Origin of the sequence: Telluribacter sp. (assembly GCF_035998675.1) — a bacterium.
Lineage (GTDB): Bacteria > Bacteroidota > Bacteroidia > Cytophagales > Spirosomataceae > Telluribacter.
The window spans coordinates 1-57,671 of the sequence record NZ_DASYHI010000022.1; the positions used below are offsets into that span (position 1 = coordinate 1).

General features: G+C 48.2%; 55 protein-coding genes (1 of these 55 running past the window's edge). 24 read left to right on the plus strand and 31 right to left on the minus strand.

Annotation, left to right across the window (positions count from 1 at the left end; genetic code table 11):
- Positions 1–120 (plus strand): transposase (locus tag VGN67_RS24590; RefSeq protein ID WP_414717289.1); only part of this gene is annotated, 120 nt, incomplete at its 5' end.
- A 125-nt stretch (positions 121–245) separates the two neighbouring features.
- Here the strand turns inward: VGN67_RS24590 and VGN67_RS19435 are convergent.
- The 5 genes from VGN67_RS19435 to rpoN all read right to left on the minus strand — a co-directional run bounded on the left by VGN67_RS19435 (position 246) and on the right by rpoN (position 6,481).
- A complete protein-coding gene (locus VGN67_RS19435; protein ID WP_327488557.1) occupies positions 246–419 on the minus strand; it encodes a hypothetical protein in 174 nt (57 codons plus the stop codon).
- A gap of 167 nt (positions 420–586) precedes the next feature.
- Positions 587–2,014 (minus strand): hybrid sensor histidine kinase/response regulator, encoded by a 1,428-nt coding sequence (locus tag VGN67_RS19440; RefSeq protein WP_327488558.1) that lies wholly within the window; start codon positions 2,012–2,014, stop codon positions 587–589.
- Positions 2,015–2,033: 19 nt separating this feature from the next.
- Positions 2,034–3,548, minus strand: coding sequence for a sensor histidine kinase (locus VGN67_RS19445; protein ID WP_327488559.1), 1,515 nt, complete (start codon positions 3,546–3,548; stop codon positions 2,034–2,036).
- A gap of 21 nt (positions 3,549–3,569) precedes the next feature.
- Positions 3,570–5,003: a sigma-54 dependent transcriptional regulator gene (locus VGN67_RS19450; protein WP_327488560.1), complete on the minus strand. Its 1,434-nt coding sequence runs from the start codon at positions 5,001–5,003 to the stop codon at positions 3,570–3,572.
- 23 nt (positions 5,004–5,026) lie between these two features.
- Positions 5,027–6,481 (minus strand): RNA polymerase factor sigma-54, encoded by a 1,455-nt coding sequence (gene rpoN, locus VGN67_RS19455; RefSeq protein ID WP_327488561.1) that lies wholly within the window; start codon positions 6,479–6,481, stop codon positions 5,027–5,029.
- A gap of 264 nt (positions 6,482–6,745) precedes the next feature.
- On the opposite strand from rpoN, the gene VGN67_RS19460 reads away from it, so the two are divergent.
- Together VGN67_RS19460 and VGN67_RS19465 are read left to right on the plus strand one after the other, a co-directional pair.
- The gene (locus VGN67_RS19460) at positions 6,746–8,188 is read left to right on the plus strand and encodes a sensor histidine kinase (RefSeq protein WP_327488562.1); all 1,443 of its coding nucleotides are present in this window, start codon (positions 6,746–6,748) and stop codon (positions 8,186–8,188) included.
- A gap of 13 nt (positions 8,189–8,201) precedes the next feature.
- The gene (locus tag VGN67_RS19465; protein WP_327488563.1) at positions 8,202–8,618 is read left to right on the plus strand and encodes a response regulator; all 417 of its coding nucleotides are present in this window, start codon (positions 8,202–8,204) and stop codon (positions 8,616–8,618) included.
- 1 nt (position 8,619) lies between these two features.
- Here VGN67_RS19465 and VGN67_RS19470 read toward each other — a convergent pair whose 3' ends face one another.
- The 3 genes from VGN67_RS19470 to VGN67_RS19480 form a co-directional block, all read right to left on the minus strand.
- On the minus strand, positions 8,620–9,087 hold the full coding sequence (locus tag VGN67_RS19470; protein WP_327488564.1) for a hypothetical protein: 468 nt from the start codon (positions 9,085–9,087) through the stop codon (positions 8,620–8,622).
- The gene (locus VGN67_RS19475) at positions 9,062–9,439 is read right to left on the minus strand and encodes a phage holin family protein (RefSeq protein WP_327488565.1); all 378 of its coding nucleotides are present in this window, start codon (positions 9,437–9,439) and stop codon (positions 9,062–9,064) included. Before VGN67_RS19475 ends, VGN67_RS19470 begins: the two co-directional genes overlap by 26 nt.
- A gap of 150 nt (positions 9,440–9,589) precedes the next feature.
- Positions 9,590–9,892, minus strand: coding sequence for a YtxH domain-containing protein (locus tag VGN67_RS19480; RefSeq protein WP_327488566.1), 303 nt, complete (start codon positions 9,890–9,892; stop codon positions 9,590–9,592).
- 312 nt (positions 9,893–10,204) lie between these two features.
- Between VGN67_RS19480 and VGN67_RS19485 the strand changes: the two genes are divergently transcribed.
- The gene (locus tag VGN67_RS19485; RefSeq protein ID WP_327488856.1) at positions 10,205–10,579 is read left to right on the plus strand and encodes a response regulator; all 375 of its coding nucleotides are present in this window, start codon (positions 10,205–10,207) and stop codon (positions 10,577–10,579) included.
- 114 nt (positions 10,580–10,693) lie between these two features.
- Here VGN67_RS19485 and VGN67_RS19490 read toward each other — a convergent pair whose 3' ends face one another.
- Positions 10,694–11,839, minus strand: a complete 1,146-nt coding sequence (locus VGN67_RS19490) for an AI-2E family transporter (RefSeq protein WP_327488567.1) — start codon at positions 11,837–11,839, stop codon at positions 10,694–10,696.
- 522 nt (positions 11,840–12,361) lie between these two features.
- Here VGN67_RS19490 and VGN67_RS19495 point away from each other — a divergent pair.
- On the plus strand, positions 12,362–12,796 hold the full coding sequence (locus VGN67_RS19495) for a hypothetical protein (protein ID WP_327488568.1): 435 nt from the start codon (positions 12,362–12,364) through the stop codon (positions 12,794–12,796).
- Between the two features lie 97 nt (positions 12,797–12,893).
- On the opposite strand, the gene VGN67_RS19500 is transcribed toward VGN67_RS19495, so the two are convergent.
- From VGN67_RS19500 to VGN67_RS19515, 4 genes are all read right to left on the minus strand, one after another.
- Positions 12,894–13,355: a PA2169 family four-helix-bundle protein gene (locus VGN67_RS19500; protein WP_327488569.1), complete on the minus strand. Its 462-nt coding sequence runs from the start codon at positions 13,353–13,355 to the stop codon at positions 12,894–12,896.
- A 140-nt stretch (positions 13,356–13,495) separates the two neighbouring features.
- Positions 13,496–13,960, minus strand: a complete 465-nt coding sequence (locus tag VGN67_RS19505; protein ID WP_327488571.1) for a PA2169 family four-helix-bundle protein — start codon at positions 13,958–13,960, stop codon at positions 13,496–13,498.
- Positions 13,961–14,161: 201 nt separating this feature from the next.
- Positions 14,162–15,118 carry a citrulline utilization hydrolase CtlX gene (gene ctlX / locus VGN67_RS19510; RefSeq protein ID WP_327488572.1) on the minus strand — a complete coding sequence of 319 codons (957 nt, stop codon included), beginning with the start codon at positions 15,116–15,118 and terminating at the stop codon, positions 14,162–14,164.
- Positions 15,119–15,218: 100 nt separating this feature from the next.
- Positions 15,219–16,676 carry an arginine deiminase family protein gene (locus tag VGN67_RS19515; protein ID WP_327488573.1) on the minus strand — a complete coding sequence of 486 codons (1,458 nt, stop codon included), beginning with the start codon at positions 16,674–16,676 and terminating at the stop codon, positions 15,219–15,221.
- 407 nt (positions 16,677–17,083) lie between these two features.
- On the opposite strand from VGN67_RS19515, the gene sufC reads away from it, so the two are divergent.
- The 7 genes from sufC (at position 17,084) to VGN67_RS19550 (ending at position 23,000) form a co-directional block, all read left to right on the plus strand.
- Complete coding sequence (gene sufC / locus VGN67_RS19520) at positions 17,084–17,842, plus strand: Fe-S cluster assembly ATPase SufC (RefSeq protein ID WP_327488574.1); 759 nt, start codon at positions 17,084–17,086, stop codon at positions 17,840–17,842.
- 40 nt (positions 17,843–17,882) lie between these two features.
- The gene (gene sufD, locus VGN67_RS19525) at positions 17,883–19,202 is read left to right on the plus strand and encodes a Fe-S cluster assembly protein SufD (protein ID WP_327488575.1); all 1,320 of its coding nucleotides are present in this window, start codon (positions 17,883–17,885) and stop codon (positions 19,200–19,202) included.
- Between the two features lie 95 nt (positions 19,203–19,297).
- Positions 19,298–20,524, plus strand: coding sequence for a cysteine desulfurase (locus tag VGN67_RS19530; RefSeq protein WP_327488576.1), 1,227 nt, complete (start codon positions 19,298–19,300; stop codon positions 20,522–20,524).
- Entirely contained in the window at positions 20,524–20,955 is a 432-nt protein-coding gene (locus VGN67_RS19535; protein WP_327488577.1) for a SufE family protein, read from the plus strand. Before VGN67_RS19530 ends, VGN67_RS19535 begins: the two co-directional genes overlap by 1 nt.
- 40 nt (positions 20,956–20,995) lie before the next feature.
- Complete coding sequence (locus VGN67_RS19540) at positions 20,996–21,307, plus strand: DUF59 domain-containing protein (RefSeq protein ID WP_327488578.1); 312 nt, start codon at positions 20,996–20,998, stop codon at positions 21,305–21,307.
- Positions 21,308–21,354: 47 nt separating this feature from the next.
- Complete coding sequence (locus VGN67_RS19545) at positions 21,355–21,783, plus strand: BrxA/BrxB family bacilliredoxin (RefSeq protein ID WP_327488579.1); 429 nt, start codon at positions 21,355–21,357, stop codon at positions 21,781–21,783.
- Positions 21,784–21,896: 113 nt separating this feature from the next.
- The gene (locus VGN67_RS19550) at positions 21,897–23,000 is read left to right on the plus strand and encodes a vWA domain-containing protein (protein WP_327488580.1); all 1,104 of its coding nucleotides are present in this window, start codon (positions 21,897–21,899) and stop codon (positions 22,998–23,000) included.
- A 3-nt stretch (positions 23,001–23,003) separates the two neighbouring features.
- Here VGN67_RS19550 and VGN67_RS19555 read toward each other — a convergent pair whose 3' ends face one another.
- From VGN67_RS19555 to VGN67_RS19570, 4 genes are all read right to left on the minus strand, one after another.
- On the minus strand, positions 23,004–24,329 hold the full coding sequence (locus VGN67_RS19555; protein WP_327488581.1) for a DUF2254 domain-containing protein: 1,326 nt from the start codon (positions 24,327–24,329) through the stop codon (positions 23,004–23,006).
- A gap of 112 nt (positions 24,330–24,441) precedes the next feature.
- Complete coding sequence (lysM, locus tag VGN67_RS19560) at positions 24,442–24,909, minus strand: peptidoglycan-binding protein LysM (RefSeq protein ID WP_327488582.1); 468 nt, start codon at positions 24,907–24,909, stop codon at positions 24,442–24,444.
- A gap of 13 nt (positions 24,910–24,922) precedes the next feature.
- Positions 24,923–25,081 (minus strand): hypothetical protein, encoded by a 159-nt coding sequence (locus tag VGN67_RS19565; protein WP_327488584.1) that lies wholly within the window; start codon positions 25,079–25,081, stop codon positions 24,923–24,925.
- A 64-nt stretch (positions 25,082–25,145) separates the two neighbouring features.
- The gene (locus tag VGN67_RS19570; protein ID WP_327488585.1) at positions 25,146–25,718 is read right to left on the minus strand and encodes a hypothetical protein; all 573 of its coding nucleotides are present in this window, start codon (positions 25,716–25,718) and stop codon (positions 25,146–25,148) included.
- Positions 25,719–25,867: 149 nt separating this feature from the next.
- Between VGN67_RS19570 and VGN67_RS19575 the strand changes: the two genes are divergently transcribed.
- The 3 genes from VGN67_RS19575 (at position 25,868) to VGN67_RS19585 (ending at position 29,186) form a co-directional block, all read left to right on the plus strand.
- Positions 25,868–26,557: an NUDIX hydrolase gene (locus VGN67_RS19575; protein ID WP_327488586.1), complete on the plus strand. Its 690-nt coding sequence runs from the start codon at positions 25,868–25,870 to the stop codon at positions 26,555–26,557.
- Between the two features lie 333 nt (positions 26,558–26,890).
- Positions 26,891–27,451: a sigma-70 family RNA polymerase sigma factor gene (locus VGN67_RS19580; RefSeq protein ID WP_327488587.1), complete on the plus strand. Its 561-nt coding sequence runs from the start codon at positions 26,891–26,893 to the stop codon at positions 27,449–27,451.
- A 100-nt stretch (positions 27,452–27,551) separates the two neighbouring features.
- The gene (locus VGN67_RS19585) at positions 27,552–29,186 is read left to right on the plus strand and encodes a glycerol-3-phosphate dehydrogenase/oxidase (RefSeq protein ID WP_327488588.1); all 1,635 of its coding nucleotides are present in this window, start codon (positions 27,552–27,554) and stop codon (positions 29,184–29,186) included.
- A 1-nt stretch (position 29,187) separates the two neighbouring features.
- Here the strand turns inward: VGN67_RS19585 and scpA are convergent, their stop codons facing one another.
- On the minus strand, positions 29,188–31,341 hold the full coding sequence (scpA, locus tag VGN67_RS19590) for a methylmalonyl-CoA mutase (protein ID WP_327488589.1): 2,154 nt from the start codon (positions 31,339–31,341) through the stop codon (positions 29,188–29,190).
- Between the two features lie 29 nt (positions 31,342–31,370).
- Positions 31,371–32,762 (minus strand): methylmalonyl-CoA mutase family protein, encoded by a 1,392-nt coding sequence (locus VGN67_RS19595; protein ID WP_327488590.1) that lies wholly within the window; start codon positions 32,760–32,762, stop codon positions 31,371–31,373.
- A gap of 235 nt (positions 32,763–32,997) precedes the next feature.
- On the opposite strand from VGN67_RS19595, the gene dnaA reads away from it, so the two are divergent.
- Positions 32,998–34,452 (plus strand): chromosomal replication initiator protein DnaA, encoded by a 1,455-nt coding sequence (gene dnaA, locus VGN67_RS19600; RefSeq protein WP_327488591.1) that lies wholly within the window; start codon positions 32,998–33,000, stop codon positions 34,450–34,452.
- 46 nt (positions 34,453–34,498) lie between these two features.
- Positions 34,499–35,482 (plus strand): GNAT family N-acetyltransferase, encoded by a 984-nt coding sequence (locus tag VGN67_RS19605; protein ID WP_327488592.1) that lies wholly within the window; start codon positions 34,499–34,501, stop codon positions 35,480–35,482.
- Here the strand turns inward: VGN67_RS19605 and VGN67_RS19610 are convergent.
- From VGN67_RS19610 to VGN67_RS19620, 3 genes are all read right to left on the minus strand, one after another.
- Positions 35,466–36,257: a DUF3108 domain-containing protein gene (locus VGN67_RS19610; protein ID WP_327488593.1), complete on the minus strand. Its 792-nt coding sequence runs from the start codon at positions 36,255–36,257 to the stop codon at positions 35,466–35,468. The genes VGN67_RS19605 and VGN67_RS19610 overlap by 17 nt on opposite strands.
- Before the next feature lie 17 nt (positions 36,258–36,274).
- A complete protein-coding gene (locus tag VGN67_RS19615; RefSeq protein ID WP_327488594.1) occupies positions 36,275–37,309 on the minus strand; it encodes an aminopeptidase in 1,035 nt (344 codons plus the stop codon).
- Between the two features lie 125 nt (positions 37,310–37,434).
- Complete coding sequence (locus VGN67_RS19620) at positions 37,435–38,181, minus strand: acyl-CoA desaturase (RefSeq protein WP_327488595.1); 747 nt, start codon at positions 38,179–38,181, stop codon at positions 37,435–37,437.
- Positions 38,182–38,719: 538 nt separating this feature from the next.
- On the opposite strand from VGN67_RS19620, the gene recA reads away from it, so the two are divergent.
- Together recA and VGN67_RS19630 are read left to right on the plus strand one after the other, a co-directional pair.
- The gene (gene recA / locus VGN67_RS19625; protein ID WP_327488596.1) at positions 38,720–39,784 is read left to right on the plus strand and encodes a recombinase RecA; all 1,065 of its coding nucleotides are present in this window, start codon (positions 38,720–38,722) and stop codon (positions 39,782–39,784) included.
- 94 nt (positions 39,785–39,878) lie between these two features.
- Positions 39,879–40,997, plus strand: a complete 1,119-nt coding sequence (locus VGN67_RS19630) for a DUF3667 domain-containing protein (protein ID WP_327488597.1) — start codon at positions 39,879–39,881, stop codon at positions 40,995–40,997.
- Between the two features lie 70 nt (positions 40,998–41,067).
- Here VGN67_RS19630 and VGN67_RS19635 read toward each other — a convergent pair whose 3' ends face one another.
- From VGN67_RS19635 to VGN67_RS19665, 7 genes are all read right to left on the minus strand, one after another.
- A complete protein-coding gene (locus tag VGN67_RS19635) occupies positions 41,068–42,633 on the minus strand; it encodes a magnesium chelatase (RefSeq protein WP_327488598.1) in 1,566 nt (521 codons plus the stop codon).
- Between the two features lie 70 nt (positions 42,634–42,703).
- The gene (locus tag VGN67_RS19640; protein WP_327488599.1) at positions 42,704–43,510 is read right to left on the minus strand and encodes an SDR family oxidoreductase; all 807 of its coding nucleotides are present in this window, start codon (positions 43,508–43,510) and stop codon (positions 42,704–42,706) included.
- Positions 43,511–43,660: 150 nt separating this feature from the next.
- Positions 43,661–45,226, minus strand: coding sequence for a ribonuclease Y (gene rny / locus VGN67_RS19645; RefSeq protein ID WP_327488600.1), 1,566 nt, complete (start codon positions 45,224–45,226; stop codon positions 43,661–43,663).
- 101 nt (positions 45,227–45,327) lie between these two features.
- Positions 45,328–45,639 (minus strand): cell division protein ZapA, encoded by a 312-nt coding sequence (locus VGN67_RS19650; protein WP_327488601.1) that lies wholly within the window; start codon positions 45,637–45,639, stop codon positions 45,328–45,330.
- Positions 45,636–45,980 carry a hypothetical protein gene (locus VGN67_RS19655; protein ID WP_327488602.1) on the minus strand — a complete coding sequence of 115 codons (345 nt, stop codon included), beginning with the start codon at positions 45,978–45,980 and terminating at the stop codon, positions 45,636–45,638. The genes VGN67_RS19650 and VGN67_RS19655 overlap by 4 nt, the downstream gene beginning before the upstream one ends.
- 16 nt (positions 45,981–45,996) lie before the next feature.
- Positions 45,997–48,411 carry a phenylalanine--tRNA ligase subunit beta gene (gene pheT, locus VGN67_RS19660; protein ID WP_327488603.1) on the minus strand — a complete coding sequence of 805 codons (2,415 nt, stop codon included), beginning with the start codon at positions 48,409–48,411 and terminating at the stop codon, positions 45,997–45,999.
- Between the two features lie 67 nt (positions 48,412–48,478).
- Complete coding sequence (locus VGN67_RS19665) at positions 48,479–49,135, minus strand: DUF1684 domain-containing protein (RefSeq protein ID WP_327488604.1); 657 nt, start codon at positions 49,133–49,135, stop codon at positions 48,479–48,481.
- A 124-nt stretch (positions 49,136–49,259) separates the two neighbouring features.
- Between VGN67_RS19665 and VGN67_RS19670 the strand changes: the two genes are divergently transcribed.
- The 4 genes from VGN67_RS19670 to VGN67_RS19685 all read left to right on the plus strand — a co-directional run bounded on the left by VGN67_RS19670 (position 49,260) and on the right by VGN67_RS19685 (position 52,997).
- Positions 49,260–49,850, plus strand: a complete 591-nt coding sequence (locus tag VGN67_RS19670; RefSeq protein ID WP_327488605.1) for a riboflavin synthase — start codon at positions 49,260–49,262, stop codon at positions 49,848–49,850.
- 75 nt (positions 49,851–49,925) lie between these two features.
- Positions 49,926–50,726 (plus strand): PASTA domain-containing protein, encoded by an 801-nt coding sequence (locus VGN67_RS19675; RefSeq protein WP_327488606.1) that lies wholly within the window; start codon positions 49,926–49,928, stop codon positions 50,724–50,726.
- Entirely contained in the window at positions 50,704–52,569 is a 1,866-nt protein-coding gene (locus tag VGN67_RS19680) for a T9SS type A sorting domain-containing protein (protein ID WP_327488607.1), read from the plus strand. Before VGN67_RS19675 ends, VGN67_RS19680 begins: the two co-directional genes overlap by 23 nt.
- Before the next feature lie 116 nt (positions 52,570–52,685).
- Positions 52,686–52,997 carry a rhodanese-like domain-containing protein gene (locus tag VGN67_RS19685; RefSeq protein WP_327488608.1) on the plus strand — a complete coding sequence of 104 codons (312 nt, stop codon included), beginning with the start codon at positions 52,686–52,688 and terminating at the stop codon, positions 52,995–52,997.
- Between the two features lie 88 nt (positions 52,998–53,085).
- Here the strand turns inward: VGN67_RS19685 and miaA are convergent, their stop codons facing one another.
- The gene (gene miaA, locus VGN67_RS19690; RefSeq protein ID WP_327488857.1) at positions 53,086–54,003 is read right to left on the minus strand and encodes a tRNA (adenosine(37)-N6)-dimethylallyltransferase MiaA; all 918 of its coding nucleotides are present in this window, start codon (positions 54,001–54,003) and stop codon (positions 53,086–53,088) included.
- A 45-nt stretch (positions 54,004–54,048) separates the two neighbouring features.
- Here miaA and VGN67_RS19695 point away from each other — a divergent pair, with 45 nt between their 5' ends.
- Complete coding sequence (locus tag VGN67_RS19695) at positions 54,049–54,723, plus strand: DUF4230 domain-containing protein (RefSeq protein WP_327488609.1); 675 nt, start codon at positions 54,049–54,051, stop codon at positions 54,721–54,723.
- Between the two features lie 118 nt (positions 54,724–54,841).
- Here the strand turns inward: VGN67_RS19695 and VGN67_RS19700 are convergent, their stop codons facing one another.
- Positions 54,842–57,671: the 3' portion of an ExeM/NucH family extracellular endonuclease gene (locus tag VGN67_RS19700; protein ID WP_327488610.1), read on the minus strand. Its footprint extends 692 nt past the window's final position; 2,830 of the gene's 3,522 nt are visible here — the last part of the coding sequence; its start codon lies off the right edge, out of view — the gene reads right to left on this strand; its stop codon occupies positions 54,842–54,844.

The window sequence follows — 57,671 nt, forward strand, 5'->3', positions numbered from 1 at the left end:
TTTGGATGGCTCAATTTCAGACGCCGACTGGCTAAGGATTATGAGAAAACCGTAGAATCTTCTGAGGCCATGATACAAATCGCTTTTGCAACCATATTCCTAAATAGAATGCCAAATTAGTTTCCAAAACATAATCTAAGAACTAAGAAAGAAAACTTCTGAAAGGTGAATTGGTACCTATGGAATAATAAAAGCTGATACTGGATGAAATTAAAACTTTTAAATCGGGAAGAGAATGAAATACTTTAAAAATGGATCTGACGAGCCTTTTTCTCAAACTGCCGGATGGTCATTCGCAGGTCAGAAGAAGTAGAGCCGGAGTTGTTGATACGGCCAGACTTTTTTGACATTTTTTCAACGCGGTAAGCAGCCAGTACCCCTATAATCATTGAAAGAATAAATACGATCAGCATTTCCATAAGTCCCCTATTTATCGTCTGGATTGAATAGGAGACTAAAAGTATACCCGAATTATTTCAATGATTTATTGCCCGTTAAAGTAAAAAAGTTGAGGAAACTATTTCACATAATTGCGTCTCCTGTGGTCAACAGTTTGGGTATTTGCCAAAAATTGGGGAGTACCTGCTCAGGCTGAGAAGCTTAACGTAAACACGGTACCTACTCCCTCCTCCGACTGAACGTCAATGCGGCCCTGGTGCGACTCTACTATGCTCAGCGTAGTAGCCAGACCAATTCCCATACCGGCCTTTTTGCCGGTAAAGTAAGGCTCAAAAATTTTACGCATATTTTCCTCACTTATTCCCGAGCCATTGTCGGCTATTAGTACCTGTATATCCTGCTCGTAGCGCCGCGTGGTAACCCTGAGTATCCCCTTATTTTCCTCCATTGCTTCAATAGCGTTATTAATAATATTAAGTAGGGCTATCTGCAAGGAAGTGGCGTCCAAAGGCAGGGTCAGGTCTTCGCTTTCGTACTGTTTCGAAACTTCAATTTTCTTAAGCTGAAGCCGGTCGTGGGCTACACTAAGGGCCTCGTCAAGTATCTGATGGATGCTTGTCGGCAAAAGGGTCATTTCGTTGGGTCGTGACGACTGCAGCAACTGCGTAATTAGGTCATTGATACGGGTACAGTTCCGCTTTATAATCTGGGTATAAAACTTCTGGTCTTCATCTTCCAGCTCTGATTCCAGTTGCTCGGCCGACAAATTTACATTTGTAAGCGGATTACGTACTTCGTGGGCCAGCATCCTGATCAACCGGCTGGTAACCGCCAGTTTTTCTGAAAACAGTCGCTCCCGTTCTGACTGTTTCCGCGAGGTAATGTCGTGCAGGCGTCCCTGTATATACCTTGACTCAAAATCTACCTCCACCGAAGCCGACATCAGGCAGTACTTCTTCTCCCCCTCCTTGGTTGTTATCTTTACTTCACGGTCGTGCAGGTCAGTACCTGTTTTTATTTCCTGCCAGATACCCTTCATCTCCTGCCCATCCAGCATTTCTACTAATGAAAGGGTCAGTAATTCTGCTGAATCATAGCCCGTGAGCTGTACGGCGGCCAGATTAAAATCAAGTACCTGCCCCTTCAGGTCACTGATAAAAAGCATATCCTTGGACTCTTCAAATATACGGCGGTACCTCCTTTCGCTTTGGCGAAGTGCTTTAAGTACATTGGTTCGCTCCAGGGCATAACGAATACTGCGCTCAAGAATCTGGGGTTCGAGTTCACTTTTTACCAGGTAGTCGGCAGCACCCAGGCGAAGGGCCTCCACGGCTACTTTTTCATCGCCCTTACCGGTCAGCAGAATTATGGGTTCTTCGCACTGATTTTCCAGGGCTTCACTAAGTAGTTCGATCCCATTTCGCTCGCCCAGCAGAAAATCAAAAATATAAAGATCGTGCTTGCAGGTTTTAATATTATGCATGGCTTCCCTATAGGTAGGGCACCAGGTAAGGCTAAAATTCCACTTATCAAGGTCATTGAAACAAGCGCTCGTGAGTAGGAAGTCGTCTTCATCATCATCAACAAGCAGGACATTGATAGATTTATCTAACATTGGAAAGAAAGAGGTAAAGTCATGATTGACTAATGGGAAGTACTATAATAAATGTGGCACCCCCGTCGGGTACACCTTTGGCCTCAATCGTGCCACAGTGATTTTCCACTACTTTTTTACAAACGGAAAGTCCAATACCGGCTCCTTCAAATTCAGATCGGCCCCTTAAACGCTGAAAAAGGGTAAATATTCGGCCGGACTGCTCGTTTTCAAACCCAATACCGTTATCGCTTACCGTTAACCGAACGTATCCTCGGTCAGGTACCAGTCCTTGCCTGATAACCTCGCTGTTTTTCAAAAACTCCGATTCAATTTTGATGATTGGCCGCACCTCCCTTTTTGAGAATTTCAGGGCGTTAGACAGCAGGTTCATGAAAAGCTGCGACATCTGGGACGGTATACCTTCTATTTCGGGTAGGTCGCCAATCATGACCAGGGCGTTTTTCTGTTGAATGGTAATTTCCAGGTCGCTTAAAGTACTCTTAAGTACAGTGTTTAGGTCCGTTGGCAGGAAACCTTCTTTGGTGCGCGCTACCCGCGAAAACTCAAGCAGGTTGCTAATCATTTCCTGCATACGCCGGGTAGCGTTCAGGATGCGGTCAAGGTATAGCCGTTGCTCTTCGTTAAGGGCGCCGCGGCTTCTGCTCTCCAGCCGCTCGCCAAATGATACTATTTTCCGCAGCGGCTCCTGCAGGTCATGGGAAGCTACGTAGGCAAACTGCTCCAGGTCTTCATTGGACTTATTCAGGTCCTCAACCCTTCGTTCCAATTCATTCTGAATAACTTTTAAGGAAGTAATATCAAAAATACTACCTAGATAAATCAATTTGTTCTCCAGCTCGTCGCTGACCAACTGCCCCCGGCTCACCACATTTTTTTCTTCACCGGTAACGGTAATAATCCGATACTCCACCACAAATGTTTCTCCCTGTTGAATCGCGGATTTAATAGCAGTATCCACTATTTCCAGGTCATCGGGATGTACATGCTTCAGAAAAAACTCATAGTTAATAACCGAAGTAAAATCTTTGGAACTATAACCAAACAGCGAGTAGGTACCGTCAGTCCACTCAATCGCCCCCTGCTCTCCCCGTGACAAATCCCAGGTCCAGCTACCAAACCGCATGGTCAGCTCGGCTTCTTTCAGCAACCTATGGTTTAAACCAAACCGGTTTTCAAGGCCTTTTCTGGTGGTAATATCCGATAGCGTGCACAAAAAGTGGTACTCATCAATGGGCACATTACTTACCCGGCACCAGGTGTCGGACTTACTAAAAAACACTTCGGTATCTGAATTTTCAATCTTCGTCGGTAAAGTACTGACCTCCAGACCGGTAATATTCTCCCATGTTTTTCCCGTAAGCGTAGTTTTTCCCGTAAGCCGCTGAGCCGATGCATTATCTACCGTACATACAATTTGCTCCCCTACCCCGCCTGCTCCTTTTTCTTTTTTGAACAGAAGCAAGCCGCTGGTTGAAGCATTCAAAAGGTCATTTATACCAAAAGAATGAAATATCTTTTTCAAATTGGTCATTCTTAATCTAAACGAAAGGACTTATTGCATATCAAACTGCTTCATCTTGTTATAAAGCGTTTTCCGATCAATATTCAGCAAGCGGGCAGCCTTACTTTTGTTGAAGTTTACCTGACGAAGCACCTGCATGATCATATCGTATTCGGCTTCATTGGCCACCGTTTTCAAGCTCGGTTTCTGCTCAGCTTCGGGAATAGTTTCCATGGCCGCCATGGTACCAAACTCGGTATCCAGTTCTTTTAGCTTATGGAAATTTACTATTTCAAAGGGTAGCGTTTTTTCTTCTATATACTCACCGTCGGAAAGCAGTGTGGCGCGTTTGATAATATTTTTTAATTCACGCAGGTTACCCGGCCACTCGTAGTTCATGAAGTCGCTTACAACTTCATCACTAAAGCCTTTCACCTGTTTGTTGAGTTCGTCGTTGGTACTTTCGAGAAACGCCTCCGCAAAAAGCATTATATCCTCCTTGCGGTCACGCAGGGAGGGTACCACTATGGTAAATTCGTTGAAGCGGTAGTAGAGGTCTTCCCTGAATTTCCCTTTTTTGGTGGCATCCAGCAGTACTTCGTTACTGGCTACTATTATTCTTACGTCCAGTTCTATTTCCTTATTACCGCCAATCCGGCGCATACGTCGCTCCTGAACCACCCGCAACAGGGCCATCTGGATTTCGTACGACAGGTTGGCTACTTCATCCAGAAACAAGGTACCTCCATTGGCCATTTCAAAGTGGCCGACCTTAGTCTGAAGAGCACCCGTAAAGGAGCCTTTTTCGTGACCAAACAGTTCACTACCGGCCAGTTCCTTGGAAATAGCCCCACAATCCATGGCTACAAAAGGCTTGTTTTTGCGATTTGACCGGTTGTGAATTTCGTGGGCAATGGCTTCTTTACCGGAACCGCTCTCCCCGTAAATGATAACGCTATAGTTGGTAGGGGACACCAGGTCTATCTGACGATAGAGTTCTTCGGCAATTTTGCTTTGGCCCATGATATAGCCGGACTTCAGCTTAAAAGGCATTTTGCCGGGTGTTGCAGCAGCCCCCTTTACATCGGTGTCCACCTGAGGTACTACCTCATCCGCCTCTGACTCGGCATCTTTAAGTGCCTTGTTTACAGTCACCAGAATCTCATCCGGGAACAGGGGCTTGGTAATATAGTCATACGCCCCCTGCTTCATTACGTTTACGGCTACCTTGATATCAGAGTAGCCGGTAATGATAAGTACGGGGATGTGGGGAAGTTTTGATTTGATATTAATTAATAACTCAGAGCCGGTAATATCACCCAAACGGAAATCAGTCATTACCAGATCTGGCTTAAACTCATCAACCAACTGCAAGCCTCGTTTACCGGTTTGGGCGGTTTCTACCGCGAAGTCATTTTTGGTTAAAAAACGCTTAAGCAGCATGCAGATATCCGCTTCGTCATCAACCACTAGTATTTTTTTCATAGACATTTGGTAATGGGTTTGCCTTATATCATTACCCGTAAGCGGGCCGTTGGTATATTTAACTGTTCGCGGTACTTGGCCACGGTACGCCGGGCCACATTGTATCCACGTTCAGCTAGCATATCGGTTATTTGCTGGTCATTTAGGGGATGCCGCTTGTCTTCTACCTCTACAATTTCGCGTATTGCTTCCTGGATGGCCCGGTTAGAAACTTCGGTGCCGTCTTCCTTGGCTACTCCTTCTGTGAACAAGTCTTTTAACAAAACAATGCCAAACGGAGTCTGAACGTACTTATTGGTAGTGACGCGGGAGATGGTAGATATATCCATCCCTATCAGTTCCGCCACATCCTTCAGGATCATGGGACGTAGCTTCTTGATATTTCCGGTCTGGAAGTAGTCGTACTGAAGTTTAACAATGGCCTTTAGGGTATTGAGCATGGTATTTTCACGCTGCTTGATGGCGTCAATGAACCAACGGGCGGAGTTGATTTTATTACGCAGGAACTGGTTGGTGGCGCGGTCATTCTTTTTCTGGGCCATTTCCGTAAAAAGCCTGCTCATTCGCAAAGCGGGGCTGTTACCCCAGGCCAGTTGGACCTCTATCTCACTGTCGTCGAGGTAACGCAGCAGAAAATCCGGTTTGATACTATCATTAATGAGTGAGTCGTTTCGAAGTCCAGAGGCCGGTTTTGGGTTCAGCGAAGTAATGAGCTGAATCGCGTTTTTTAGTTCCTCTTCGTCAATTTCAAGTACCCGCATTATTTTTTCGTAATTGCGGGAGCCTAATTCGTCAAAGGTTTCGGCCACTACTTTACGGGCCAACTCCCAGCTATTGCCCTTGTGGTTCAGGCGGTCCAGCTGTATCAGCAGGCACTCCCGCAGATCACGCGAGGCGATACCCGGCGGATCTAACTGCTGGATCATTTTCAGCATTAAATCTACTTCTTCGGGGTCAACAAATATGCTGTTGGCAAATGAAATATCGTCGGCTATAACATCATTATCACGACGTAAAAAACCATCTTCGTCCAAAGAATCCAGAATAAAGTCGGCAACCAGCTGCTGCCGCTCGTTGAGCCTTAGGAAGTGTACCTGCTCTTTGAGCTCGTCCCGGAAGGAAATGGTCTCCACCATAGGTCGGGAATAAAGCTCATCATCAGCCGATTGATTATTAGCATAGGTTTTATAGTCGGGAATATCGTCGTCCCTGAATTCGTCCCAGTCGTAGTAGTCCTGCATGGCAGGAACATCATCGTCACCTACCCCTACCGTTTCGCCTGGGTCCAGTAAATCTTCGACTTTTTCTTCCTCGGTTGAATTCTCGTCCTTGCCTTCTTCCAGCACAGGATTCTCCTCCATTTCTTCCTTAATACGCTGCTCCAATTCCAAAGTGGTCAAATGCAACAGATTAAGCATTTGAATTTGTAGCGGAGAATATTTCAACGTTTGCCGTTGAACCTGGGTTTGTCGCTGCATACTTATTTAATAATTTTGTGATACCATATCTCAAAATCGATTCCACGTGAGCCCTTTCAAACAAGTTGGTTCTGTTTTTGACATAAGTACCATGTCACTAACCTCTTAACTGTCAATTTAGCTACCTATAGAACAGTTATTTTTTTTATGTCTATAATTTACCTGACTGGCACTGTAAATGTACCCCTTTTTAATGAGTAAATTTTTCTACAACTTGTGTATTCTTATCCATTTTGTGTACTTTTTACTCAGCCCTACTCTCTAATGAATCTTTCTTCTCTGCGATTACTTAACAGATCCCTGGATGAACGGCAGCTAACCTGGGCCATCCGGTTTCTGTTTGGTATTTCCATAATGCTGATTATAGCGCTTTCGTACAGCTACCATACTATTAACAAAGAACTTATCTTTTACTCGGAGCGGGTTGACCATACTCAACGTGTACTGATAACGTTGGAAAAAGTTTCGTCCAAGCTTTACGAAACTATTTACCACGGCCGCACCTATCTTTTACTTAAAGATACGGCAAATAAACGAGCAATCCTTAAAAGCATTGATGACCTGAACCCCTTACTTGACCAACTGGATACACTAATGGAAAGTCCTCCGCAGGACAAACGTGTACAGGTACTAAGAACTACCCTCGATAACCTGTACGACCGCACCAATATATACTGGACCGACAGTACCGTTCAACTCGGGGAGCAGGAACAACAGGCAATGCTACGGGAAGCAAGCGGGCATATTGAACAGGCCAACCGGCTGATCAGAGAAATAACCGAGGTAGAAAATAAGCTGATGCACACTCGGATGCAAAGCCGGGATAACTACAAGCAGCAGGTGTTCAGGTACAATTGGGTTATTATGCTGGTTGCTCTGGTATTTTTGTCGTCTTCTTTTATTTTGCTTGACCGCGAACTTAAACGAAATAATCTTTACCGGATTGAACTGGAGAATAAGGTTGAGAATCTTAACCGCTCCAACAATGAACTTGAACAGTTCGCCTACGTAGCTTCCCATGACCTGCAGGAGCCGCTGCGGAAAATTCAGTCATTTTCGGATAGACTGCTTTTAAAATACAGTATTAAATTGGAGAATGAAGCTCAGCTTATGCTTTACAAGGTCAACGATTCTGCCCAGCGTATGCAGCTGCTGATCAACGACTTATTATCATTTTCCCGGTTGGTAAAACCGGGAGCTAACGTGCAGCGGGTAGATTTGAATGATGTTCTGGAAGAAGCAAAGTACAACCTTTCTGAAACTATAACTACCCAAAAGGTTATTATCAAGTCCTCAGGCTTACCGGTTCTGAAAGCTTATCGCGTACAAATGGTACAGCTGTTTCAGAACTTACTTTCTAATTCTATAAAATATAGTAGGCCGGATATAGTACCTTATATTACTATTTCTTGTAAATTAGTGGAAGGAAGTGAAATCCCGGCTATTAAACCTGCTCATCAGGATGTACAGTTTTATCTGATAGAATTTTCAGATAACGGTATTGGGTTTAATTCTGAATATGCAGAAAAAATATTTGTAATTTTTCAAAGGTTACACGCCCGAGACGAGTTTGAGGGCACTGGGATAGGTCTTTCTATTTGCCGCCGGGTTATATCCAACCACAATGGATATATTTTTGCCAAAGGGCAGGAAGGAAAAGGTGCCAATTTTTATGTATATTTGCCTTTACAACCATTTATCAGCTAGTAATTAAAGCAATATGATGAATCAGAGCATCTTAATGGCAGATGATGACGCAGACGACCGGTTTCTGGTTCAGGCGGCATTTGAGGATAATAATATTCCCCACCACATACTGTTTTTTGAAGATGGCGATCAATTGCTTAATCACCTGAGTTCTACCTCAGGCAACGGTTCTCCTTCTTTCATATTGCTGGATCTGAACATGCCTAAGCGCGACGGTCGTGAAGTACTTAAGGTACTTAAGACGGATAAACAGCTGCGTTCAATTCCAATCATTATTTTTAGTACTTCCAAAGCCCCCGACGACGTCAATACTTCCTATTTTCTGGGCGCTAATAGCTACGTAGTTAAGCCATCCAGCTATGAGCACCTAAAAGACGTTATTCAAAAAATAAGCGACTTTTGGCTCAATACAGCAATGATTCCCTCATAACTTAGGAGGGAATCATTGTTTGTGGTGTAACAGCGTCTGCGTCCGTAGCAGGTACTACCGCCGTAGTTGTATATTCATAGCCGCCTTCGTATTCTTCTGGTTTTTCTTCGGTAACATCCTTCAGCCAGCGTAGTCCCATTATCAACCATTTTTCACCGTGCCGGTGCGTAAAGTTCACAATAGCGTTGTTAAGCATATGAGGAACTACGAAGTTTAAAGGAGTTGGCAGCTTTTTCAGCACTGTTTTTCCAAGTACTGCGGTAATACCTGCCTGAATTCCCTTGGCAGCAAGACCCTGGTAACGATTCTTAAATAAATCGCCCATGAAAAAAGTCGCTCTGCGGACCGGCTCTGTTTCACCAAGCCAGGTATCGGTATCATCCTTTAACTTTGACTTAGCTACCTCCAGGTCGTTGTGCGCCAGGGCTCGTTGTGCCCGAAGGTCATCTACTGTTTTTATCATTGTCATCTTTTTCGCGGTATAGAGATTCAAGAATAGAATTCATTATTGGAATAAAAATCCACTTTTTGCGATTGCTGAATAACACTCCACCCACTATGGCATAGATAATTGCTACAATGACGAATCCGAGGGGCAGGCTATTGAGCAGGTCACCTAACCATACGGCCAGGGCAATGCTCACAAAAAGCAGGGATATTAAGCCAATCACAGCCAGGCTTAATCCTGTAATAACAGCAGAAGCAGCATTGGCAGACTTTTCAGAGATCTGCAGCGCGATTACATTCCATCGAGCCTCTGCATATTCGATTAAATGTCCGAAGGTCTCTTCGGCTTTTGATTTGGCGTCTTGCAGTAGCATAAAGTTTCTTGACTTAATGGTTGTTATTAATAGTGTGTATATAGGTGTGGATATACGTAGGAAATGGTAATTATAAGCTTAAATTTGAGGTAATGCTGTCCAGGTTGGTTGCACTACCCCGTTTACCTTCAGCTTTTGAAAGCTACCTGGTTACATATTTGAATTGGTTCTGCTTCTTTGAACTGATTCTTTCGCTGAATCAAGTGCATCTTCAGTCCTATCATAAGCTTTCTCTTTCATGTCATGACTCTCGTTGCTAAGTCGGGAAGTGGCATCGCGCACTTTGTTCTTGCTTTGCTCCAGAGTATCCAGCATGTCGGTTGCCCAGTCATTGGCCGATCTCTTGATTTTTTTGCGTGTTTGTGTACCTTCTTCAGGTGCAAAGAGCATTCCGATAACAGCTCCGGCCGCAGCGGCTGTTACAATTCCCCAAAATACTTTGCTGTTAGTCATGATTTTTGTTTTTAAGTTTAGAGTGTTAGTTATAATAATGCTTCTGTACCTATGAAAAAGCTTGTTCCATAGAGGTATTCGCCCTTTTTGGTTACATATTCAGGTACATCCGAGAATCCCTTTCTACATTATGTGGAATGATATTCCAATCAGCTCGTCCTTGCCGTTTCAATACATTTGACTAATCATGGCAAGATTATTTTAAAGGTTCATTAATACTCAATTAAAATTGAGTACCTTGTAAGTTTATATCAAAAAATGGCCACTATCACACAACCCACTAGATTGAACTTGCTTATTAATGTGCCAATTATGAGAATAGTAATTATAGAAGACGAAGTAGATCTAGGCATATTGATTCAGAATTTTTTACTTCGGCAGGTAAAAATGAAATCTCCATCTACTACCATAAAAGTCGCAACAACAATTGGCGAAGGATTGGCTATTGTGAATGAGCTTAAACCACAGTGGTTACTTCTGGACAATAACCTTCCGGATGGAAAGGGGATAAATGAGATTGAGAACATCAAACAGAATTCGTTGGGAATACAGATTATTATGATGAGTGCCATGTCCAACCTTCGGGAAGAGGCATTGAAAAAAGGAGCCGACTACTTTCTTGATAAGCCTATCAGTTTTGGGGAAATCACAAGAATCATTAATAATCAGACACCGCTAAGTGACTAGAAGTACCTTTTGGCTGAAATGTAGGCGCAAGTAGGGATAGAAATAATGCAAAAGGGAAGCTAAATTAGCTTCCCTTTTGCATTATTTCTATATTAGATTGCTGGCTTTTTAACCCTAAGCCACTTCATCAATTACCTGCGTTGCAATTGGCCCCTGGATTCTTCTTTTAGGCCGGATCTCTGCGTCTTCTTCTCTTAACAAGCTTTCGTTATCGGATGGGGAGGGTTCTCCCAGGACAAAACCAAAGGGTTTGAGCCGTTCAGAATGATCGAACACTACTTTAATAATAGCAATCATTGGCAAGGCCAGTACCATCCCGGATACCCCCCATATAATTCCACCCAGGACCAGCGCTATAATCGCCATTAAGGGATTAATACTAATTTTGGAGCCAACTATATAGGGCGTTATAAAGTTTCCTTCAATAAACTGTATGGCTACAAAGGCACCCGCTACCCCCACGGCATACATGGGAGAGTCCTTGGTTATGAGGGCCATGGCAATGGGCAGCAGTGAACCGATTATTACCCCAATATAAGGTATAAGTAACAGCGCCGCCGCGAAGAAGCCAAAAAAGACGGCGTACTCAATGTTTAATACCAGTAAGCTGATGGTATTGAGGGAGCCTACTATTACCATTACTATGAACAAGCCGGCCAGGTAGTTATGTACCACATCATATATCCTGAACAAAATGCGATTGACCCGTAGCTTTTCTTCCCTACCTAATAACTTGTACAAAAAGCTACAGAAGAAGTTACGATAGTATAGCATAAAGAACATGTACAAAGGGACTAAAAGCGCATCGGCCAGGGTGGCAGTGATCCGGAAGAGAAAGGCTGACCCGCTATCACTAAGCATGGCCGCGGACATTTCCTGTAATTTGTTCATTTGACTGTTGGGCTGAAATCCAAAAGTCCGGTACCCCATTAGCTGAAGCTCCCAAAGCCATTCCCTCCCCTTACGGAGTAGCTCCGGCCAAATCGCGATCATCTCGGCGATCTGCATGGTTACATAATACATGATGCCGGCGATCAATCCTAAGAATAATACTATTGTTGCCACTATTGCAGGAATACGGGGTACTCCTTTTTCTTCCAGTTGCAAGGTTATAGGTGATACCAGAATGGAAAGCAGAATAGAAACCAGGATTGGTACCAGGAAGCCCCGGAGATAAATCATCCAGTAAACACCCAGCGTCACCACCACCATAATGGCTGCTATGCGAAGAACATTGGGATATGGTTTGGTAACATTCATTGAAAACGCGGGTATGCAGAGTTGAATAATGATTAATGGATTACCAATCACCCTACAATTCGCAAGCCAGGTTTTTAATTCTTTGTTTTATGGACCAGGAAGCACAAAAGGTAACTTAGTTGAGTACAATTTTCCTCACCTTGAAACCCCCACACCACAGATCTACAGTAATCCGGACATAAAAAATAGTCAGGTTAGACAACCCGACTATTTTGCTTCCTTAACCATAAACCACCACATCGTATCATGAGTAAATACTTACGCTTCTCCAATGTGTTGCTTGCGTTTTTCACTAAAAAAGTTGTGCCAACGATTTAAAATAGATTTTAGCGTATATACCTACCAGAAATATATTTCTGAGTACATCCTTTCACCATTTTACTCTTTTTCGGGAAGTAATTTCTACATCTATTCTCCCCTAGGGCCCTTTTACGGCGTTGGTATTCATTTTTCGTATACTAGTAATGCATTTTCCTTCTTTTGTGGAAGGTACATTTAATCACAACCTAACATCATACAAAAATGAAAAAGACATCATATCTGTTGGCTGCCATGCTAACACTAGGTACCCTATCATTCACCAGCTGCTCTGAAAAAACCCAGCAGGAAGCCAACGATACCGCTGAATCTGCTGGTAATGATATAGAGCGGAACGCCGAAAACACCGAGGCCGTATGGGAAGAAGAAAGAAATGAAACCCGGGCTGAAATAAACCGTACTGTTACTGATATTGACAGAGAAATTGATGAAACAGATCGGGAGATGGAGCGGGCTACTGCCAGCGAGAAAAGGGAGTGGAACGAGCGTAAAGGACGCCTCCAGAATAAGCGTAGCGACCTGAACCGTTCACTTGAGCGCCTGGGAAATGAAACCGAGGAAACCTGGCAGGATTTCAAAAAGGGCGTAAATAACGCCATCACTGAAATCCGTACCGAACTTGATGGAGACAACGATTAATAACAATAATAGAAGATAATGGCTCATCTGGTTGACTAAATTCAAAAACGCCGCTTTCCATGAGAGCGGCGTTTTTTTGTACCTTCTCCTCTAAAATTTAGTGCGATGCCGCCTTCCGAAGTACCCTGATACGATCATAAGCCGTCAGAATTTCAGCGTACTGCTCTTGAATTACGTTTCGTAACTCCATGGGTAAGATAAGATTTTCATTATTGAGTACTTCCTCATATCCTTCTTTCAGGGCGTTGTCTCCGCTTTCACATTCATTCAGAACGGCCTCCCGATCCTTATTGGTCAAAGCTGACTTTAAATCCATCCAGGTTTTGTGTAGTTTTCCAGTGAAGGTAGAGTCATCAGGTACTTCGCCTTTGTAGTTAATAAGCTGGCTATTCAATTCAGATTTAAACTTAGAACTTTGTGATACATAATGATCAAAAAGTACAATCAGGTCTTGATCGTCCGTATCATCCTTCGCGTGTTCATAGCCGTTGATTCTATCAATATGCAGTTTTACCAGCGATTGTAATGAATTATGAATTTTCTCATCGTAGTTTGCCATGGTGTGCTTATTAAGATTTAATATTGGGTTAAATGATTAGAATTGGTTTTCAATTCTTAAATATTTTCAGAACCTAAGTAGCAAATAAAGAGGGACAGCCCGAAAAACTGTCCCCCGATTTAGACCATTACTGCCTTAAATTAGTCAGTAACGGAGTGCAACTGCCGAATACGGTTGTAGGCACTCTTAATTGTTTCATACTGCTTTTGTAAAACCGTACGCAATGCCATGGGAATCCGGGTGTCATCCTCATCGTATTTCAGGACATCCTCGTAGGCTCCCAGGATGGTCTGTTCCCCAAACTCGCACGAACTTAGTACCGACTCGCGGCTATTGCTGGTAACCGCTGCTTTCAAATCCATCCAGGCCTTGTGGATATCGCCCAGGAACTTATTGTCAGAGGGTATTTCGCCCCCGTACTTCTTCATCTCGCTGCTAAGTTCAGCTTTAAATTCCCGGCTCTGGTTAGCATAAGTATCAAACAACGATTTCAGATCCGCATCTTTGGTGTCGCCTATTGCGTGCTCATACCCTTCAGTGCGGTCATAATGGAGCTTAATAAGATTATTGAGCTCTTTTTGGGCTTTTTCAATGCTATGGTCCATGAGTGTTTCTTTTTAAATGAAATTAATTATCCAGAAACTCAAAAAACTTTGCCAGCAGCTCTGTTTTCAAATCGTGGGGCAAGGGGTTTAACTGCTGTTTCACAAATTGAGCGTCTGAAGAGCCGTATTGTCTATCAAAATAAAAGGTGCCCGTACGAAACATGTACAGGCACCTTTTTTACTAATTACTATTAGATACGGCTACTTTAACGGTAAATGTACCTCCGCCATCATACAACGGGCCGAACCTCCTCCGTTTCCTTCTATCATGGAAAGGTCCGCGTGGAAAAGCACAGCATAATCATCCAAAGCATCTATTTGCTGGGACGTTAAAGATTCGTATGCGCTGGTTGACATAACCAGCATCTTTTCATCTTTCTTATTACGTACCAGCAGCATATTACCGGCAAAACCCCTTACCTGATCCAGGGTTATTTCAACAATGTACTTCTCGGTTTCTTCCAGAATGGAACGAACGGCGTGCCGCTCGTCCGGATTCTTTATGGCATCCAGGCAAATTATGGCAAATGTGTCCCCCACGCACATAAGTACATTGGTGTGGTAAATAGGTACATCATTTTCATCAGAAGCCTCAAATTTCACTACCTCGTAACCGGTAGCCTCAGTAAAAGCGTCCAGAACATCCGGGTGGGTACGCGGTGACAGGCAGGCATAAGCTATTTTGTAGCGACGGTCCAGTACCATACTTCCGGTACCTTCCAGGTACTTACCTTCGTTCTCAAAATGGGTAAGATCAATGATTTCCTCTACGTGAAAAGATTTTCTGAGGTTTTCAATAATATCTGTGCGGCGCTCGGCCCGGCGGTTGGGAGCCATCATAGGGTATAGTACCACCTTCCCACTCTGGTGGAAAGACACCCAGTTATTGGGGAAAATAGAATCGGGCGTATAAGTACTGGCCGTGTCATCAATAATTACCAATTCCACACCCATTGATTGCAGTTGGGCTGTCATGTTCTCAAATTCCTCGAGGGCCTTCTTTTGCGCTACGTCCCGGTTATCGTCGGCAAATTCCCGATCCTGAAATTCATTGCTCCCGGCAGTTTGATCATTAAACCCAAACTGCACCGGCCTGACCATCAGAATACGGGAAGTAGACTGTGGCTGTACCTGTGAGGAAGTACGAATACTGCGCATAAGCTGGGATGGGTTCATTGATTCACTAGTTGCTAATTTACTCATGAAATTGTCTGATAGCAAGAAAAATATACTTCTAACCGTCCGGTTGGGGAATTCTTTAAAGTTCGTCTCTGAGCAAAGGCATACTCATACAATGTGAACCCCCGCGGGCGCGCGAAAGTTCGGACGAGGGAAGCATGATATACGTATCCGAAATTGTATCGGGAGAAAGCTCACCCTGCTCAAACTTTTCCAGTAAATCGGCCGCCTTTATTACCCGAAATCCGGCCTCCCGGAAAGCCTCCAGGGTTTTATCGTTCCGGTCGTAGCCAATCACTACGCCATCTTTCAGGGCCAGCAGGTTGCAGGAGTCGGTCCACTGCTCCCGTTCGCCAAAGGGGAATTCATTATTGCCGGAATATATAAACTTTACCTGTTCCTTGGCCCCCAGGTCATTCTGACTTATATCCGTCAGCAGGTCTTCGAGGTTCTCAATTTCAATGGGCTTGTGCTCAAGTCCTTTAAAGAACTGCATAATCTTCATGTCCTCGGTCATGGCTTTGGGCGCAAAGAAATGCAGCACATCTTTTTTCTTCGACTCGTCGCCCTGCCGCGCCAGGGAGCTCAGGAGTACCCACATATTCTTTTTTACCTGCGTAAAAACGGTATCTATGTGCATGTAGTCCCGTTTCTTGGGAATCTGGATAATCGTAATCGTATCCACGACATTTCGCTCAAAAAGCAACTTCATAACCTGCTGCGCGGCATAAAGGGTAGTTCGCTCACTACAGCCAATCAGCAGGTGACGGGGTGCCACCATCATAACATCGCCTCCTTCCAGTGTCGTACGATTATAATCGCTTATTTTTTCGTCGTTGGGCAGCAAAAAGTGGTTTTCGTTGTTAGGTATCTCTATTATCTTGTCGCGGTACCCGGCAAACAGCGGATGGTGGAAAAATATATACTGCGCCAGTAATGACTCCCGGGTCCGGGCCGACTTGGCGGGTTTATTAAGCAGGATATGATCATTAATAATAATACCTATATCCCGCGTAAATATCAGGTTAGGCAGGGGAGCAAATAGCATTCGTTTATCCGGCAGCGAGCCCGAAATAAAAATCTTAGCCAGTTCGTCCGAATCGTAGGTACCTAACTCCTGCTGCGTTTGGAAGGAACATCGCTCAATCCCACAAATGGAAGCAATGAGTGTAGTACGTACTACTTCCTCTTCAAGTACCTCGCACAGCAGTCGCTGTAGATCAATAACCCGGTCCGAATTGAAGTACCCCTCAACTCCCGGTTTGTAAAAGCTCCGGTTATTATCGTTATCAATGGCGCTTAGTTTTCCTTTTATTTTGTCGGGGTCAAGAAAATAGAGCAGCAGCTTTACGTAGTAATCATATTCATTGCGGCGCATGGTGTCGAGGTGGACAATATCCTCAAAAAGCCAGTCCTGTGCTTTGGAAGGTACTACTTTGCCCAGACCCCGATCCGGACTATGAATGAGCAGGCGCCGCAGGCGCCCTACCTCAGATGTTACTTTTATTCGGTTAGAAAGAGGTTTACTGTTTTTCATAAGTTGATGAAATGCTTCTGAACGCAAAGTAAGTTGTTTATTTCTGAATAAAAAGCGGCAGGAAACGGCCTGCGCCACGGTCGGACGACTACCCTGTTTCCCCCCTTTCCGAAGAATTCCAAAGCTTTTTCTTTCAATTAACACCAAAATAAGCCCTGCCCGTTCCTGAACCCGGGTACCCGTACGGAATCTTTCCGGCCGGGTTCAGGAACGGGCTGACAAGTACCTAACTAACAGATTTTCAAGGTGCATTAAAAAACTCCCCCCTAAGGAACAAGCACGCTGCATTAGGGGTTATTAAGAGTGGAAACAGGGTGTTTTGAAACATTCTGCTCCGATTTTCTTTAACCGCCAAAGCTTAGTACTTTTGCGTACTTTTTATAATTTATTAACTGCGTAGAAATTTTATGCTCACTATCAATGATTTGCGAGCCTCCATCGAAGGCAAAGAAATACTTAAGGGTATCAACCTGGAAATAAAACCTGGTGAAGTACATGCTATCATGGGACCGAATGGTTCCGGAAAAAGTACTTTGGCTTCTGTACTGGCCGGACGTGAAGAATACGAGGTGACGGGCGGATCAGTACAGTTTGAGGGAAAAGACCTACTGGATATGGCACCCGAAGACCGTGCCGCCGAAGGTATCTTCCTGGCGTTTCAGTACCCGGTTGAAATACCCGGCGTGACGACCATTAACTTCCTGAAGACCGCTGTCAATGAAATTCGCAAGCATAAAGGACAAGACCCCCTGGACGCCGCTCAGTTCCTGAAAATGGTTCGTGAAAAGGCCAAGCTGGTTAATATGAATGACTCCCTTTTGAAGCGATCCCTTAACGAAGGGTTTTCGGGAGGTGAGAAAAAGCGCAATGAAATATTCCAGATGGCTGTACTGGAACCCCGGCTGGCTATTTTGGACGAAACTGACTCTGGTCTGGACATTGACGCCCTCCGGATTGTGTCCGAAGGGGTCAATAAGCTCCGCTCTCCCGAGCGCGCCACCATTGTGGTTACTCACTACCAGCGTTTACTTGACTATATTGTTCCTGACTATGTACATGTACTGTACCAGGGCCGGATTGTAAAGTCAGGGCCGAAAGAGCTGGCGCTGGAACTGGAAGAAAAAGGCTATGACTGGATCAAGGCCGAAGTAGAACACGCTTTGTAAGCGGTGCTACTTTCTGCAAAACATAAAGTTAATTGACGCAATGAGTACAGAAACCATAGATCTAAAGACCCGCTTAGTTACCGACTTTTACGCCCGTGAAGAGGTAATGAACGGGGAAGCGCAAAGCGATTTCCATCAGACCAAGCGCCGGGCGCTTGGTATATTTGAGGAAAGAGGCTTTCCTACCCCACGCCATGAAGAGTGGAAGTACAGCAATGTCCGCGACATGATCAGCCACCAGTACCAGTTCAATGGTGAGCATGCCGTTACCGAAGAAGTAATTGATGCACTGAAAATAGCCAACCTTTCCGGTAATATCATATACATTATCAACGGCCGGTACGAAGCGTCGCTTTCTACCCTCGTTTCTCCACCCGACCAGCTTACAATCCAGCCACTTTACGAGGCTATCCGGGAAAATCCTGAACTGGCCACTACCTATTTTGGACAGTTGGCAAAAAGCGAATCTGATGCTTTCACAGCGCTGAATACCGCTTTTGCGCACGATGGTGTGTTTATTCAGGTACCAGCCGGTAAGGTAGTTGAACAGCCAATTATTCTGCGATTTATCTCCGACGCCCGTACCGAAAACGTGGGCTCCAATCCCCGTAACCTTTTTGTAGTAGGCCGCAATGCGCAGGTCAAGATGGCCGAGTCGTACCGTACCATTGGTTCAGAGCGGTCGTTGACCAATACCGTAACCGAGATCTTCGTAGCCGAAGGGGCCAATGTAGAATATTATAAAGTGCAGAACGAGGCCGAAAAGGCCTACCACGTTGGTACCACCCACGTAAATATCCGGGATAACAGCCACTTTTATTCGGCTACGGTGACGCTCAACGGAGGTTTTATCCGCAACAACCTGACTATTGAGCTGGACGGTCAGCACTGCGAAGCCTTTATGTACGGCCTGTACTTCCCCGACGAAAAACAACACATTGATAACCACACCCTCGCTGACCACCGTCAGCCCAACTCGTACAGCAGCGAGTTGTACAAAGGCGTACTGCGCGACCGGTCTACGGGTGTTTTCAATGGGAAAATCTTTGTTCGTCAGGATGCTCAGAAAACCAACGCCTACCAGTCCTGTAAAAACGTGGTACTCTCACCGGATGCTACCATGAATACCAAACCGCAGCTGGAAATTTATGCCGACGACGTAAAGTGCTCACACGGTACTACTACCGGTCAGCTCGACGAAGAGGCTCTTTTCTACATGCGTTCCAGGGGTATTTCCAAAACCGAGGCCATGACGCTGCTGATGTACGCCTTCTGCGAAGACGTAATAAGTCAGATCAAGATTGATGCTATCCGCGAGCATCTCGAAGGAGTAATTACGGAGAAGCTGGCCAAAAAGTAAACCGGTACCTGTCGGGCATGCGCTTTGACAGGTACCTGATATATTACCCGACCTGTACGTATGGTTGGGTATTTCTTTATAAATCCGAGCAAAAGATGCATACAGATCTTAATATAGAGAGCATACGCAACGATTTTCCGATCCTCAATGAAGAAGTAAACGGGAAATCGCTGGTATATTTTGACAATGCGGCTACTACCCAGAAACCGCGTGCAGTACTTGATGCCATCTCGGGCTACTACGAGCATTCAAATGCCAACATTCACCGGGGTATTCACCACCTGGCCGAAAAAGCCACCGCTTCTTTTGAAGCCTCCCGTCGCCGCATTCAGGAGTTTCTGAATGCCCGCGAGCACGAGGAAATTATTTTTACCTACGGTACTACTGATGGCATCAACCTCGTCGCCCAGGCCTACGGCCGCGCCTTTCTGAAAGAAGGAGATGAGATCATAATAAGTACCATGGAGCACCACTCCAACATAGTACCCTGGCAGATGCTGTGTGAGGAGAAAAGCTGCGTACTAAAAGTGGTCCCCATCAGTGACGCGGGAGAACTGCTCATGGACGAGTACGAAAAAATGCTTTCTGAACGCACAAAATTCGTATCCATAGTTCATGTTTCCAACGCCCTGGGTACCATTAACCCGGTTGCTGAGATTATCGAAAAAGCCCATAAGGTAGGGGCCAAAGTCCTGATCGACGGGGCTCAGGCCAGTTCCCACATTACCGTCGACGTACAGGCGCTGGATTGTGATTTTTACGCTTTTTCGCTTCATAAGCTCTACGGCCCTACCGGCATGGGAGTATTGTATGGCAAAAGGGAACTGCTGGATGCCATGCCTCCATACCGGGGTGGCGGGGAGATGATCAAGGAAGTAACTTTTGAGAAAACGACCTACAACGAGCTACCTTATAAGTTTGAGGCGGGTACGCCCAATATTGCCGATGTAGTTGCCGCAAAAAATGCACTTGACTACGTAGCCGGACTGGGCAAGGATGCCATCGGTACCTACGAGCACGACCTGCTCCTGTATGGTACCGAAGCCATGCAAAGCATTGAGGGTTTACGTATTGTAGGTACTGCGAAAGAGAAAATTGGAGTAATTTCGTTCCTGATGGAGGGTATACACCACCAGGACATTGGCGTACTGCTGGACCAGCAGGGCATAGCCATCCGGACCGGACACCATTGTACTCAACCCATGATGCGCCGATTTGGTATTCCCGGAACCTCAAGGGCCTCTTTTGCCGTTTATAATACGACCGAAGAAATAGACCGCCTGGTGCAGGGTTTGCATAAGGTAAAGAAAATGTTAGGTTAATGAGCACAGAAATAAAAGAAATCCAGGAAGAACTCATCGACGACTTTGAGCTTTTTGATGACTGGGAAAGCAAATACGAGTACATTATTGATCTCGGAAAGCAGCTACCCCCGCTCAACGAGCAGTACAAGACCGAAGAAAATATCATCAAGGGCTGTCAGTCGAGGGTATGGCTCCATGCCCACATGGAGGGTGATAAATTGAAGTTTGATGCCGATAGTGATGCTATCATTGTACGGGGGCTGGTGAGCATGCTGGTGAAGGTACTTTCGGGACATACCCCGGAGACCATCGCCAAAACAGACCTGTACTTTATGGAGCGGATAGGCCTGCATCAGCACCTGGCCCAGACCCGTTCCAATGGACTGGCCTCCATGGTGAAGCAGATGAAGAACTACGCCGTTGCCTACCAGGCTGTAAATAAAGAATAAGACCCCGATTGCCGCATTAATCCCAAATAGTACTACTACCATGACCGAAGCTGAATTAAGAGAAGAAGTTGTCAAAGCCATCAAGCGAGTATACGACCCGGAAATCCCGGTCGACGTGTACGAACTGGGATTGATTTACGATTTGAAAGTATTTCCCGTTAATAATGTATACGTGCTGATGACCCTTACTTCCCCCTCCTGCCCTTCGGCCGGTACCATTCCTGCCGAAATTGAGCAGCGGATCAGGGAGGTTGAAGGGGTAAGCGACGTGAGCGTGGAACTGACTTTTGATCCCCCCTACACCACCGAGATGATGTCGGAGGAGGCCAAGCTGGAGCTTGGATTTATGTAAAATATAATTGCCGAATTTTAACTCAGAACTAATAAACCAATATTACTATGTACCCCCCACAATTAGTTGCTCCCATGAAGGCTGATCTGACTAACGTCGGATTTCAGGAATTGCTGACCGCCCAGGATGTAGATAACTACATGCAAAATGCCCAGGGCACTACGCTGGTGATGATCAATTCGGTATGTGGTTGCGCCGCTGGTGCTGCCCGTCCGGGTGTGAAAGCTGCCCTGCAGCGCAGCGAAGTGAAGCCTGACAAGCTGGTGACCGTATTTGCCGGTGTTGACCGCGACGCTACCGAAAAGATGCGTGAGTATACGCTTCCCTATCCGCCTTCGTCACCCGCTATTGCTATTTTTAAGGACGACGAGCTGGTACACTTTATCGAGCGCCACCATATCGAGGGTCGTTCGGCCGAAATGATTGCTCAGCATCTGCAAATGGCGTTTGAGGAATTTTGTGGTGAGAACGCCTGATAAGACCTGAATAACCTTACAAAAATCCCCGCTGATCAAACTGGTCAGCGGGGATTTTTTGTTAAACTATCCTGTCCCAATTGACGTTGTGATAGGTACAAATCCTTACTACTATGCTTGGACATCGTTTTTCTCAATATATCCCGCAGGAACAAGGCGGAAACAGTAAGTTTGACCAGCTCCTTAACATATTTCAGCAGCTACTCCTGATGACCTCCGGCGACGTTTCGCAGGCCATGTCGTGGCTTAGTGAACTGGACCGGCAGTACGGGCTGACCAGCGACCAGTACGGTATCGGCGACTTTTTTGAAGACCTCAAGAAAAAAGGGTACATAACCGAAGAAAACGAGGAAGGCAAACTGGTTATGACACCCAAGAGTGAGCAGAATATTCGCCGGAGCGCCCTGGAAGAAATATTTGGCAAACTGAAACGATCCAAGTCGGGTGGTAACCACCACACGCCTTACTCCGGTACGGGCGACGAACTGAGCAGCGATATCAGACCCTACCAGTTTGGCGATACGCTGGAGCAGATTTCCATGACCGAGTCCATCAAGAACGCTCAGGTCAACCACGGTATCAGTGATTTTATGCTGATGGAAAATGACCTGGAAGTGGTCGAAAAAGAGCAGAAAACAACTACCTCCACCGTCATGATGATTGACATCAGCCACTCCATGATTCTGTACGGCGAAGACCGCATTACCCCCGCCAAAAAAGTTGCCCTGGCCCTGGCCGAACTCATTCGTACCAAGTACCCTAAGGATTCTCTGGACATTATAGTTTTTGGAAACGATGCCTGGCAGATCCAGATTAAAGACCTGCCTTACCTGGAAGTGGGCCCCTACCATACCAATACTGTGGCCGGTCTGGAACTGGCCATGGACCTGCTGCGTCGGCGCAAAACCCGGAACAAGCAGATATTTATGATAACAGACGGAAAGCCAACCTGCCTCAAAGAAGGTATCCGGTACTATAAAAACAGCTTCGGGCTGGACCGCAAAATTATCAGCAAAACGCTTACCCTGGCCGCCCAGTGCCGCCGACTGGATATTCCCGTAACTACCTTTATGATTGCCTCTGACCCTTACCTGAAGCAGTTTGTGCAGGACTTTACCAAGGTTAACAACGGCCGTGCCTACTACAGTAATCTACAGGGATTGGGAGGTTTTGTACTGGAAGACTTCCAGCGTAACCGCCGCAAGAACATGAAGTAGCCCTCAATACTGCTCCTTAAGGACTAGGTAAGTATCGTTACTGTCATCCAACCGGGGCCTGACAAACATTTCGTCTATTTTATAGGAGTGATTTTTGCTGATTAAATCTAATAACTGGTCATAGAATGCCTGTAGTACCTTACGATGTACCTGCCGCTCAGCATCGAAGTAGGCCAGGGTTTTTATCGCCTGAACCAGGCTCATCAGGATCATGATGTCGTTGCTTCCGTAAATTTTGATGGGTTCAAAAGATTTGTAGAGCAACGACTGAAAAGAAGAAACCTTCCATTTGAGACTAGGCGAACCGTTTTCTGCACACGCCTGACCCACATCATCCCACTGCATACGAAGGTGAAAAAGGTCCGTCAGGTAATGAATACAAATCCGGGCCGTGCCCGGATCATTGATACCAGGGCTAAGTGCTTTCACGCCAATCTCCATGAGCTGGGTAAAGCCATAGGTATAGTTTTCTTCGATGTTCTCGCCGTGGTAGAAGTGTAAAAAACTTAGTAGCTCTTCCTCCGACTCCCGCGAAATTTTATTCTTCTCCCCGTAGATTTCAACAACCGGAACCCCAATGGGTACAAAATCGCCTACTTCTATCACTAGTCGAATTCTAAGATTTTCTTTTTGGGCCAGGTTCAATAGGCCCTTTCTTTGAAATCGTTGCAAATAGCCTGATTGCCGGGATAGTATTATCTGGCCTTCCCCCTCTTGGGGCCAGTCTTCCGGATGGCCTGCCTCTTTACGGTTTTCATCAATAAACTTCTGAAGGTGATGCCGCGTTTTTTTATACAACCTGATTATTACTTCGCTGGCTTGTATTGCCAATGAAACGTTATGGATAAAAACCACAAACAATACCAGACACAACAACCCAAACAAGATACTGATTAGGACTTCGGCACTTAGCAGATGTATGTCTCCTTCCTCGCTGAAATTACCCAGACATACCAGGCAAAAAAGTATGCTGCCTAAGTAGTTGCCCAATACTACCTGATGACTTTTTTCACTGACAAGCCCCCTGAGTATCTTGGGCGAAAAACTACTCGATGCCTGGGAAAGTACTACCATTACCATGGAGAAGCTGAGTACCATAAGCGATATAATACTGCCAATGAGGGTAGTAAGGATAGCGGTAGGGGTATCAAGGCTTTCAAAAGACAGCCAGGGCCGGTTAGCCAGCCACTCCGAAATCGCCGAATGTCTCGAATTAACAAGTACAAACGCAAGTACTAAGTAAGCCAGGCTGATCATGGCCGGATAAAGCCCGATGCTTGAACTTATATCGCTTTTTATTTTATTAAATCTTTCTCTGTTTTTCTTCATCCAAAGAAGTGGCTAACTAGTTGGAACTACAATCAAAATACTACCTGATAATAAAAAACAGCCGGAACAAATGGTGCTCCGGCTATATTACTCATCAATCTATATTTTATTATTAAAGGGATGGTATCCGCAGTACCTGCCCTGGATATATTTCATCCGGATCCTTGAGCATAGGCTTATTGGCCTCAAATATGGCCGGGTACTTCATCATATCGCCGTAGTACTGCTTAGCAATTTTGGACAATGAATCCCCTTTTTCTACGGTATGAAACTTCGATTGTTCCTTGGGTTCTACTATATTCATCCGGTTGTCGACCGTGGCCACCCCCTCCACATTACCTACGGCCAGGGCTATTTTCTCCATTTCTTCTTGCCTGGCAACTTCCCCTTCCAGAACTACGGTATCACCTGAGGTCTTTACAACCAGCTTGTTGTAGGTCAAGCCCAGCTGTTTCACATAATTAAGTAGTTCACTTGCCCGCAATGGCTCCGCCTCTTTGGCTTTTTCGGGCGTTGGTGCGACCGGTTCGGTTTTGAATACTTTTTTTCCTCCTCCTTTTAAAAATGAAAATAGTCCCATGGTAACGGTTTTTTTAGAAATAAGGTACAGAAAGGCCAAAACCTATCAGCAGCCAAAAACTGCTGCCGTAGTAGCTGTAAAAATTCCGTGCCTGCTGCACCTCTACTACCTGCGTCCGAAAGGAGAGCCTCCGCCAGGAGCAGAACAGGTACCTGCGCCTATGCGAAAGCATGACCAGCAGGTCAGGGGTTTTTGAAAAAGGGGGACCTTATTGATGCCAATACCGTAGTAAAATATTAGGCAAGTATCTTCCGGTTGCTGACCTTGTAATAAATGACCCCGCCCAGCCCGATCAACACCAGGATTATCATGATCGGGAAAAAGCTCCATTTTAGCAGGTTCGCAGTTGCGGCCAGTTGTGCGGCCCCTTCGGCCTGCTCCGGAAAATGGTTGAGCATTGTTACAATACCAATGTTCTCTAGGAAGTCAGCCAGCATAACAAGGAAAGGCAGCAGGTTAAAGCGTCGCCAGAGGCTCCCCTCCGCAAAAACTTTCTTAAAAAAATAGGTAATTAGAAATATCAGCAGAAGTGTGTAAACTATGGGATAAACTCCGTCAGCTACCTGTTCGGTCCACTGGTACACGTCCCTGCCTTCCGCACCCAGGGAATCGAGGTAGGCGTAGGCTTCTTCCGCCGTAAATCCAAAGCGCAGGTCCAGCGGATTGGCCTGTGTATCGCCTCCCATCCGGGCTTGCAGGTTCGGAAAAACCAAAACATTAAAGGCTATCTGAAGTGCAAGAAAAAAGAGGACGATCCGGCCGGTTGCCTGCCGGTAAAACCAGCCCGAGAGTTGTAAAAATGTGCGCATAAATCTTTGTCAGGATAGAGTTAAAGGAAGGGGGGTAGTTTCAAACAACTTGGTACTTTATTACCAGTACTAAAAGTACGTATATAGTTGCGTTTTACAATCAAAGTACTTCATCAATGATTCCAGCTATTACCCCTCCCCTGCCAACTTTGCCAGTTTCAGTCCTTTATAACCATACCCACCGACTGTTGGTAGCCCTGGACTGCATTGTTTTTGGTTACGATGAGGAAGCGGGTTTACAAATATTGCTCGTAAAGCGGCATCTGCATCCGGAAAAAGGAAGTTGGGCCCTGATGGGGGGACTTTTAAACAAAGATGAAAATCTGGATCAGGCCGCCCAACGAATCCTGTACCACCTGACCGGCATGACCAACGTTTACCTTGAGGAATTGAAGGTATTTAGCTGCCAGCACCGCGACCCGGTCGAGAGAACCATATCAGTGACCTATACCGCCCTGGTTGATATTCATAATTATCAGCACCAGCTAACCGAGGAATTTGAAGCCCGCTGGTTCCCGGCGGCCGAACTACCGGACCTCATTTTTGACCATAATGAAATGGTGCGCTATGCCAAGCACCACCTGAAACAAAAAGCGGCTTTGCAACCAATTGGATTTGAGTTACTCCCGGACAAATTCACCTTTACCCAGCTCCGCAAACTCTACGATGCCATTTACGAAACCCAACTGGACAAAGGAAACTTCCGGCGGATGATGCTGGCGACGGGTCTGTTGGTACAGCTGAAGGAAAAAGATAAAACCGGTTCGAAAAAGGGAGCCTACTTTTACCAGCTCAATACACAGAAGTACCAGGACCGGCTTTCCACCTTTTTTTCCTGAGTACCTTTTTCCTAAAGCCCTTACTCTTTCCCGGTCACCTCTCCCCGGAACAAGGTGCTATACCTTTGTCCTAGCTCCCCTATTAACCGGCTCCTGTCAAACAAAACTCTCCCTTTCTCTCTTTTTGGATAAATTTCAAAAAAAGTTGCTCCGACTTTTATTATAAAAAGTATTTTTTACTTTTATCGTACTTTGGAGTCTAAGACGCTTATTGATAGGTTGGTTAATCAGTAATAAACAGAAGGCTTTTGCCCCTGCGGAAGCCTTCTGTCTCTATCAAATAGTTTGCATTCTGTTCTACCTATCACCACCACAAAAATCTACGTAACGCCAATGGCTCATAAGGATACTTCGGATGACGCGTACCTTTGGAAAGAGTTTAAAAACAGTGACCGAAAGGCGTTTGGGGTACTTTATAATCAGTACAATTATACCTTACTGCAATACGGGAAAAAGTTAGGGGTTGACAGCATGGTGGTCCAGGATGCCATCCATGACCTGTTTGTGGACCTCTGGAAAATGCGCCAGAACCTGGCAGAGGAAGTAGCCGTACCCTACTACCTTTGCCGTTCACTGCGTCGTCGGCTGCATATTCAGCAAAAGGGAAAAATGACCACCGTGGAAGAGCGACACGAACTGTCACTGCTGAGCAAATGCCACGAATCAGAAATTATTGGCCGGGAAGTCTCCGAGCGGCAGAGTATGTTCCTGACTTCGGCGCTCTGCCTCCTGTCAAAACGGGAGCGGGAAGTAATTCAACTCCGTTTTTTTCAGAGCAAGTCGGTCCGTGAAGTAAGTACCTTACTTTCCATCCGGGAACAAACGGTCCGGAACCTGATACAACGGGCCCTGGGCAAAATTCGCGCTCAGTTGCCGTACTCGCTCCTCTACTAACCGGGGTTTTCCGGCTGCCCCGGAGGTTGTATTTTTGTGGCGAAGCAAAAAATCATAGCTTTGCGCAGGGTGTTTTCCCTGTATCAGCAACTGCCTTTCCATGAACCGCTCCCAAAATCTGCTTCGCCTCCAGGAAGAATCTTTTGATATTTGTATTATTGGCGGGGGCGCCAGCGGTACCGGCTGCGCGCTGGATGCCGCCCTGCGGGGGTACAAAGTAGCGCTCATTGACCGGAAAGATTTTTCTTCCGAAACCTCCTCCCGTTCTACCAAACTCATTCATGGCGGGGTCCGCTATCTGGAACAAGCATTCCGAAATCTGGACCTGGCCCAACTCAAGCAGGTACGCCATGGTTTGGAAGAACGCCACATTGTGCTTAAAAATGCCCCCCATCTGGCCCGTCCCCTCGCCTTACTCACCCCCGTTTCATCCTGGCTGGAGGGTGTCTACTTCAGCATTGGCCTCCGGATATATGACCTTTTTGCCCAACAGGACTCGCTCCCCAAAAGTAAGTGGCTAAGCAAAAAAGAGGTACTTAACCGAATGCCGACCCTTGACCCAAAAAAACTCCACAGCGCAGTACTGTATTACGACGGTCAACTGGATGACGCGCGTTACTGCCTGGCGCTGGCGCAGTCGGCCTATCGGGAAGGTACCGTTTTGGCTAACTATGTGTCGGTAGTTGGTTTTGAAAAAAATGAGCAGGGGAAACTCCTGACGGCCCGGGTACGGGATGAGTTAGAAAGGAGAGAACTTTCGATTAAAGCCGGACTGTTTATCAATTGTACCGGACCTTTTTCGGATGAAATCCGGCTCATGGCGAATCCGGCCCTGCCTACCCGCATTCGCCCGAGCAAAGGCGTCCATATTGTACTACCCAAAGAGGTACTTCAAAGCAACGATGCCATGCTGATACCCAAAACCAGCGACGGTCGGGTGGTATTTGCGATACCTTTTGGCAATGAACTTCTGGTAGGAACAACCGACACCGAGTACCAGGAAATAGACAAGGAACCGGTTCTGAATAAAACCGAAGTCCGGTTTCTGCTTGACACGCTGACTCCCTTTCTGGCTACTATGCCCCGGCCTGAGCAAGTTAAAGCAGGGTTTGGCGGATTAAGGCCCCTGCTTTCGGCCGATCCGCGTAAAGCTACCAAACGCCTCACCCGCGACCACGAAGTAGAGCACGATTTGGGCTCCAATCTGGTAAGCCTGCTGGGGGGAAAATGGACGACCTACCGGCTCATGGCCAAGGATACCCTGGATGAAGTTGAAAAACTATTAGGACAGGAAAATCCCTGCCGCACGGCGGACCATATTCTGGTGGGTGGAGATGGCTTTACCACCGAAAGCTGGAAGGAAATAAGTACCTCCTACGGGTTGGAGGAATCGGTCAGCCGGCATCTGGCTAACCGTTACGGGTCACAGGCTTCAAAAGTAGCCGACCTGATTCGGGAAGATGCTGCCCTGGGGGAACACCTGCTTCCGGATTATCCGTTTTTAAAGGCGGAGGTTGTGTATGCCGCACGGGAAGAAATGGCGGTAACCCCGCGTGATATCCTGGCCCGCCGGATGCGCCTGGAAATAATGGACTGGGCAGGTACCCTGTCCTGCCTGCCCACCGTAGCCGAACTAATGGCCCCGGTTCTGGGCTGGACCCAGTCTACCACCCGGCAAATGGTGGAAGAATATGGTACCTACCTGACCAATGTGAGAAGAGAAGCGGGCATTTAAACTAGCCCTGCTCCTCCTCCATGAGCTCTTTCAGAATTTTCTGGGCGGCAATAGAGATAATGGTACCGGGCCCAAATACCCCCTTTACTCCGGCATCGTACAGGTACTGGTAATCTTGGGCCGGAATTACGCCCCCGGCAATGACCATTATGTCTTCCCGGCCAATTTTCCGGAGTTCTTCAATAAGCTGGGGTACCAGTGTCTTATGCCCGGCGGCCAGGCTGGAAGCGCCCACTACGTGAACATCGTTTTCTGCGGCCTGACGAGCTACTTCTTCGGGTGTCTGGAACAGCGGCCCCATATCTACGTCAAAACCCAGGTCGGCAAAGCTGGTAGCAATTACTTTTGCTCCGCGGTCATGCCCATCCTGCCCCATTTTAGCCACCATAATCCGGGGCCGACGGCCTTCCATTTCCGCAAATCGGTCTGCCATTTCTTTGGCGAGGCGAAAGTTTTCATCATCCGAAACTTCCGCGCTGTATACTCCTGACACTGATCTTATTACTGCTTTATATCTACCAAAAATAGTTTCCATCGCATCCGAAATCTCCCCCAGTGTCGCCCGCTTACGGGCCGCTTCCACGGCCAGATCCAGCAGGTTACTTTCCATATCGGTACCACCAGCCTTTGTACAGGCGGTAGTCAGTGCGGCCAGTGCAGTCTCCACCTCCGGCTGACTACGCTCACTCTTTACCTTCTGCAGGCGGGCAATCTGGGATAAACGTACGGCCTGGTTGTCAATATCCAAAATTTCAATGGATTCTTCCGAATCGGCTTTAAATTTATTCACCCCCACAATCACATCCTTGCCCGAATCAATACGGGCCTGTTTTCGGGCCGCGGCTTCTTCAATCCGCATTTTGGGCAGCCCGGTTTCGATGGCTTTTGTCATTCCGCCCAGCTGCTCCACTTCCTCTATGAGTGCCCAGGCCCGCTGCACCAGTTCGTGGGTCAGGTACTCCACGTAGTAAGAACCACCCCAGGGGTCCACCGCGCGGTTGATGTCGGTTTCGTGTTGTAGAAACAGCTGCGTATTACGGGCAATACGGGCCGAGAAGTCAGTAGGCAGGGCTATGGCTTCGTCGAGCGAGTTGGTGTGCAACGACTGGGTGTGGCCCAGCACGGCAGCCATGGCTTCGACGCAGGTACGTGTAACGTTATTGAAAGGGTCCTGCTCGGTCAGGCTATAGCCACTGGTCTGGCAGTGGGTTCGCAGCGCCAGCGACTTGCTGTTTTTGGGATTGAACTGATCTACAATTTTGGCCCAGAGCAGGCGTCCCGCCCGGAGCTTGGCAATTTCCATAAAATGATTCATGCCAATTCCCCAGAAAAAGGACAGGCGCGGGGCAAAGTCGTCAATATCCATGCCCGCTCTAAGTCCGGTACGGATATATTCCAGTCCATCGGCCAGGGTGTAGGCCAGTTCCAGGTGGGCCGGCGCGCCCGCCTCGTGCATGTGGTACCCGCTAATACTGATGGAGTTGAACCGGGGCATGAGCCGGGAAGAATAAGCAAAAATATCGCCCACAACCCGCATGGAAGGCGCAGGCGGATAAATATAGGTATTCCGGACCATGAACTCTTTCAGAATATCGTTCTGGATAGTCCCGGAAAGCTTTTCAACGGGTACGCCCTGCTCCTCAGCCGCTACTATGAAAAAAGCCATAATGGGGATAACGGCTCCGTTCATGGTCATCGAAACAGACATCTCATCCAGCGGAATCTGATCGAAGAGAATCTTCATATCTTCGACGGTATCAATGGCAACCCCGGCTTTTCCTACATCTCCAACTACCCGCGGGTGGTCGGAGTCGTAGCCCCGATGGGTGGCCAGGTCAAAAGCCACCGAAAGGCCTTTTTGTCCGCCCGCCAGGTTGCGCCGGTAAAAAGCATTGGACTCTTCCGCCGTAGAAAATCCGGCGTACTGCCGGATAGTCCAGGGGCGCTGCAGGTACATGGTACTGTAAGGGCCACGCAAAAAGGGAGGAAGCCCCGCCCCGAATTGCAGGTGTTCGGCCTGAGCCGCATCCTGTAAAGTATACCTGGCTTTCAGCTTTATGCCTTCGGACGTGGTCACCTGCTTTCCCTGGGCAGCGGAAGCAAGTGAAAGGTTGGTCGGCAGCGGACCTTTTATGTTGGAGAAATCTGGTTTCATTCTTTTATTTTATAGTGGGTACCCGCCTTTTAAATCGTTTGTTTGACCCACGCTTCACTCAACTGGTACCGGGGCAAAAGCGTTAATTTATTCCCGCCCTGCACGGGTTGGACAGGTACCCTGGGAGATTTTTCCTCCGGGCTATCCTCCGTCCGGTATTTGGTTACTCCTACTATTACTTTTCCGTTTTGTACCGCTTCCTGCCTGGCCTGCCACACCTTTTGAATTTCGGACTGAATAACCCCCTGCTCAAAAGCCCTGACAAGTCCTCCCTGCTTTTCTACCTCCAGAAATAAATCCCAGGCGGCTTCGGCCATTCGGTGGGTAAGTACCTCCAGGTAATACGAACCAGCCGCCGGATCGGCTACTTTGTCAAGGTACCCTTCTTCCTTCAGGATCAGGGAAACATTGCGGGCAATACGCTCTGAAAAATCAGACGGCTGACGGAAGGTAGCGTCATAGGCATGGATCGTAAGCGCGTCGCAACCACCCAACGCGGCACTCATCGCTTCGGAGGTGGCCCGGAGCATATTGGTGTGGGGAGTAGCCGTAGCATCGTAAAACCCCGAGTTGCGGGCATGTACATACGGCTGCGCCGGTTCATCCGGTAGCTGATAAGCCGTCAGGACCCGCCTGTAAAGATACCTGAAGGCGCGGAGCCGGGCTATTTCGCTTAAATAATCGGTCCCAATTGAAAAAGAAAAAAACAGACCCTTGGTTACCTCCGGTACCTTCAGACCGGCCTCGGTTAGCCGGTCGAGGTACTCCACGGCGGCGGCCAGCGAAAAAGCCAGTTCCTGAATCAGGCTGCCCCCTGCCTCGTGGTAGGCCTGACTACTTACCATGAGCGGCCTGAAATCGGGCATTTCTCTGGTAAGCCCAAGTACCTCCCGGAGCTGTTCCATTTCTGAGCTATACCCTTCACCGGTTTGCATCCAGTTGGACAAAGGGTCAGCCGCTACTCCTCCCTTTAAATGGTAGCCCGCGTTCTGGTGCAGGTACTTCTTCAGTGCTTCCCACTGCCCCTCCAGCTCAAACACCACCGGCGTATCGGTTAGCCGCACATTGTTTACTGTTTTTCGAAAATCTTCCGGGGTTAACGGGGCGTCACCAAGGTAGAGCCATATGGCATCCGCTCCCGCGGCCAACGCTTTATGGATAAGCTGATTAGTATCAGTTGGTGCCGTAAAACGTATACTGGATTGAGTGAGCCAGCCCGGCTGCTGCTTCTGGCAGACTTGTATTTCATTTACCTGCGAGTCAGGCACTTCGGCGGCAGTATAATAAGGCTCTATGGCGACAGATTCCGTAAGTTTCCACCCCAGTTCTTCATACGCCGTTCCTTTCAGATCTTTTTCAACCTGTCTTTTCCAGGCTTTCTTATCAGCTGACGGGAAAGATTCAAACAACGGCTGATTCATAGCACTTCCATGGTTAATCCTATACTATACTAAATATATGTTTAACAAATCTACGAATTTGAGATTACATTTTTTCAATTGAATTGCCCATTGAAACCGTACCTGCTTTTGTTCCATTGGATTATTCCTTTAGTTTTAAATTCCGGCTTGATTTCGGCAAGAAGTAGTAGTAAATTCATCTCGGTTTATATGCCCGGCTGTATCTATTTTTCTATCTTTGCCCTCCCGAAAAAATATGACACCAGATTACGTAAGCTTTACCTTGGAAAAAATATCCTCACATAAAGAAGTAGATATCGTTTGGGATAAGTGCCTACGGATCATTCAGGAGAATATTCCGGACCAGAGCTTTAAAACCTGGTTTGAGCCCATTCGACCGCTACGTCTTCAGGGTAAAGTACTTACTATACAGGTACCCAGTCAGTTTTTCTATGAGTGGCTGGAAGACAACTACGTGCACCTGCTCCGGAAAGCCCTCGACTTTGCCATTGGCCGGGACGGAATGCTGGAATATTCCATCATAGTGGATACGGGCAACGAATCGCATCAGCCGCTGACGATGAACGTTCCGACGGCCAAAACACCCCAGTCTTCCCGACCGGATAATTTTGGTACCGATCCGCGCAAAGCTCCCAATAATCCGGTTAAAGATCAGGATTCGCTCCAGCTGGACACCTACCTCAACGGCAACTACTCCTTCGATAACTTTATTGAAGGAGACTGTAACCGGCTGGCGCGTTCGGCCGGATTTGCCGTGGCGCAGCGTCCGGGCCTTACTTCGTTTAATCCCCTGATGGTGTACGGCGGCGTAGGACTGGGCAAAACGCACCTGGTTCAGGCCATCGGCAACTACATTCGTAATCACTTCAACGATAAGTTGGTGCTGTATGTTTCGTCGGAGAAATTCACCAATCAGTTTATCAACTCCATCCGGAATAATAATCTGCAGGAGTTTACGGACTTCTACATGAAGGTAGATGTACTGGTCATTGACGACGTTCAGTTTCTTTCGGGAAAAGAAAAAACGCAGGATACCTTTTTTCACATATTCAACCACCTGCACCAGATGGGCAAGCAGATAGTCATGACCAGTGACCGTCCGCCGCGCGAGTTGCAGGGCCTACAGGACCGCCTCCTGTCGCGCTTTAAGTGGGGACTTACTGCTGACCTTCAGACACCTGACTTTGAAACGCGTATCGCCATTATCCAGAAAAAGCTACAGGCTGAAGGTATTTATATTGATTACGACGTAATCGAATACATTGCGCATAGTGTCAATACCAACGTGCGTGAACTGGAAGGCGTTATTATTTCCCTGATGGCGCAGGCGTCGCTGACGCGCCGGGAGATAGACGTAGAGCTGGCCAAAAATACGCTCCGGAATATCGTCATGGAGGAAGATAAGGAAGTGACGATTGATACCATTCAGGAAATAGTAGCTGATTACTTCGAAGTTAGTATTGCTGACCTTAAGAGCAAGAGTCGTAAAAAAGAAAATGTGTACCCCCGCCAACTGGCCATGTTCCTGGCCAAAGAGTACACTGACCTGCCTCTCAAATCCATTGGTTACCATTTTGGCGGTCGGGACCACAGTACGGTTATTCACTCCATTCAGAGCATACACGAGCTCATGGGCAATGACTCCGACGTGGAAGAAACCGTTCAGAAGTTACGCAGCTACTTTAAGTAGTACCATCGGCGGTTGGTCGGCCCCTGTTGTTTAACCGGCTCCTCCTATGCTTCTTCCCTCACTCCTCAACCGCTCCCAGATTCAAGATCAACAGTGGGATCAGTTCATTCAAAATTCCGGACAACGGGTAGTATACGGGTACAGCTGGTACCTCGACCTGGTGTCTCCCGGCTGGTCAGCGCTGGTGTGGCCTTCGGCCGAAGAGTACCAGGTAGTCATGCCTTTGCCGGTAGTACGCAAGTGGGGCTTAGGAGTTATTCAGCAGCCCTTTTTCTGTCAGTATTTGGGACTTTTCTCTGCTTCTGAGTTGGAAGGTCGGGTAACGGAAGCTTTCCTTCGGGTACTTAGCCAACACTTCAGGTACATCAGCAGCTATTGTTTTCACCCCGACAACAGCCCCAGCCTGGCCAAAGTACTTCCCGCCTGCCCGACGCTGCTACCTAAGCTCCTGACTACGCATTGGTTACCACTGAACCAGCCTTACATTACCCTGAAAAGTACCTATAACCAAGACCGCCTCAAAAACCTGAAGCGGGCTGAAAAGGCGGGATGGTACCTGGAAGAACTGGATAATATTGCTCCACTGATCGACTTTTTTAGAAACTTTCATGCTTCACAAATAAATGGAGGTGTAAATGAAGCGGCTTATAGCCTGTTACACTCTCTTTTTCAGCAATTGAAGGAAAAAGGATTAGTCCGGCTGTACTACGCTGGTCGGGATGGTACTTTGCACGCCGGAGTCATGCTGGTTGGAGACGAAAAAAAAACCGTTTATCTGTTCAATGCGGCCGACGAAACCGGCCGTCGGCTTAATGGCCGCACGTACCTGCTGGACAGGTACTTTCAGGAAAAAGCGGGCACCGGGTTGGTATTTGATTTTGAGTCGCCCGGGCAGGTAACCATTGCGGAACACTACCAGAGTTTCGGAGCGCAGGAGCAATCTTTTTATTCCATCCGCCAGAATAACCTGCCGTGGCCCCTCCGGACTATTCAGGAATGGCGACTGAAAAGGCTTACATCATCCAGTTAAGCTCGGTTTTCAGCCCTTTGTAGCTTTTGATATCCATTTCCAGCGCCCCGATCATCAGGTCTACTTCGGCCTTGATAGGTACTTTATTGTCATCATCCGACACCCAGATCGTCATGGGATTTTCGCCCTTGAATAACTTATTCTCCGGAATAATCGGATTTAGCTTCAAGACCTTGATCTTACCAAACTTGGCTTTAATCACGCTTCTTCCGCCGTACCGTACCCGCATTTTATAAACCTGACCGTCGAAAAAGGTAGGTACTTCAACTATTTCCCCTTCCCGGATTCGGTTAAAGTCCAGAGTCCGCAGGAAATAGTAGCCGCTGATAATATCGTGGACATTTTCGGGTACTTTGTAGGATTTCTTCTCGTCCCGGTCGTAGGCGGTATTGCTCCCGTGGTAAAAAAATACCGTTTCTTCCTTGCGGTAGCTGTTTTCCTGGATATTCCGGTAAAACATGTGAGGTAGTATGGCCGAGGTATCAATGTAGGAGCGCCACTGGTCACGTACCCGCGATATCAGATCAAAGGCCCCCACCGTTTTTCCCGTTACATTAACCCGGTAGCAGGGGCGGTTATTGACCGTAACCAGCGACCTGGCCACTTCAACCCGGGCTTCGGCCGCGTTAATAAACCCATAGTGAACCCTATAGTCTACCCTTTCACCCTTTACAAAACTTTCATTAGCAACGTGGCGGTAGGTATCAAAAGGGGCAAAAGCAAGGGTGGAAACAGCAACTACAACAAGAAAAAAGGCAACTTTCAATTTCATCATGGCTGTACTTCAATTGTTCACAAAGACGGGTACTTCTCCTTCAGATAAGCCAAATACCTTTTAAAATCCCCACCAAACCTTTTCTCAAACTCCTCCTGAAAGGTATTCTGCTGTGACTTATACGTCTGGAACCCAATAAAATACGCATTGTTGGGCAGATTAGTTTCTTCCCAACTTCTTTTACTAGTCAACGAACGCTTTCCACCGAGTAGTGTATCTACGTCGCTGATAATCTCCCGGATTAGCCCAAATTTCAGGGAATCCTTGCGGGCCGAGGGTGTTTTGTCCGGAAAAGTACCGTATAAACTATCCATGCGTGTAGCCCCGCGGAGTATATGCTGGGAGTAAGCATCGTTATAACGTTTGATGTAATTATATCTTTTTTGTTGGTGCGAGTCCGGGCCGTATTTATAATTGAGAAACCGAACCGCTCCCACCTCCCCCACAAAACTGGCGAGGTTCTCGTTCAGCTCGAGGTTATTTTTGACAAAAAGGGTACCGTGCGTGAGCTCGTGCAGGATAAGGCTGGCCAGGCTGCCCTCCGAGCGCTTCAGCATACTCGAAAGGATCGGGTCTTTCAGGTACCCCAGCGTAGACCAGGCCGATACCTCGCCTATGTTGGTGTCGAGTCCTTCCTTAATCAGTCCGGCTTCTTCGCGGGCCGCCCGGGTGGAGTCAAAGTACCCTTTGTAGGCAAAGGCGCCCAGGATCGGGAACGACCACTCGCGGGCTTTGAGCTGGTACTTGTCCGAAGCCGTAAGTACCCACAGAATAGGCTTCCCGTGCTGGTCATAGAAGGTAGTATAGTTTTCGGAGGGATTCAATCCCAGCGAATCTACCCCAAAGCGTTTTATTTCTTCAATCAGTCGTATCCGGGCTTTCAGAGAGTCCGGGAAGGTCGGGTCGCGTAGTACTTCGGAAACATCCTGCACGTTGGCCAGTATACTGAGCTGCCCTTTGGCCTGCATCCAGCCATAGCTAATCAGGTCACGATAGTATATTCCCAAGGCTACCAGCAACAGTACCAGGAAGAGGGCAATTTTCTTAAACATGAAAAAGTACGGCGTATTTCTGACCAAAAATTGGAAATACTTTGCTAACTACCAAAACTGGTGCCCGGCCTGAGGCCCGGCACCAGTTTTAATACATCCCAAAAAAACAGACAAAAGGTAACTTCTTACATATAATTCAAATCATTGTTGGGCTTAAGTCTGATTATTTTCAAGGCATTCAAAAGTTTGATAAACGGGTAGGTGAGGTCAAACTCATGCCAGCGAAACCCGAAATTGGCCCGGCCCCCGTACTTGTGGTGGTTGTTATGGTACGATTCGCCCATCATCAGAAAGTCAAAAGGCAGCAGGTTTTTGGCGGTATCATTCACCTTGAAGTTTACGTAGCCGTAACGGTGGGCGTACCAGTTGATAATAACTCCGTGAACGGGTCCCATCAGGAAGTGAATCGGCAGCAGCAGGAACATCCACCAGGCCGTAGCAAACTGGATATAAAACAGGCTATAAAGTACTCCCCAGCCTAGGCGTGACACCCAGGAGTCGCCCAGTCGTTCCAGGAAAGCCCAGTGGGGTACCCCCTTTTTAAATTTGGCTTCAATGGTGTCGCGGCGGTGGACAATGGTGTTGTAAAAGTTCTTGGTCTTCCACATCATGTCAAAAAGGTTTTTGGAAAAGCTGGGCGAATGCGGATCGTTCTCGGTGTCAGCGTGGGCGTGGTGGAGCCGGTGCATAACTCCGTAGGCGTAGGGACTCAGAAAGGAAGATCCCTGAAAAATCCAGGTTAGGGTATAAAAGAACTTCTCCCAGCGCGGCCCCATCGTAAACATTTTATGAGCCGCGTAGCGGTGCAGGAAGAAGGTTTGCATGAGCAGGGAAAGGTACCAGTGGGCCACAAAAAAAATAAGTATTTCCATAGAGGATTCTTGCAAAAAGATAAAAAGTAAAAAACAACGGGGCAAAAGTAGCGGTAGGTACTCTGGCAAAAGATGAGGAATATCAGTACGGGTGAAATAATTTGGGTGGTGGGCTTACGAGTCCCACTTTTGCCTTGGGTTATTTCGGTCAGAAGGGCGCTGCTGGTCCCGTCGCTTTTGCCCCTGCCGCTTTGCAATGGCAACCAGAAAAACGACTCCTTTAAAAAAGTAAAACAAGGTAGTGACTCCACACCTACCTCCCCTTTTCTGCCCCCTTAACCTACTTTTTATTGGCTGATTATCAGTTCATTTCCGAACCGGGACTAAGGTTTTGCTCTGGTACTGCCTTGTCCCGTTCGGCTTAGAATTTTCCAGTATAAAAAACGGCTGAAAATGTGGAGCAGGAAGCGGAGAAATCATTGGTTTTCTCAGTAAAAAAAAGTAAATTTACATCGCAATCAGAATGAATGAGTGGCGGTTCTGGAAGTACCCGTAACCGCTTTTTTTATGCAACAAACCAACTTTTCACACATCCTTCATGGCACAATCCGTAGAAAAGGACAGCAAGCTTAAAGCCTTGCAAACTACTCTTGAAAAACTAGACAAGACCTTTGGTAAAGGCACCGTAATGCGGCTCAGCGACAGCAAGGTGCTGGATATTCCCGTTATTTCGACCGGGTCGCTTGGGCTGGACCTGGCGCTGGGCATCGGTGGGGTACCCCGGGGTCGCGTGGTAGAGGTGTATGGTCCCGAATCATCGGGTAAAACTACCCTGGCTATGCACTGTATTGCCGAAGCTCAGAAAGCTGGTGGTCTGGCTGCAATCATAGATGCCGAACACGCTTTTGACCGTTCTTACGCCGAAAAGCTGGGCATTGATACTCAAAACCTACTTATATCGCAGCCCGACAACGGTGAGCAGGCGCTGGAAATCGCCGAGCACCTGATAAGCAGCGGGGCTATTGACATAATTGTTATTGACTCCGTAGCTGCCCTCGTTCCCCGCGCTGAGCTGGAAGGCGAAATGGGTGACAGCAAAATGGGTTTACAGGCCCGTCTGATGTCTCAGGCGCTGCGTAAACTTACAGGTGTTATTAACAAAACCGGCTGCTGCTGTATCTTTATCAACCAGCTTCGGGAGAAAATCGGGGTCATGTTCGGTAATCCGGAAACTACTACGGGTGGTAATGCTCTTAAGTACTACGCTTCGGTTCGTCTGGATATTCGCCGGGTGGGCCAAATCAAAGAAAGCGCCGATAATATTCTGGGTAACCGTACCCGCGTGAAGGTGGTGAAGAACAAACTGGCGCCGCCGTTCAAAGTAATTGAGTTTGACATCATGTACGGTGAAGGTATCTCCAAATCGGGTGAGGTGATTGACCTGGCCGTGGAGTTGGACATTGTGAAAAAATCGGGCTCCTGGTTCAGCTACGAAGGCAACCGCCTCGGACAGGGTCGTGATGCGGTGAAGCAACTCATCAAGGACAATCCGGAGCTGCTGGAAGAACTGGAAAAGAAGATTCGCGCCAAAGTAGGTGCCGATTCTGAGGTTCTGGTTGACACCACCGAACCCAACATTGTAGACGACGGCTCACCGGTATAAGTGGTTCGTTTTTAAAATTTCAACGTAAAAAGGGGAAACTTTCGGGTTTCTCCTTTTTTTTGTACTCTAAATCATTACCCAGGTACTTCTCCTCATGTTCGCAACGCACAAGCACCGGCGCAAGCATTCCCTTTGTCCTAACTGTGAGCATATCCTGCATCCGGAGGATAACTACTGCCCCAATTGCGGCCAGGAAAACCACGACCTGAAAATTCCCCTCGGGCACCTGATATATGAATTCGTAGAGAGTATCACACATTTTGACACCAAACTCTGGGAAACCAGCAAAGCGGTATTTACCAAACCCGGCAAAAGTACCCGGGACTTTCTGGAAGGTAAGCGGGCCCGCTACGTGCCACCAGCTCGTATGTACGTATTCGTCAGCTTTGTATTCTTCCTCCTGCTCAACACCATTTTTGACCGAAGCTTCGAGGAAAACGAAGGCACCCTTGACATAAACACCAAAGCTGTAACGGTTGATAGTACTACCTACGCAGTGAATCGAAGGGCGGTTTTGGCCTATCCGACCCTAACGGCCGCTCAGAAGGATTCACTCCTGCGTAGAATAGCACCGGATGCCGACCAGCCGCAACGCCAAAAATTAGGTACTATGGTGGCCTCGCTGGATAGTGTGGTACAGGATTCGGGCAACCTGGTTACGCAGGTAACGGGCGATTCCACTATTACCAGTCCGGACGATTTGCAGAAGTTCAGGAAAATGTCGGATGAAGTATTAGGTACCTACCTGAGAGCGCACAAACTACCCAATAACTTTCTAACCAGAAGATTACTCCGGCAGTCGCCCAAGTATGCTTTTGAATTTAACATTAAGGAGTTTGTACATAAAGTCATAAAAAGCCTTTCGGTGGTTATGTTTATTCTGATGCCGGTGGTGGCCTTGCTGCTGCTGGCGGTCTATTACAAGAAGAAACACTTTTATTACGAACATCTCATTTTCTCCGTGCATTTCCATACCATTGTTTTTATTGGGTATGGCCTGGCTATGCTGCTGGACTCTTTTACCGAAGAAGACAATTTTCTGGTGGCGATGTCTTTCCTCCTCGTTTTTTACCTCTATAAATCATTAAAAAGGGTATACGGGCAAAGTACCGGAAAAACACTTTTGAAATTCATTATGCTCGGCTTTTCCTACGGCCTGGTGGCGCTGCTCTGTCTGGCGGGGGTACTTGCTTACAGTTTTCTATACTTTTAGTACCCCCAAAAAAGCCGGGGCCGGAAGTACTTCCGGCCCCGGCGCTGTTTACACCACAATCTTAAATTAATCAGAAAGGATTGTTGGTATCATCATCGTCGTCATCGTCGTAGCTGCCGAAGTCATCATCGTAGTCTTCGTCGTCACCGCTTCCCGGCCCGGAAAACATGCTACTAACCAGGTCTTTGAAGTGCATACCCCGGTCGAGTGACTGCTTACCAACCAGGGAGTACTCGGCCATGCCGTGCAGAGCAAATTCCATCATGAAGTACTTTTCATCTTTTCCAAGGCGGGAGGTGAATTCATCCACGAAGTCGTCCAGGCCTTCGATGGTACTTAACCGGGCCTGGTACTCACGGTCGGTCATGTCGCTCATCAGGTCCATTTCGTTGCCGGCCCCAAACCATTCTATTACTTTTCCGAACGGATTCCGTTTGTTTTTCTTAGCCTTTTCGGGATTAGGGAAAAAATTCAGAAACTGAGCACGGATGGCCTTTCCAATCAGGCTTTGCGCTACGATAACGGGACCTTCTACTTCTCCTTCGTACACCAGCTCCACCTTACCGCAGATGGCAGGTACTACCCCGTACAGGTCCGATACCCGGATATAAGTCGAACTTTCGCCGTTCAGGAGGCAACGTCTTTCGGCGGCGCTGATCAGGCTTTCGTAGGCAGAAATGGTCATCCGGGCCGACACCCCACTTTTGCTGTCCACGTATTCGCTTTCGCGGGCTTCGAGCGCAATCTGCTCAACCAGGTCTTTTACCAGCTCATTGGTTTTGACCATTCCTTTCTGCTCGGTTTTAATTACGGCCTCCTGCTGGGTAATTTTCTTTCCAACTTCAATACTTTTGGGATAATGCGTTACAATCTGGCTGTCAATCCGGTCTTTCAGGGGCGTTACAATACTACCCCGGTTGGTGTAGTCCTCGGGATTGGCCGTAAATACAAACTGGATATCCAGCGGTAAACGTAGTTTGAAACCCCGGATTTGAATATCGCCTTCCTGCAAAATATTGAACAAAGCTACCTGAATACGCGCCTGGAGGTCGGGTAGTTCGTTGATAACAAATATACCCCGGTGCGAACGGGGAATCAAACCAAAATGGATAACGCGTTCGTCGGAATAGGGAAGTTTGAGGGTAGCCGCTTTGATGGGGTCCACGTCGCCGATGAGGTCGGCTACGGAAACATCCGGCGTGGCCAGTTTTTCGGTGTAGCGGTCGTCGCGGTGCAGCCAGCCAATGGGGGTATTGTCTCCGTGCTCAGCTATCAAATCTTTGGCCAGTCGGGAAAGCGGCTCCAGGGGGTCGTCGTTCAGGTCGGTACCGGCTACCGTAGGTACGTACTCATCAAGCAGGTTCACCATCATCCGGGCTATCCGGGTTTTGGCCTGTCCGCGTAACCCCAGCAGGTTAATATTGTGCATGGAAAGTATAGCCCGCTCTACATCGGGGAGTACGGTATCTTCGTAGCCCCAGATGCCCGGAAATATGGCTTCTTTTCTCTGAATTTTGTGGATAAGGTTGTCACGAAGCTCCTGCTTGATGGTTCGGGAGCGATAGCCCGTGGCTTTCAACTCGCCCAGGGTTTTAATTTCCAGGCGTTGACTGGTACTAAGTTCGGTATAGTTCATGAGGGGAGAATGGATCAAAAACAAGTAGTGTTCCCCTCTCTAACAAGCAACCCTCTCAAATGGTTTTGAACTACATTCCATAAAAACGGAGCAGAATTCGCTCAAAAATCCGCTGCGGTAAAACCACCTTCAAGCCCGTCGACACTTTCTGTAAAAACGGACCTACCATGTAATGCAGGCGGGGTTGTTCGTCTTCGATTATTTCGGCGATGGCCCTGGCAATAATAACCGGATCGGCAGCGTGGCTTACTTCCTGATTAATCTGCTGATGTACCTTATCAAACGAGGCTTTATAAACGGAATCGGGCGGCAGGTTAGCCACCAGCCGGTTTTGGTTAATACTGGTAGCAATGTCGCCGGGCAGCACGCTACATACCCTGACCCGCTGCTCTTTTACTTCCATACTCAGCGACTCGGTTAGCACCTCTACCGCCGACTTGCTGGCGCTGTACACGCCACGGTAAGGCAGCCCCATGGCTCCGGCTATGGAGCTGACATTGATGATAAGCCCCCCACCCTGACGGCGCAGGTAGGGCAGGCTGACCCGGCACACCCTCAGCAAGCCGAAAACATTGGTCTGAAATACTTTTTCCAGCAGGTCATCCGGGGTTTCTTCCAGCGGACCCACTATACCCAGCCCGGCATTGTTGATTACCACGTCCAGTCGGCCGGCCCGGTTCCATACCTCGGCCAGGGCTTCCTGGACCGAAGTCGGGTCGGTAACGTCCATGGGTACCCAGTCAAACAAGGCCCCCTGGGGCTGGCTGCGGCTCGCTCCAAAAACCCGGTATCCTTTACCCACCAGATACTCGGCCGTACTGCGGCCGATACCTGAAGAGGCTCCGGTAATTAGAACTACTTTTGAAACGAGAGACATGGACAATGGGTCGATCAGGCCGCTAAGTTAAGCAGGCAGAAGTAAACGGTCAAAACTGATTAGGGTCCGGAGCTACCCGGATAATCATATTTTAACAAAATGGCCCGTGCTAGCACGGGCCATAGAGCTATCAGCAATTTAAAAATTTGTTTACCGGGCGTAGGCTACCGAGCGCATTTCGCGGATTACAGTAATCTTGATTTGGCCGGGGTACTGCATTTCCTTTTCGATTTTCTGCGAAATATCAAAAGACAACATGCTTGCTTTTTCGTCATTGACATTGTCCGCATCGATAATAACCCGTAGTTCCCGGCCCGCCTGGATGGCGTAGCACTTTTCTACGCCGTCAAAGGACATGGCCATATTTTCTAAATCACGCAGACGCTGAATGTATGATTCCATCATTTCGCGACGGGCACCCGGACGTGAGCCGGAAATGGCATCGCAAACCTGAATAATGGGAGAAATAATGCTGGTCATTTCGATCTCGTCGTGGTGGGCCCCAATGGCGTTGCATACTTCCGGATGCTCCTTGTATTTTTTCGCCAGCTCCATACCCAGCACCGCGTGCGGCATATCTGATTCTTCCGGCCACACCTTCCCGATATCGTGGAGCAAACCAGCCCGCTTGGCCAGCTTGGCATTTAGTCCCAGTTCCGAGGCCATGGTTGCACACAATTTGGCTACCTCGCGGGAGTGCTGCAACAGATTTTGTCCGTACGAAGAGCGGAAGCGCATTCTACCAATCATCTTGACCAGCTCGGGGTGCAACCCGTGTATGCCCATGTCTATGACCGTCCGCTCGCCAATTTCAACAATTTCGTCTTCGATGTTTTTACGGGTTTTGCCTACTACCTCCTCAATCCGGGCCGGGTGAATACGGCCGTCCTGTACCAGGCGGTGCAGCGAAAGGCGGGCGATTTCCCGGCGTACCGGGTCAAATCCGGAGATAACGATGGCTTCGGGCGTGTCATCTACGATAATCTCAACGCCGGTAGCGGCTTCCAGGGCACGAATGTTACGTCCTTCCCGACCGATAATTTTTCCCTTGATGTCGTCATTTTCGATGTTGAATACCGACACGCAGTTTTCGATGGCGTGTTCGGCCGCCGTCCGCTGAATGGTTTCAATAACGATTTTCTTGGCTTCCTTGGTAGCTGTCAGCCGCGCTTCTTCCATCACGCTCTTCACGTAGGACCCGGCTTTGGAATCGGCTTCGGCTTTAAGCGCGTCTATGAGTTGTTCGCGGGCCTGCTCGGCGGTAAGGTTGGCGATTTTTTCGAGCTGGGCTACCTGCTGCTGCAGCATTTTGTCGGCCTCCTCGCGGCGCTTAGTAGCTTGCTCCAGCTGCTGACTAAGATTGGTCTTCAGGGAATCAAGCTCAGTTTCCTTACGTTTGTTCTGTTCAAGCGACTGCGCAATCTGCTGTTCACGCTGTTTGAGCTTCTGCTCGTTGGTCTGAAGAATATTTCTTTTGCGGTTGGATTCTTCCTCAAACTCTGATTTGAGTTTCAGGTACTTTTCCTTGGCTTCAAGTATTCGGTCTTTTTTAATATTCTCGGCTGTAATTTCAGCATTCTTGATGATTTCATTGGCCCGTTGCTGGGCTTCCTGCTCTTTTTTCTCTGAGGATCGCTGGAAAATGAACTTCCCTACGAAAATACCGACGATGAGGGCAATCACATCGGATAAGAACATAATTAAAAACTCTGACATAGTATATCTCTGTTTACGAAAAGTGGTAGGTACCGCTGCTCCTAATACAGGCGAATTCTATGCCGAACTGGTACTTATGTCGGTAGCAATGTCAAAATAGATTATTTTTCGAGGGCTTTGGAAAGGGCGGAATCCAGGTCGTCAACTTTGTCTTCCAGAGCGGCAATCAGGCTCTCGAGCCGATCCTGGCTGCGCTGCAAGGCCACCATACATTCTATTGAAGTTAGTGCTATTGCCTCAATATCGTCGTATCCTTTTCCTTTTGTTTTGTGTTCCTCTACTCTATGCATGAATACCTCGTAGCCATCCCGGTAATATTTTTCCTGGTCAGCGGGTACACTCAGATTAAACCCTCTGTCAAGCAGTCTGATAAAAACCGCCGTATCAAGATTTGGCTTTATACTACCTTTCATAGGGTTTCTTCAAGCATTTCAATACACTTATCTATCTCTTCTATATATCGCTCTACCGATTCTTTCAGTTCGGACAAACCGCCTGTTGGTGTCAGCTTATTAGTGACAATCTTAGCAAAATTTTTGGATTTATTAAAGTCTTTCTGTAAAGAAATGTGCTTTTTTCTTAATTCTCTTACTTCTTCGGTTAAAGCGGCGTTGGCTGTCCGCAGCTCATTATTTTCCCGCTGCAGTTCATTTACCTTCCACATCAGCTGCTGCTTGGTTGAGATAAGTACCTTTAGTTTCTCCTCAACGTCATTCAGCTTTCTGTTTATACTACGGGTTGGTTGTGTGGCCATGCTACGATCTTAGGTTCTACTTTCTGATAACTGCCCCGAACTCTTTCTCAAATGACAACATCAGCCTCTGCATTGTCTTATCAATCACCTTATCAGTCAGTGTCTGCTGGTAATCCTGTAGTATAAAGCTAAGTGCATAGGCTTTCTTACCGCCCAAATTCTCGCCCTCGTATACATCAAAAACATTTACGTCACGAAGTAACTGACGCTCAGTCTTATAAGCCAGTTGTTTCAGCTGATCAAAACTTACTGAACGGTCCAGCACCAGCGACAGATCACGGCGTACTTCGGGGAAGCGGGCTACTTCCTGGTAGCCCACCACCGGACTGTACTGGCGTAGCAGGTAGTCCCAGTCAAAATCAGCGTAAAGTACCGGCACCTTGACATCCGCTTTTTTGGCGAGTTGTGGCCGTATAAGCCCCAGGGTAGCCAGGGGCTTGCGGTTGAGTGTATAGGTAATCCCCTGCTGAAAAATGGCTCCATCGGCCTCAGCAGTTTCAATATTTTTTACCCGCAGGGCCGCAAGTACCTTTCCAACTGCGCCGGCCAGGTCATGAAATTGTACTTCGCGGGCTTTTTCAAACCAGGTCTCTACCTGCACATCGCCGGTCACGAATAGGACCAGGTGGCCTTTTTCGACGTACTTCGCATTGACTTTATGGTAGGTTTTGCCAAACTCAAACAACCTGAGGTCACGCTGACGGCGGTTGAGGTTGTAGGCTACCGCTTCCAGGCCCGTAAAAAGCATGGTCTGGCGCATGGCCGAAAGATCCTCACTCAGGTAATTGAGTATGGGTACGCTTTCGCCCAGCAGGCTTTCCCCGATTGACTGCTGCGGACCGGGTTTGGTCAGCGAATTATTGATAATCTCGTTAAAACCACTCGCGGCCAGCAGCTCCGTAATCCGCAGGCGAAGCTTGTCCGGATCATTGACCGGGAAGTCGGACAGGTAGTCGGAACGCAACGATTCGGATAGCTCCACGTTATCAAATCCGTAGATACGCAGGATTTCTTCAATCACATCTGCTTCGCGCTGTACATCGACGCGGTAAGGAGGTACTATGGCCGTAAAACCTCCTTCGTGTACTTCCTCCAGACGAATATCCAGGCTTTGCAGGATGTTTTTGATCAGGTCGCGGTCCAGTACTTTCCCAATCAGGCGGTCGACGTTGCGGTACCTGACAGGTACCTGAAAACTGGAAACGGGCTGCGGGTACACATCCATCACCTCCGAAGAAACCTGCCCACCCGCTACCTCCTGAATGAGCAGTATGGCCCTCTTCAGCGCATACATGGGCATATTAGGGTCGGTACCGCGCTCAAATCGGAACGAAGCGTCGGTCTTCAGGCCGTGATTCTGGGCGGTACGGCGTACCCAGGCCGGTGAAAAATACGCCGATTCCAGGAAAATAGACGTAGTGCCCCCGGTCACACCTGACCTGATACCGCCAAATACCCCGGCAATACACATGGGGTCGCTGGCATTACAGATCATCAGGTCATAGTCGGCCAGTTTGCGCTCCTGCTCATCCAGCGTAACGAAGGTAGTACCCGTCGGCATGGTTTTCACAACTACCCGGCTACCGCTGATCTGCGCGTGATCGAAGGCGTGCAGGGGCTGCCCCAGTTCGTGCAGCACGTAGTTGGTCACGTCGACGACGTTATTAATAGGCCGTACCCCAATTGCCTCCAGCCGCGCTTTCAGCCAATCCGGAGAATCCTTAACGGTAAGTCCGCTGAGCGTAACACCGCAGTACCGGGGACAGGCCTCGGTATTCTCCACGATTATTTCAACGGGTAGGTCCTGGTTATCGACTTTGAATCTCTCAACGCCGGGAAGTTTTATGTCACGACCCAAAACCGCTTTGAGGTCGCGGGCCACTCCGAAGTGGGAGGCGGCGTCGGCCCGGTTGGGGGTAAGTCCAATCTCAATCACGTACTCGGACTCCATCCTGAAGTAGTCCGCGGCCGGGGTACCATTGGGCAGGTCGGTGTCCAGCACCAGAATACCGGCGTGGGAAGTACCCAGCCCCAGTTCATCCTCGGCACAAATCATCCCTTCCGAAACGGATCCCCGGATTTTGGATTTTTTCATCACCAGCGGCTGCTCACTGCCGGTGGGGTATAGGGTGGTACCTACCGTAGCAACCAGTACTTTTTGTCCGGCCGCTACATTGGGCGCTCCACACACAATGGCAAGCGGATCCGGTTGCCCTACCTCTACGGTCGTTACACTCAGCCGGTCGGCGTCGGGGTGTTTCTCGCAGGTAAGTACCTCTCCTATCACCACGCCCCGCAGTCCTCCTTTTATGGTTTCTACTTCTTCAATACCTTCTACTTCCAGACCCGTGGCGGTCAGCAGCTTACCAATTTCTTCCGGGCTTTCGGTGATATCAATCAATTCCTTAAGCCATTTATACGAAATCTTCATGGAGGTTCTTACGAGTTAGTCAATGCGGCAAAAACAGCCTTTTTTACTTTTATTTCAATCCGCAAATTTAATGTATTTCTGATTGATATTTTTCACCTGCCCTCATTGGTACCTTCAGGGTATTTTCGGCCGGAGGCAACGGGCAGGCGTAGGTGGGGGCATAAGCGCAATAGGGATTGTAGGCTAAATTAAAGTCAATCAGCAGCGAATTACCCTTTATATCCGCCGCCGTAAAGTCCAGGTAACGCCCCCCCCCGTAGGTTTCGTCGCCCGTGGTAGCATCCCTGAACAGTAGTGAATAAGTACCTTCGTGCTTGAGTAGTAAAAGGCGCTGCTGCAGACCATCCAGAGAAAAGTTGGCCCAGGCGTAACGCTCATAGGTGTCGGTGGTACCGTCGGTAAAGGTTATTTTCAGTTCCTTATCATCACCTTCGTAGGGAGTCAGGGATGCTTCTACACGATACGACATATCGGGAGCAAAGTAGCTCAAGCCTTTAAAATGATTCTTATGCTCTATTGGCGAATCGGCCGAGGTACGGAACGTTTCGTCTTTTTCGGCACGTTGTTGATTAATCTGAGCGATGTAGTCTTCGGGGGTAACGGCCTCAATAGCAGCAAAAGTTTTTCTCTCAGGACTTGAAATAAAGGTCTCAATAAAGAAATACGCTAAAATTGCCATTACCATGGCCAGGGTACTCCACCGAATAATTTTATTTTTGAACATGATAATTTGCGTTTATTTTGGCAAAAATCCGATGTTCAGGTTTCAGTAGCAAGGAAAAAAGCAGAAATGCGTACCACCTGTGCAAAACCAGTCCACATTTTACTTAATCTACCTCAAAAAACTCATGTTCACCGGCATTATAGAAACCACGGGGGAAGTTCTTGACACCCAGGCCGAAGGCACCAACCTTACTTTCCGGCTGCGGTCCGGGCTGGCGCCCGAGCTGAAAGTGGACCAGAGCCTTAGCCACAACGGTGTCTGCCTGACTGTAACCTCTATTCAGGATGACACCTACCTGGTTACGGCGGTGGATGAAACGCTTCAAAAAACCAACCTCGGCCAGCTCCGCTCCGGGAGCAAGGTTAATCTGGAACGCTGCATGGCCGCCAACGGCCGGTTCGACGGGCATATCGTGCAGGGGCACGTGGATCAGACGGGCCTGTGTACCCGTGTGCACGAACTTGACGGCAGCTGGCTCTTTGACTTCAGCTACGACCCGGCCCCGGGAAATATTACGGTAGAGAAGGGCTCCATCTGCATCAACGGGGTTAGTCTGACGGTATTTAACTCGCAACCTGGTAGCTTCCGGGTTACGATTATTCCCTATACGTACGAGCATACCAACTTCCACCAATTAGGGGAAGGTGATGTTGTAAATCTGGAATTTGACATCCTGGGAAAATATATTCAGCGGATTATGGGAATGCAGCGCTAATATGGAGTTGGCGGCCTGAAATATTCCTTCTATTTTTACCGTTTAGAAACGTAATGCTCCGAAGAAACGAAGTTCATGGCTAAGATAAGCACCCATTCCCGTAAAGACCTCTTTATTCATATTGGAATTATACTTGCGCTGATAGCAGCCCTATTCCTTGGTTTTTTCTTTGTTTACCTTCCCTTTACTACCAACCACGGCGAATCCATTACGGTACCCGACCTGCGTAAGATGAATGTGGAAGAACTCGAAGCCTACCTTGACGAGCGCGACCTGCGCTACGAGGTGAGTGACTGTACTTTTGTGGTTAATATTGCTCCTTTAACGATTATTTCGCAGTACCCCCAGCCCAACTCCAAGGTCAAGGAAGGGCGCAAAATATACATAACCGTAATTTCCCGGACGGCGCCCCTGATCAAAATGCCCAAGCTGACCGACATGACGCTCCGCAGCGCGCAGATGCTCATAAAAAGTGTGGGACTCAACCTGGGTACCCTGCGGTACGTACCCGATCTGGCCCACGGGGCCGTTCTGAAACAGTACTACAACGGCCAGGAAATCCTGCCCGGCCAACCCGTTGCCAAAGGCTCCAAAGTAGACCTGGAAGTGGGTGACGGTTTGGGAAGTACTTCGTTCCCGGTGCCATCGGTGGTAGAGATGCCACTCGACGAAGCCAAATTTCAGATTGTGGGGTCGGGCCTGAAGGTGGGACAATTGATTGAAGTAACTGATGATACCAAAGAGCCGGGGACTGTGGTACGCCAGAATCCTGAATCGGGCAATAAAACACGCATTGGCGACGTAATTGACCTATGGGTAGTGGGCCCACTCACTGCCGCCCCGTCCGATCCGAATGAAGAACCTCAACTGGAATAAATTCTTGGGCTTCTCCCCCAAAAAAGGGGCCTCCCTAACGCTGCTGGTGTGGCTGTACTTTGCCGTACCAGCGGCGGCCCAGCTCGAGCTGGTACCCATTTATCCGCAGGCCGGAACCGCCGCCCTCCAAAAGGCCGGGCGGACGCAGGTACTGAAACTCCCATTTTTTGACGATTTCTCCACCTCCCGCACTACGCCCGACCCGGCGGTATGGATGCCCGGCAGCGGGGTGTATATCAATAATACGCTTACGACCACGCACCCTTCCATCAATATTGCCACCTTTGATGGACTCAACGCCTCCGGCGTACCCTACAATATCCTGAATGAACAGGCGCAGGGCGACTCCGATACCCTCACCTCCCAACCCATTGACCTCAGCGGCCTCAGTGCTGCCGACTCGGTGTACCTGAGCTTCTACTGGCAGGCCCGCGGCCTGGGCGAACTGCCGGACGCGGTGGATACCTTCCGGCTGGAATTCCTGAACCAGAAAGGCGACTGGATTGCGGTCTGGAAAAAGTCCGGGGGCCAGTTTGATACCCTTTATCAGCAAACTTTTATTCCCATCCGCGATGCGGCTTTTATGCACGCGGGCTTTCAGTTTCGTTTTCGGGCCTACGGACGTTCGTCGGGAGCCTATGATACCTGGCACCTTGACTATATTTACCTCAATAAAAACCGGTCAATCCGGGATCGTTTTATCAAGGATGTGGCGGTGAGGCAGCCGCTTACGCCCTTCCTGAAACGCTATTCGGCCATGCCGCTCGACCAGTACTGGCAGGCCCCCGAGGCCGAAACGGCAGATTCAATCCGGACGGACGTCGTGAACCTGTTCAATAATTTTAACTTTACCTCCTACACCTTTACCATCCGGGACGAGTTGACGGGGCAGCAGATACAACGGTACCAGGAGCCCCTTTCGGTGTTTATCGGAGCTGGACAGACCCAGCGCAAGGCGGTAGCCCTTAGACCCATTGCCCGACAGGCCGGCGTAAAGCAGCTGCGGCTAAAGTTAAAATTTGACCTGCTTACCACCGACGACCAGAACCCCACTATCCCATCGGTAAACCTGCGGCGAAATGATACCATCAGTACCTTTACCGAACTGGCCGACTACTACGCCTACGACGACGGTAGCGCGGAATTTGGGGTCCGGATGAATCAGCGCCTGGGCCGGACGGTGGTACGATTTGTGCTAAACCGCCCCGATACGCTGGGAGGCGTGCGAATGGCCCTGATACCTTTCCGGAAAAATATCAGCGGACAAAACTTTACCATCCAGGTTTGGAGCAGTGCCAACGGCAAACCTAATCAGGTCATCCATCAGCAGTCGGTACGGCTGAGCTACCCAACCACCCGCAATGGTTTCGTAGACTACCCCTTCAGCAACGGGGTAGCCGTAACCGACACTTTTTACGTAGGGTGGCTCCAAATCAGTGAAGATGCCCTTTCGGTGGGTTTTGACCGGAATTCGCAGTTGGGTAGTTCGCAGTTATTCACCAATCTTTCCCAGGAATGGAATCAGAACCTCGACCTGAAGGGCAGCGTCATGATCAGGCCATACATGGGAGGCAAGGACAACGGCATCGTTACCGGTAGCGAGCCGCTACCCGCCCTGGAGGTTAGGGTATACCCTAACCCGACTGACGGAACGATACGCTGGGATAGTGACCTGATCCGACAGATTGAGGTATATTCAGTACAGGGAAACCGGTTGAAGGTTATCGTACCCGGCGATGGAGTTCGGGAAGCTACCCTTCACAACCTGCCCGAAGGCCTGTATATTCTGCGAATTACCGACGGCCAACGAACTGCCGTACAGAAGATAGTACTCAGAAAATAGAAAGGCAGATTTAGGGTAGCCCAGCTGGTTATTGAATATTTTTTTGAACTCCGCACCCTATTTTTTACCTTTCCTGCCTATTGGTACTACTTACTCCAAAAAACCATAGAGAAAACATGGCAGATATTACCGTACAGGAACTAAAAGAGCGTTTGGATAGCGGAGAAGACTTCCACTTTATTGACGTTCGGGAAGTAAACGAATACGAAGAAGATAACCTGGGCGCGCAGTTGATTCCGCTGGGCGAACTACCCGACCATCTCGACGATCTGGAACATCTGAAAGACGAAGAAATTATTATTCACTGCCGCTCGGGTGCCCGCTCGGGCCGGGCCCAGCAATTTCTGGAAGCTAACGGCTTCTCCAACGTCCGTAACGTTACCGGGGGCATTCTGGCCTACCGCGAACTGGAAGAGCGGGAAGGGTAATCCTTAAGGTACCTGGTTTAAAAGGAGGCTCAACTACCGTTGGTAGCTTGGGCCTCTTTTGTTTTAATATTACCGAAAGTAGCTGGTACTATTTTTCCAGAGCTTCCCGAATATAATTCACCACCCCCTCGAAATCCTCCGCCCGAAACCAGGCAAAGTCGCCCTGGTGCCGGAACCAGGTCAGCTGGCGTTTGGCGTAACGACGGGAGTTCTGCTTGAGTAGCCTTACCATTTCTTCCTCCCCGTACTCCCCATCCAGGTACCCGTATACTTCCTTGTACCCTACCGTCTGCAGGGCGTGGTGATGGCGGTACTCCGCTACTGACCGGGCTTCCTCCACCAGTCCGGATGCCAGCATGGCCTCCATCCGCTCATTGATTCGCTGGTACAGTTCCTCCCGGTCCCGATCCAGCCCGATAAGTACCTGCCGGAAAGGTCGCCGGGCCACCTGACGGTTCTGAAAGGAGGAAATAGGCTGACCGGTAGTATAAAATACTTCCAGCGCCCTTATCACCCGCTGCGGATTTTGGATTTCGGGGGTAGCGGCAAAATCCGGATCAACGTGCAGAGCATCAACCTGAAGTACTTCCAGCCCCTCTTCCCGGAGCCGCAGGGTTAGTTCTTCGCGCAGGCCCGGCAGAGGCTGGGGCAGGTCGTCGAGTCCCTCGCATACCGCTTTGATATACAGCCCCGACCCACCCGTCATTAGTACCACATCTCTTTCCTGAAAAAGCTGCTGAAGCAGGGTAAGGGCGTCGCGCTCGAAGTCACCCGCACTGTAAGGCTCAGCGATGGAATGAGAATTGATAAAGTAATGTGGTATCCGGGCCAGCTCAGCCGGAGCAGGTTTGGCCGTACCGATAGTCAGCTCCCGAAACAGCTGCCGCGAATCGGCCGAAACAATGACCGTTTGCAACGCTTCGGCCAGCCGAAGGCATAGATCGGTCTTTCCAACCGCCGTTGGTCCGGCTATTACGATGAGGTATTTGGAAGACACGTTTGGGATTATGCGGTTTTTAATTCAATTTTAGTTGGCACAAAAATACACAGCATGGATAGCAATAGCTTAGTTTTTTTTCTTATATCCCTTTTCCTGGGTGGCTTCCTGGGCGCCGGGGTCTACTACTTCTGGACGGGCCGGCAACGCAAATCGTCCGAACCGACCCGGGAGGCAACCGTGCTGCTGGAACGGATTGAGAAGGTATTTAAGGTGGTGATGGCGGAAGGGTACTTTACCGAAATTTATAACTACGAGCAGAATAAAGACTACTGGCACCTGTTCAACGACAAGAAAAAAGCCCTGGTCATTGCCAAGGCCAAGGTACTGGTGGGGTATAATTTTGCAAAAATGCGATTCCGGTTTGAAGGCGAAGACCGTAAAATGGTCATTGAGTTTTTTCCGGAACCGGAAGTACTTTCCATGGACACCGACTACAAATTTTACGATATAGAACAAGGCTGGATCAACCGCTTCCAAAGTGACGACTACACCAATATCCTGACCGAAGCCAAACAGACCATGAACGAAAAAGCCATGCAAAGCGACCTGCCCCGCATCGCCAACAACCAGGTGCAGTTTATGATGTACCAACTGGCGGCCTCTATGAACTGGAAGATTGATATGCAGCTACCGGAAGCCAATAAAAAAATGCTGGATGCTTTCAGCAACTACCGTGACGTGGAAGCTAATATTGACCCGCTACTGCCCCCCGAAGAAAAGAAGTAGCAAAGTAACGGTACAGTTTAATGTACCCAAAAAAGTATCAGAAAAAATAATAAAGCTGCCCTCTTCCGGGCTATTACCAGCCGATAGAGGGCAGCTTTGTTTTGAATAGTAGGGCGACCTAGTTCTTTACAATCTTCACTACTTTTTGCTGCTGAGAAGTACTGACCTGCAGGAGCAGCATCCCTACTCCCACCCGGCGCACATCAAAGGTATGATGCTCGACTTCGGCCGCATTTTCTATCTGACGCGTTTGGATGATCCGGCCTTGCAGGTCCATCAGTTGCACTTGCAAAGGCTGACCTTTGGCACCACGTACGTCAAGGGTAACTACTTCGGTAACCGGGTTCCCCAGTACAGACAGGGTCAATTCCCGGATAGTTTCCGATTCAGCCAGACCCGTACGAGCCGCTGCGTCAGTGGCACAGACCGTAGGTGTAAACGATAGTTCAACTTCTACGAACCCTTTACCATCACTACTGCGCTGACGAGCCCGAAGTTTCAATGCCCGGTTTAGGTGCTTCGATTCCAGGGAATACGTGTCCTGGGGAAGCCATCCGTTTGATACCGAAGGTACCTGGTACTCAATGGGGCTACCGTTACCGGCAATAGTCCGGATAGTAAGGCGACCGGTACCGCAAGTATAGTCAGGAGCCAGCATTTTAAATGGTCCCTGTAGTACCGTAAAAGTAAAACTGGTACTTGCGGACAAATTACTTGGATCGGTTGCCGTGATTGTCACAGTAGATTCACCGACGGTAGTGGGCATCCCCATAATCACACCGTTCATTAAGGTTATTCCATTTGGCAGTCCAGTGGCAGTATAGGTAAGCGTTTCATTCTCCGGGTCGCTGAAACCAGTAGTGATATCCAAACTAAACGCGATACCCGCCGTAGCCGTTTGGTTGGCAATTGCCGTGGCTACTGGTGGTGAAAACAGCTTCAGGCCGACGATCACCGGATCGTGATCTGAGGTGCGGAAAGGGTCTGCGTTATACAGGCTGACTTTCTGTGCTTCTGATTTGAATTCTACATTGTAATCCAGTACACCCGGTTCGTCGGCATTGATATGCCATTTGGTTGCTCCAGTCACCTGCTGAGTTATTGAACTATTTCCCAAAGCATGGTCAAGTGCCCCCACAAAACCATCAAAAACATAAGAATAGGTTGTATTGGGTACCAGGTTGCTATAACCGGCCTGTTGCAGGGTAATTAAGGGGTCTTCCATGGCGTAAGCATTCAGGTCACCCAAAATCAGATAATCCGCGTCGGTGGTTCCAGTCGGATGGGTAGCTAACCAGGTAGCCAGATCCTGGGCCTGACGGGTACGGGTGCCGTTAGAGGCTCCCTGTCCGTCACCGGCGTCGGCATCACCCGCACCGCCCGAACTAGAGCCTTTGGATTTCCAGTGATTGGTAACAACTGTAAACTCAGCACCCGTTGCATTTTCTCTGAAGGTCTGAGCTAAAGGCTTACGGCCTACAATATCAAAAGAACCAGTACCAAAAGAAGACGGAATAACCGCGGCTGCACCTACCGGTGTTACGCTGGCGGGTTTGTATATCATGGCTACAGTAATGGCGTCCGTCCCGGTGCTGGTACCTGGATTAATAAAGGCAAATGTGCCTGCCCCCAGTACGTCATTCACACCATTTACCAAATCCTGAATAGCACTGGTCGATTCATAACCATCATTCTCCATTTCGTTAAAAGCAAAAATATCAACACCGGCCTCAACAATAGCTTTGATAGTTTTAGTCCGCTGCCGGTTGAATTCAGCCAGGTTATCAGCACCTCTGGACGTTGGGAAGCCACCGCCTAATCCATCACCATTGAAGTAGTTCAGTAAATTGAAACCAGCTACTCTAAGAGTTCCTCCTACCGCCGGTGGAGTGGCAGGACGAGGATTGGCTGGAATAAAGTCAATTCCGGTGGTTGTCTGGAGACGATACCCTTCCAGCCGATGGTCCAGAATAGCCGTTACGCTGGCTACTTCGTCCCCTCCCCGCAAGGTATTGGTTGCACTCAGTGGCTGTCCACCCCGTCCAAAAATAATTGGGTCTGGGTTTTGCCGGCTACTACCGTCATCCAGAATAATTTTCCGTTTGGCTACCTCTTCCCGATAAGCTGAATAGCCGGATACACTGGGCGTATAAAATTGGGTGAATTGATCCAAACGGGCATCAGTCCCGGCGATATTACTTGCACCAGCAGCAGAGAGTACTACCTGTCCGAACCGGCCAAGCTGAAAATACTCAGTAACGGCCAGGTTGCCTTCGGTGGCACTCATATTCACCAGCATACCTTCGTAGCGTTCCAGGTCGCTAACATTTGCAACCGGTAACTTCACTTCGACAACAGCCGGCAGAGCATCAGTGCCTACAATTACGACACTGGTCAGACTGGTAAGCTGAGTAAGACTGCTTGCACCACTTGTAAACTCTGCTACTTTTCCATTAACCCTTACTTTATCACCAGTACTTCCACTGAATTTCCCCGTAGGATCGAAAACAAAAATTCCTTCAGAAGTAGCAGGATCCAAGTCAGCATCGTTGTCTTCTTCCTGAACAAAAAAGCCATTGAGTTTCGATGACCCAGGGAAAGTACGGGTTACAATACCCTCAATAATCACCGTTGCACCCGTAAGGAGGCTTGTAGTACCCGATCCCTGAATATCATGAACATAAACTATTGCTATATCGTCATTCACAATAGTACCCTGGCCCTGACCGTCACTCACCGTGGCACCAGTCACATTGATCACACTCACCAGGAAGGTTTCATTTGGTTCTGCTGTAACATCGCCAATGACCTGAACCGTAAACGTGTAAGTTGAACTTCCTGCCGGAATCGTTTGACCAGTAAGTGTTTGGCTCACATAATCATTAGCGCTTGTGGCTGTACCATCCGTTGTGGCAATATCAAAAGTAACACCACCAGCCGGGGCTGGA

Coding starts and splice junctions, on each gene's coding strand:
- ctlX (WP_327488572.1), bottom strand. CDS start 15,118: ATGCGCAGTATTCGTACTTCCTCACAGGTACAGCCACAGTCTACTTCC.
- rpoN (WP_327488561.1), bottom strand. CDS start 6,481: ATGCAGCGACAAACCCAGGTTCAACGGCAAACGTTGAAATATTCTCCG.
- VGN67_RS19650 (WP_327488601.1), bottom strand. CDS start 45,639: ATGAAAGGTAGTATAAAGCCAAATCTTGATACGGCGGTTTTTATCAGA.
- sufD (WP_327488575.1), top strand. CDS start 17,883: ATGAGTACAGAAACCATAGATCTAAAGACCCGCTTAGTTACCGACTTT.
- VGN67_RS19595 (WP_327488590.1), bottom strand. CDS start 32,762: ATGAATCAGCCGTTGTTTGAATCTTTCCCGTCAGCTGATAAGAAAGCC.
- VGN67_RS19440 (WP_327488558.1), bottom strand. CDS start 2,014: ATGTTAGATAAATCTATCAATGTCCTGCTTGTTGATGATGATGAAGAC.
- VGN67_RS19665 (WP_327488604.1), bottom strand. CDS start 49,135: ATGTTCAAAAATAAAATTATTCGGTGGAGTACCCTGGCCATGGTAATG.
- VGN67_RS19630 (WP_327488597.1), top strand. CDS start 39,879: ATGTTCGCAACGCACAAGCACCGGCGCAAGCATTCCCTTTGTCCTAAC.
- dnaA (WP_327488591.1), top strand. CDS start 32,998: ATGACACCAGATTACGTAAGCTTTACCTTGGAAAAAATATCCTCACAT.
- VGN67_RS19555 (WP_327488581.1), bottom strand. CDS start 24,329: ATGAAGAAAAACAGAGAAAGATTTAATAAAATAAAAAGCGATATAAGT.
- VGN67_RS19535 (WP_327488577.1), top strand. CDS start 20,524: ATGAGCACAGAAATAAAAGAAATCCAGGAAGAACTCATCGACGACTTT.
- VGN67_RS19545 (WP_327488579.1), top strand. CDS start 21,355: ATGTACCCCCCACAATTAGTTGCTCCCATGAAGGCTGATCTGACTAAC.
- VGN67_RS19435 (WP_327488557.1), bottom strand. CDS start 419: ATGGAAATGCTGATCGTATTTATTCTTTCAATGATTATAGGGGTACTG.
- VGN67_RS19605 (WP_327488592.1), top strand. CDS start 34,499: ATGCTTCTTCCCTCACTCCTCAACCGCTCCCAGATTCAAGATCAACAG.
- VGN67_RS19495 (WP_327488568.1), top strand. CDS start 12,362: ATGAAAAAGACATCATATCTGTTGGCTGCCATGCTAACACTAGGTACC.
- VGN67_RS19530 (WP_327488576.1), top strand. CDS start 19,298: ATGCATACAGATCTTAATATAGAGAGCATACGCAACGATTTTCCGATC.
- VGN67_RS19585 (WP_327488588.1), top strand. CDS start 27,552: ATGAACCGCTCCCAAAATCTGCTTCGCCTCCAGGAAGAATCTTTTGAT.
- VGN67_RS19610 (WP_327488593.1), bottom strand. CDS start 36,257: ATGATGAAATTGAAAGTTGCCTTTTTTCTTGTTGTAGTTGCTGTTTCC.
- VGN67_RS19470 (WP_327488564.1), bottom strand. CDS start 9,087: ATGACAATGATAAAAACAGTAGATGACCTTCGGGCACAACGAGCCCTG.
- VGN67_RS19675 (WP_327488606.1), top strand. CDS start 49,926: ATGGCTAAGATAAGCACCCATTCCCGTAAAGACCTCTTTATTCATATT.
- VGN67_RS19580 (WP_327488587.1), top strand. CDS start 26,891: ATGGCTCATAAGGATACTTCGGATGACGCGTACCTTTGGAAAGAGTTT.
- VGN67_RS19640 (WP_327488599.1), bottom strand. CDS start 43,510: ATGTCTCTCGTTTCAAAAGTAGTTCTAATTACCGGAGCCTCTTCAGGT.
- recA (WP_327488596.1), top strand. CDS start 38,720: ATGGCACAATCCGTAGAAAAGGACAGCAAGCTTAAAGCCTTGCAAACT.
- pheT (WP_327488603.1), bottom strand. CDS start 48,411: ATGAAGATTTCGTATAAATGGCTTAAGGAATTGATTGATATCACCGAA.
- VGN67_RS19635 (WP_327488598.1), bottom strand. CDS start 42,633: ATGAACTATACCGAACTTAGTACCAGTCAACGCCTGGAAATTAAAACC.
- VGN67_RS19685 (WP_327488608.1), top strand. CDS start 52,686: ATGGCAGATATTACCGTACAGGAACTAAAAGAGCGTTTGGATAGCGGA.
- VGN67_RS19695 (WP_327488609.1), top strand. CDS start 54,049: ATGGATAGCAATAGCTTAGTTTTTTTTCTTATATCCCTTTTCCTGGGT.
- lysM (WP_327488582.1), bottom strand. CDS start 24,909: ATGGGACTATTTTCATTTTTAAAAGGAGGAGGAAAAAAAGTATTCAAA.
- VGN67_RS19485 (WP_327488856.1), top strand. CDS start 10,205: ATGAGAATAGTAATTATAGAAGACGAAGTAGATCTAGGCATATTGATT.
- VGN67_RS19550 (WP_327488580.1), top strand. CDS start 21,897: ATGCTTGGACATCGTTTTTCTCAATATATCCCGCAGGAACAAGGCGGA.
- VGN67_RS19540 (WP_327488578.1), top strand. CDS start 20,996: ATGACCGAAGCTGAATTAAGAGAAGAAGTTGTCAAAGCCATCAAGCGA.
- VGN67_RS19490 (WP_327488567.1), bottom strand. CDS start 11,839: ATGAATGTTACCAAACCATATCCCAATGTTCTTCGCATAGCAGCCATT.
- VGN67_RS19450 (WP_327488560.1), bottom strand. CDS start 5,003: ATGAAAAAAATACTAGTGGTTGATGACGAAGCGGATATCTGCATGCTG.
- VGN67_RS19445 (WP_327488559.1), bottom strand. CDS start 3,548: ATGACCAATTTGAAAAAGATATTTCATTCTTTTGGTATAAATGACCTT.
- VGN67_RS19670 (WP_327488605.1), top strand. CDS start 49,260: ATGTTCACCGGCATTATAGAAACCACGGGGGAAGTTCTTGACACCCAG.
- VGN67_RS19505 (WP_327488571.1), bottom strand. CDS start 13,960: ATGGACCATAGCATTGAAAAAGCCCAAAAAGAGCTCAATAATCTTATT.
- VGN67_RS19565 (WP_327488584.1), bottom strand. CDS start 25,081: ATGCTTTCGCATAGGCGCAGGTACCTGTTCTGCTCCTGGCGGAGGCTC.
- VGN67_RS19655 (WP_327488602.1), bottom strand. CDS start 45,980: ATGGCCACACAACCAACCCGTAGTATAAACAGAAAGCTGAATGACGTT.
- VGN67_RS19680 (WP_327488607.1), top strand. CDS start 50,704: ATGAAGAACCTCAACTGGAATAAATTCTTGGGCTTCTCCCCCAAAAAA.
- scpA (WP_327488589.1), bottom strand. CDS start 31,341: ATGAAACCAGATTTCTCCAACATAAAAGGTCCGCTGCCGACCAACCTT.
- VGN67_RS19500 (WP_327488569.1), bottom strand. CDS start 13,355: ATGGCAAACTACGATGAGAAAATTCATAATTCATTACAATCGCTGGTA.
- VGN67_RS19460 (WP_327488562.1), top strand. CDS start 6,746: ATGAATCTTTCTTCTCTGCGATTACTTAACAGATCCCTGGATGAACGG.
- rny (WP_327488600.1), bottom strand. CDS start 45,226: ATGTCAGAGTTTTTAATTATGTTCTTATCCGATGTGATTGCCCTCATC.
- VGN67_RS19475 (WP_327488565.1), bottom strand. CDS start 9,439: ATGCTACTGCAAGACGCCAAATCAAAAGCCGAAGAGACCTTCGGACAT.
- sufC (WP_327488574.1), top strand. CDS start 17,084: ATGCTCACTATCAATGATTTGCGAGCCTCCATCGAAGGCAAAGAAATA.
- VGN67_RS19570 (WP_327488585.1), bottom strand. CDS start 25,718: ATGCGCACATTTTTACAACTCTCGGGCTGGTTTTACCGGCAGGCAACC.
- VGN67_RS19480 (WP_327488566.1), bottom strand. CDS start 9,892: ATGACTAACAGCAAAGTATTTTGGGGAATTGTAACAGCCGCTGCGGCC.
- VGN67_RS19620 (WP_327488595.1), bottom strand. CDS start 38,181: ATGGAAATACTTATTTTTTTTGTGGCCCACTGGTACCTTTCCCTGCTC.
- VGN67_RS19615 (WP_327488594.1), bottom strand. CDS start 37,309: ATGTTTAAGAAAATTGCCCTCTTCCTGGTACTGTTGCTGGTAGCCTTG.
- VGN67_RS19465 (WP_327488563.1), top strand. CDS start 8,202: ATGATGAATCAGAGCATCTTAATGGCAGATGATGACGCAGACGACCGG.
- VGN67_RS19515 (WP_327488573.1), bottom strand. CDS start 16,676: ATGAAAAACAGTAAACCTCTTTCTAACCGAATAAAAGTAACATCTGAG.